Source organism: Pseudomonas benzopyrenica, from assembly GCF_036884265.1.
In the GTDB taxonomy this organism is placed as follows: Bacteria; Pseudomonadota; Gammaproteobacteria; order Pseudomonadales; family Pseudomonadaceae; genus Chryseomonas; species Chryseomonas benzopyrenica.
Map to the genome: position 1 here is coordinate 520,001 of NZ_CP145723.1, position 56,732 is coordinate 576,732.

Genomic DNA, 56,732 nt, shown 5'->3' on the forward strand with positions numbered 1-56,732 from the left:
TGAGTCTTTGACTTCTCCCTACCGTCAGGTAATGAGAAGGATGCAAATGCTGACTTCTGGTCTTTGATCAGAACTGTTCTTTAAAAAATTGGGAAAGTGATAGAAGTAGACTGCATTAACTGTTTTCACTGGCAGTTAGTGTCGTCAAGGTAAAATCTTGCGAACTCAAGCGCAAGTTTTCGGCGAAATGTCGTCTTCACTCATTTAACGCCCTGCAGATCGGTAGCGTCCTTGTGACGCCGGCGAGATTGCTTGGGGTTATATGGTCAAGTGAAGAAGCGCATACGGTGGATGCCTTGGCAGTCAGAGGCGATGAAAGACGTGATAGCCTGCGATAAGCTTCGGTGAGGTGGCAAATGACCTGTGACCCGGAGATCTCTGAATGGGGGAACCCACCTAGCATAAGCTAGGTATCTTAACCTGAATCCATAGGGTTAAGAGGCGAACCAGGGGAACTGAAACATCTAAGTACCCTGAGGAAAAGAAATCAACCGAGATTCCCTTAGTAGTGGCGAGCGAACGGGGACCAGCCCTTAAGTTGATTTGAGAGTAGCGGAACGCTCTGGAAAGTGCGGCCATAGTGGGTGATAGCCCTGTACGCGAAACGCTCTTATCAATGAAATCGAGTAGGACGGGGCACGAGAAACCCTGTCTGAATATGGGGGGACCATCCTCCAAGGCTAAATACTCCTGACTGACCGATAGTGAACCAGTACCGTGAGGGAAAGGCGAAAAGAACCCCGGAGAGGGGAGTGAAATAGAACCTGAAACCGTATGCGTACAAGCAGTGGGAGCCTACTTTGTTAGGTGACTGCGTACCTTTTGTATAATGGGTCAGCGACTTATTTTCAGTGGCGAGCTTAACCGAATAGGGGAGGCGTAGCGAAAGCGAGTCTTAATAGGGCGTTTAGTCGCTGGGAATAGACCCGAAACCGGGCGATCTATCCATGAGCAGGTTGAAGGTTAGGTAACACTGACTGGAGGACCGAACCCACTTCCGTTGAAAAGGCAGGGGATGACTTGTGGATCGGAGTGAAAGGCTAATCAAGCTCGGAGATAGCTGGTTCTCCTCGAAAGCTATTTAGGTAGCGCCTCATGTATCACTCTGGGGGGTAGAGCACTGTTTCGGCTAGGGGGTCATCCCGACTTACCAAACCGATGCAAACTCCGAATACCCAGAAGTGCCGAGCATGGGAGACACACGGCGGGTGCTAACGTCCGTCGTGAAAAGGGAAACAACCCAGACCGTCAGCTAAGGTCCCAAAGTCCTGGTTAAGTGGTAAACGATGTGGGAAGGCTTAGACAGCTAGGAGGTTGGCTTAGAAGCAGCCACCCTTTAAAGAAAGCGTAATAGCTCACTAGTCGAGTCGGCCTGCGCGGAAGATGTAACGGGGCTCAAACCAGGCACCGAAGCTACGGGTATCACCTTTGGTGATGCGGTAGAGGAGCGTTCTGTAAGCCTGTGAAGGTGAGTTGAGAAGCTTGCTGGAGGTATCAGAAGTGCGAATGCTGACATGAGTAACGACAATGCGAGTGAAAAACTCGCACGCCGAAAGACCAAGGGTTCCTGCGCAACGTTAATCGACGCAGGGTGAGTCGGTCCCTAAGGCGAGGCTGAAAGGCGTAGTCGATGGGAAACGGGTTAATATTCCCGTACTTCTAGTTACTGCGATGGGGGGACGGAGAAGGCTAGGCCAGCTTGGCGTTGGTTGTCCAAGTTTAAGGTGGTAGGCTGACTGTTTAGGTAAATCCGGACAGTTAAGGCCGAGAGCTGATGACGATCCTTCTTTTAGAAGGAGAAGTGGTTGATGCCATGCTTCCAGGAAAAGCCTCTAAGCTTCAGGTAACTAGGAACCGTACCCCAAACCGACACAGGTGGTCGGGTAGAGAATACCAAGGCGCTTGAGAGAACTCGGGTGAAGGAACTAGGCAAAATGGCACCGTAACTTCGGGAGAAGGTGCGCCGGTGAGGGTGAAGGGTTTACCCCGTAAGCTCATGCCGGTCGAAGATACCAGGCCGCTGCGACTGTTTATTAAAAACACAGCACTCTGCAAACACGAAAGTGGACGTATAGGGTGTGACGCCTGCCCGGTGCCGGAAGGTTAATTGATGGGGTTAGCGCAAGCGAAGCTCTTGATCGAAGCCCCGGTAAACGGCGGCCGTAACTATAACGGTCCTAAGGTAGCGAAATTCCTTGTCGGGTAAGTTCCGACCTGCACGAATGGCGTAACGATGGCGGCGCTGTCTCCACCCGAGACTCAGTGAAATTGAAATCGCTGTGAAGATGCAGTGTATCCGCGGCTAGACGGAAAGACCCCGTGAACCTTTACTGTAGCTTTGCACTGGACTTTGAGCTTGCTTGTGTAGGATAGGTGGGAGGCTTTGAAGCGTGGACGCCAGTCTGCGTGGAGCCATCCTTGAAATACCACCCTGGCAACCTTGAGGTTCTAACTCTGGTCCGTCATCCGGATCGAGGACAGTGTATGGTGGGCAGTTTGACTGGGGCGGTCTCCTCCTAAAGAGTAACGGAGGAGTACGAAGGTGCGCTCAGACCGGTCGGAAATCGGTCGTAGAGTATAAAGGCAAAAGCGCGCTTGACTGCGAGACAGACACGTCGAGCAGGTACGAAAGTAGGTCTTAGTGATCCGGTGGTTCTGTATGGAAGGGCCATCGCTCAACGGATAAAAGGTACTCCGGGGATAACAGGCTGATACCGCCCAAGAGTTCATATCGACGGCGGTGTTTGGCACCTCGATGTCGGCTCATCACATCCTGGGGCTGAAGCCGGTCCCAAGGGTATGGCTGTTCGCCATTTAAAGTGGTACGCGAGCTGGGTTTAGAACGTCGTGAGACAGTTCGGTCCCTATCTGCCGTGGACGTTTGAGATTTGAGAGGGGCTGCTCCTAGTACGAGAGGACCGGAGTGGACGAACCTCTGGTGTTCCGGTTGTCACGCCAGTGGCATTGCCGGGTAGCTATGTTCGGAAGAGATAACCGCTGAAAGCATCTAAGCGGGAAACTTGCCTCAAGATGAGATCTCACTGGAGCCTTGAGCTTCCTGAAGGGCCGTCGAAGACTACGACGTTGATAGGTCGGGTGTGTAAGCGCTGTGAGGCGTTGAGCTAACCGATACTAATTGCCCGTGAGGCTTGACCATATAACACCCAAACAATCTGACCGCGGTCAGAGCGTGAGGAAGACGACGCCGAAAACGGGCGCGTGGGTTCGCAAGACCCAAGACGAGTTGTCTACTTCGATCACCGACCCAATTGGGCCAGCCAGGTAAGCTCCAACGCCTGGCCAGCCAACCGAATTGCTTGACGAACATAGAGCATTGGAACCACCTGATCCCTTCCCGAACTCAGAAGTGAAACGATGCATCGCCGATGGTAGTGTGGGGTTTCCCCATGTGAGAGTAGGTCATCGTCAAGCGCCTAACACCCAGCACCCCCGCTCAGATCACTCTGACGGGGGTGTTGTCTTTGCGGCGGGAAAAGTTTGGCCGGACGCCAAGGCGTTTGGGCGGATGGGGAGTAGCGCAGGCCGGTAGCCTAGGTGCTTGCGGTTGCCCTCACCCTAGCCCTCTCCCGGGGGGGAGAGGGGACCAGGAGCGGTGCGGCTGGGAGCTTGAGGGCTAAACGATAGACAAGGTGTGCTTGGGGCCTGCAAGAGCAAGAGCGCAGACAGCCCGGCTGCGCCGGGCTGTCGTGTTTGAAGCGCGGCAAGGGCCCGGCGTAGGTTGGCGCTGAGCGCAGCGAAGCCCAACGATCAGGTCTGCTGCAGGGATCAAGCGAGCGGCGGCGGAGTGTTGACGGGGCGAGGTTGGCTTCCGAATGTTGGGCTTCGCTGTGCTCAGCCCAACCTACGACAGCGTTACGAGAGCAACAAAAAGCCCGGCATGTGCCGGGCTTTTTGCGTTCTGGAAGGGCTCAAGCGGGGTCGGGCAGGGCCAAGTCGCGTTTGGCGATGTACTTCCAATCGGCCTCATCTATGTAGATGCCACCCGGACCGCTGCCACCTTCGAGGTCGATGGCGACCTGAGCGCTGACCTGGGGTTTGACGCTGGCCAGGATGGGCACGAAGCCCAACTGTTGGCTGGTCTCGATCAGGGCCTGCTGGTTGCGTTCGTCGATGTCGGCGGCTTCGTCCAGGTAGTAGGGCAGACGGATCTTGGCGGCCTGCTCCCGGTCCATCAGGTGCAGCAACAGGTACATGTTGGTGAGCGCCTTGATGGTCATGGTGGTGCCATTGGACGCGGCGCCGTCGATGTCGGTGTGCAGGATTGGCTGACCACCCTGCTTGGTGATCTCGAAGGCCAGTTCGAAGAGGTCCTTGAGGCCGAGCTGGTTGCCATTGGCAGCTACCAGGCGGGCCAGGTATTCCTTGGCGTCCTCGTTCTTCTGGTCCTGGCTGCTGTCCTGGGTGAGATCGAACACCGACAGGGTCTCGCCTTCCTCGTACTGACCCGCACTGTGGATGATCTGATCGATGTGCTTGAGCGCTTCCTTATTGGGCGCCAGGACGATGCGGAAGCTCTCCAGGTTGGAGACCTGCTTGCGGTTGATCTCGCGGTTGAACAGCTGCAGCTGGTGTTCGAGGTTGTCGTAGTCGCTGCGGATGTTTCTCAGGGTGCGGGCGATATCGGTGACGGCGGCGCGGCGGGCCTTGGCCAGGGTCAGGGCTTCGTCCTGACGATGGGCATAGGCATTGACCAGCAGCTGCAGGCGACGCTCGGGGTCTTCCTCGTTATCGAACTTGGCGACACCCTTGAGGCGGACCTGGGCATAGAGCGCCTCGATCTGGGTGTCGGCGCGCTGCAGGGCCTGCCAGGTGTCCTGGTAGTCGTTGAGCAGCGGCAGCAGGTTCTCTAGGGAATCGTCCACCGCTTCCATGAAGGGCGTGCCCTGGGGCAGGTCGGTGGGCAGCAGCTGGCGGCGGCGCAGGGCCTCGGCCAGGGTGCGGTCCTTGGCTTCCAGGTCGGCCAGCTGGCGGCCGATCAGCTGCAGCTTGGCAGAGAGTTGCTGGACGCGTTCGGTGAAGGCGTCACCAGCGCGCCTCAGTTCGTCCTGGGCGGCTTCCAGCTGGGCCAACTGTTCGAGTTTTTCGTTTTCTTCGGCGCCGAGGGTCTGGCAGCGGCGGAAATCTTCCAGGGCCTTCTGGGCATCCAGGACCTGCTGGTAGAGGGCTTCGGCCTGCGCCTTGCTGGCCTGGCGGTCAAAGCTGACGCCCTGCTGGGCCTTGAGTTGCTTGAGTTCGCGCTCTAGGCGATCTTTCTGGTCGCGCAAGGCGGCACGGTCGGCCAGGGCCTGCAGGGTGGGCGGCTCGATCCCCGAAAGGTCGAGGGACAGGCCCGGCAGTTCGAGGTGATCGCCCTGAAAACGTGCCAGGATGCCTTCGAAGGTCTTTACCCAACTGCCGTCTTCGGCCAATTCGACGCCCTTGGCGCCCAGCGGCAGACTGAACAGCTGACCGTTGAACAGTCGCATCAGGCGGTCGACGTCGGCCTGGCTGAATTCCTCACGCAACCGGGCGTAGCTGTTGTTGTCGGCGTGATCCAGTTGCTGGCGAATACCCTTGAGGCGCTGTTCCAGTTCGCGGACGCGCTGGTCGAGGTCTTCGCTACTGAACTGACGCGCCTGGGAAAGGGCGCCGGCCAGCTCGTCATGGGCGTCCTTGGCCGCCAGCAGCTGAGCTTCCAGAGGCGCGGTGGAGTCCACCAGGGCGAAGCGGTGCTTGAGCTGGGCCAGGTCGGCGAGCCAGCGCTGCAGGCTGCTGATCTCGCGCTCGCGGCGCATCAGCTCACTGGTGCCGTCGCGCTGGCTCTGCTGCAGGCCGTCTTGTTCCTGGCGGTAGTGCTCGGTCTGGGCCAGCAGCTCGTCGCGACGGTCGATCGCGTAGTGCTGCCAGGTGCCGAGCAGACTGTCGAGCAGGGGCGAAAGGCGATGCAGCTTGCCTCTCAGGTGATCGCGCTGTTCGACGCCCTTGGCCAGGGCTTCCACCAGGGGGCCGGCGGCCACCAGGGACTGATAGTCCTGCTCCATGCGGCGCACGTCGCGGAAGGCTTCCTCGCAGGCGGCGATGTAGTCGACGCTGCCGGATCTCAGGCTGTGCTCGAAGGCGTCGAGAAACAGCTGCTTGAGCTTGGCGGCGGTAATCTCGCGCATGTGCAGCAGATTGATGAACAGGGCGCGGAAGGTCTTGAGACTCTGTTCGCTGGTGGATCGGAGCGGAATCAGGGTCAGGTCCAGCGGAATGCTGGTATGGCCGCCGACCAGCAGGCGGCGCAACTCCTCGGGTTTGACCTCGTAGGCCTTGAGGCCGGCACGCTCCAGGCTGGCGAAGAGCTCGCGCTGGCGCAGGCAGGCACCGTCACGTTGATAGTGGGCCAGGTCCAGCTCGCCGGCATAGGCGAAGAACTGGTGGCCGAAGCCTCCCCCCGGACCGCGACCGGCCACGCCGATGACGTGGGGGCCATGGGCCAGGCGCAATTCGATGAGGATGTAGCTGGTGTCGGTGGCGAAGTAGAACTTGCGCGACTGCTCGTTGCTGTACTTGCCGAAGCTCATGTCGGAGAGCCGCGCCAGGATGGGAAATTGCAGGGCGTTGATCGAGGCGCTCTTGCCCAGGTTGTTGGCGCCATAGACCGACAGCGGCTGTTCCAGCGGGAAGAGGCCGAGGCTGTAGCCGGCGGTGTTGAGCAGGGCGAAGCGGCTGATGCCGTAGCGGATCATAGGTCGAACTCCCGTTCTGCGGCGATGGCGCGGGCCAGGGCGGCCTCTTCGTCATCCTCGTCGGCGCTCTCCTCGGTGCTGTCCTCGTCGCCCGCAAGGGTCGGAGCCGGCAGCGGCAGGTCGCTGGCATGCAGGCCGGCAGCCAGGTCGCGGTCCTGCTGTACGGTCAGGCAGACGTCGAGGAAGCGGTGCATGGGCGGCAGGAAGCGGTAGGTGCCGTTGCTGTCCAGGGCGAAGCCGAGCTGGGTCAGGCGGCGCAGGATCTTTTCCTCCAGTTCTTCCTGGGTGGTCACCTCGGCCTGCAGGAAGAGGTCACGGTACTTGTCCAGCAGCGCCGGCAACTCGTGCCGACCCAGGGTGCCGCCGTCGAGCACGGCCAGGGGGTCGCGGCCCTGGTCGGCCAGGTGCTCGACCAGGATGAAGGTGAACAGTGCCAGGCGCTGGGCGGTCTTGTTGACCTGGGCACCCATCTGCTCGGGGACGAAGTAGTAGAAGCCGCGTGGATCGCAGACCAGTTCGAAGCCGAGGGCGCGGAACAGGGCGCGGTACTGGTCCTGTTGCTGGCTGAGCTGGGCGTAGCTTTCGGGCTCGCTGCGGGACAGGTGATAGCCCTTGAACAACTCGCGGAAGATGGGGGCGAGCTGGGTCATTTCGTTGAGATCAAGTTGCATGGGCATCGCTCGCGAGAGATCGGGCGGTCAGGGCGTAGGAGCACAGGCTGACGCGGTGTTCGAGGGTGTCGTAGTGGCGACGATCCAGCCGCTGGCGCTGGAAGCGCGTATCCCGAGACAGGCGCGAGAACCAGTAGAGCAGCTCGTCGGTGTCGCCGGCTGGCTCCTGCTCCAGCAGCCAGGCCATGAGGTCGGGCAGCGGCAGGGCGTCCTCGCAGAGATCGAGCATCTCGCGGGCGGTACGGGGCGCCGCCGGGCGCTCGGTATCGCGCTGGCGGGTGGACTGGCTGGGGAAGCGTGCCGGCTTGGGTTCGAAGCGGGCCAGGGCGTAGACATAGCTTTCCACCTGGGCGGTGGTGCCGAGGAAGACGCTCTGCGGCCGGCTGAACAGCGGCAAGGCGGCCTGGGGCACGGCGTCGAGACCCTTGCGGCGAATGGTGGCCAGGGCCAGGGCGGCGCCGCGGGTCACGGCGTTGTGCCGGCGTGCTTCTTCGCGCAACGGCAAGAGCAGTTCGCGCGCACGTCTCAGGGCCAGTTGGGCGGCATTGTGCATTTCCAGGATACGGGCCTGGGTGCGCAGCAGCAGGTCGTCGTCGACCAGGTGGCCAAGGCGCTGCTGTTCGCCCAGCAGGTGCAGGAGGACCTGCTCGACGCGATGCACCCCACGCTCGAAGGCGCCATCGGCGGCCACCAGCTGGATCATCGGCTCGACATATTCGTCCCAGGTGGCCAACACCTCGGCATAGCGTTGGCGCAGGGGAATCTGGCGGTCGCTGGTCTTGGCCCGTTCGGCGACGCCTTCCAGGGCATGGCCGTCGTTGGCGAGCTTCTTGAGGACATCGCGCACGCGCATGTCCAGCAGGCGCAGCTGGCGAACGAGATCGGGGCCGTCGCGGTTGTCGAAGGCTTCGCGGATGTGGCCGGCGAGGCGTTCCAGGTGGCGCAGGTAGGCCTCGATTTCCAGGCACAGGCCCAAGCGGTGTTCGCGCCTGAGGTAGCCGAGGAAGTCGTGGATCTGGCCATTGAGTTCGAAGCGGTTGGGGCTCTTGGCCACCGGCACCAGGATGTCGAGGCGGATCCAGGTGTCCAGCAGGGCCGTCAGGTCGGCCGGCGTGCGTTCGGGCAACTGCTCGGCGAGGCGGGCGCGCAGTTCGGCCAGGCCCAGGGTACCGCTGTCGAAGTGGGTGCACAGCGGGTCGATGAGGTGCCAGTGTTCGGCAAGGGTACGCAGGACGCGTTTGGGGTCGATCATGGCGGGGACCGCACCAGACAAAAGCGCCATTGTACTCCAGACGCCAGAGCCTTCGATGTGACCGCGGTGGGACCGATGGGCAGGGCGGCCTTTCGATCCGCGGCGATCCGGGCGACAATGCCGCCCCGCATAATCCCGCCGCGTGTCCGAAGGATCCGCCCATGTCCGACCCCGCCCCTTCCACCAGCCCCTCGCTTGCCGCCGAGGCACGTCGTCGTGCCTATCTGCAGGCGCTGCAGCTGGATGTCTGGGTGCCGCGTACGGTATTGCCCTTCGCGGCGCCTTCGCGGCCGGAGGCCCTGTGGGTCGAGGAACCGGAGGAGGCGCCTGTCGCCGCCCGGGTGGTACGCCCGGAGCCGGTAGCCAAGGCTGCGCCAGCCGCTGCAGTAGTCGAGGCACCGACTGCGAATCGTCCGCGCATCGAGATCCCGCGACCCAGCGCAGTAAAGCCGGCTGCGGCCACGGTGGTCGAGGCGGAGCCGGAGCGCGCGCCGTCACCGTCGCGCGAGCCGGCGCCGCGCTTCGCCTTGCAGCTGTTGCAGGCCGGGCGTTGCCTGTTGCTGCTGGAATTGCCCACTGGCGATACTCTGGGTTCGCGCGATCCTGCCTATCTGTTGCTGCGGGATCTGCTGCGCGCTGCTGGCCTGCCGGATACGCCACGGATCGTCAGCGAAGAACCCATTCGCTGGCCGCTGCTCAACAGCGGTCAACTCGACCAGGGGCCGGCCGCGGCCTGCGAATTCGTGCAGAGCTTCGTCTCGGGGCACCAGGAGCGCCTGGGCGAGGGCCTGGGGCTCTGGCTGATCGGCGGCGCGGCGCGGCGCTGCGGTGGCGTCGAGGATGCGCAGCTCACCGGTGTGGAACAGGACACCGCCCTGGGACCGGCCTGGCTGGTGCCAGGGCTGGATATCTTGATGGAAGAGCCGACTGCCAAGGCCAGGCTCTGGCAAGCCATGCGCCTGCAGCGGCGCCGCTGGATGGAACAGCAATGAACGATGCGGTGAGCTTTCGGCGGATGACCGAAGCCGATCTGAACACGGTATTGAAGATCGAATATCAGGCCTTCAGCCACCCCTGGACCCGCGGCATCTTCCTGGATGCGCTCAAGTCCTACGACTGCTGGGTGATGACGGCCGGCGAGCAGCAGGTGGGGCATGGAGTGATCAACGTCATTCTCGACGAAGCTCATCTGCTCAATATCACCATCAAGCCGGAAAGCCAGGGGCGCGGTCTCGGTCTGCGCCTGCTGGAGCATCTGCTGCAGGAAGCGCGCAAGGCCAAGGCCAACGAGTGCTTTCTGGAGGTGCGCGCCAGCAATCAGTCGGCCTACCGGCTGTACGAACGCTATGGCTTCAACGAGATCGGCCGCCGGCGGGACTATTATCCCGCGGTCGGCGGCCGGGAAGATGCGCTGGTGATGGCCTGTACGCTGCTCGACTAGGCCGTCAGCGGTTTTTAGTGATCGGCGCGTTTTTCGTCCAGATCCAGGCTGGTGTCACCGGCAAGGTCTTCGTCGTTGGCGTCCAGATCGGCGTAGCGGGCGTCCCGTTGGGTTTCGGCTTCGTTGGGCTCGTCGGCCTCGCCGTCCCACGCCTGGCCGTCCAGGGGATGGCTGCGACCCAATTCGGCTTCGTCCTGGCCCGAGCCGCCGCCGATATCCGTGTCTTCGACCACGCTCAGCTCCTTGTCATTGGGCCAGGCATCGCCGTAGTCGGTCGGCGAACGGGCGCCGGTCTCGTCCAGCAGGGTTTCCGGACTGGCGTCGTCCATGGTCGGTTGATGATCCAGGGTTTCGCCACCGGTCATGCCGGCCTGGCGCACGCGCTCCTCGGGGAATTGGCCTGCATAGTCGCGCTCGTCCATTTCGTCGCCGATGCGACCACCGCGCTCGTCCTTGCGGTCGCTGAAGTCGAGTTCGCGCATGTCGCCCATGCGGTCCTGGATGTCATCGATCTCTTCGGGGGTCTTGGTGATGTCGGGCTTGTTCATGGTGGTCTCCAAAGGCAGGGCTGCTAGAGCATCTCCCTGAATCCGACTACGCGTCGGCAAGGGGAATTCCTCGGCGCCGCCGGAAGGTGTGAACGAACCATACGGTGACCCGGCAGTCGTACCTTCCATGATCGACCTCGACAGCCTCACCTCATCGGGCCAACCGCTGGCCTTCTTCTTCGATCTGGATGGCACCCTGGCAGAATTGCAGCCACGTCCGGAACAGGTTTTCATTCCCGCCGAAACCCTCGCTGCCCTCGAACAGCTGGCGCGCCACCATGGCGTCGCCGTGGTTTCCGGGCGGCCGCTAGCCGAGATTGATGGCTTCACGGCGCCGCTGCGGCTGGCCGCGGCTGGGGTGCATGGCGCCGAATGGCGCGATCCCCAAGGCAAGACCCATCGGGTGACCCTGGACGCTGAGATGCTGGCGCAAGTCGGTGCCCGTCTAGAAGCGGCCCTGGCCGAACATCCGGACCTGCTGCTCGAACGCAAGAGCGTGGCCTTCGCCCTGCACTATCGCCAGGCGCCGGACAAGGAAGCCCTGGTACGCGAACTGGCCGAAGGCATCGCGGCCGACCATCCCGAATTCAAGTTGCAGCCGGGCAAGTGCGTCTTCGAACTTAAGCCCGCTGCGGCGAGCAAGGGCGAAGCCATCGCTCGTTTTCTCGAACTGGAACCCTTTGCCGGCTGCCTGCCGGTGTTTCTCGGTGATGATCGCACCGATGAAGAGGGGTTCGCCGTCGTCAATGCGCGAGGCGGTCTGACCGTCAAGGTAGGGGAGGGGGAGACGGTCGCCAAGACCCGCCTGCCTTCGGTCCAAGCGGTAGCCCTCTGGCTGCAACAGCTGAGCCGCGACCTCGCGCCACATTATAAGCAAGGAGATTAGGATGAGCCGTTTAGTGGTGGTATCGAATCGGGTCGCCCCGATCGAAGAAGGCAAGGCGACCGCGGGTGGTCTGGCGGTGGGCGTGCTGGACGCCCTGCGCAAGTCGGGTGGCATCTGGTTCGGCTGGAACGGCGAGACGGTCAAGGAAAACGGGCCGGCCAAGACCCAGACCAAGGACAATATCGACTACGTAACCTTCGGCCTGACCAAGCGTGACTACGACCACTATTACCGCGGCTTTTCCAACGCCACTCTCTGGCCGATCTTCCATTACCGGATCGATCTGGCGCGCTACAACCGCGAAGAGTACGACGGCTATCGACGCGTCAACATGGCCATGGCCGAGCGCCTCAAGCCCCTGCTCAAGACCGATGACATCATCTGGGTGCACGATTACCACCTGATTCCCTTCGCCGAAGCCTGCCGCATGCTGGGCATTCGCAACCGTATCGGGTTCTTCCTGCACATTCCTTTCCCGGCGCCGGAAATCCTCACCGCGATTCCGCCGCACAACGAATTGCTCAAGACCCTGTGCTTCTATGACCTGATCGGCTTCCAGACCGATACCGACCAGCTGGCCTTCCAGGACTACATCACCCGCGAAGTACGCGGCGTGCTGGAAAAGGATGGCAGTCTGACCGCCTACGGTCACAACTTCCGGGTTGGCGTCTATCCCATCGGCGTGATGCCGGACGTCATCCAGAAGCAGGCCGAGTCCTATCGCACGCGGCGCCAGTTCATCTCGCGCAGTATCGAAGGCGTGCCCTACAAGACCATCGTCAGCGTCGACCGGCTCGACTACTCCAAAGGTCTGGTGGAGCGCTTCCAGGCGTTCGAGAAGCTGCTGGAGCATTTCCCCGAGCATCATCGGGCGGTGCAGTTCGTGCAGATCGCGCCCTCGTCGCGGGCGGACGTGGTCTCCTACCAGAACATCCGCCGCCAGCTGGAGAGCCATGCCGGCCATATCAACGGCCACTTCTCCGAGCTGGACTGGACACCGATCCGCTACCTGAACAAGAGCTATGACCGGCGCACGGTGATGGGGTTGTTCCGCTCTTCCGACGTGGGTCTGGTGACCCCGCTGCGAGATGGCATGAACCTGGTGGCCAAGGAGTACGTGGCGGCCCAGGATCCGGAGAATCCCGGCGTGCTGGTGCTGTCGCGCTTCGCTGGTGCGGCGCGCGAACTCAATTCGGCGTTGATCGTGAATCCCTATGACCATGTCGGCATGGCCGAGGCGCTGGACCGGGCGCTGCGCATGCCGCTGGAAGAGCGTAAGTCGCGCTACGAAGACATGATGCGGGTGATTCGCAAGGCGGATCTGGCCTCTTGGCGCGACAACTTCCTGCGCGACCTCCGCGCCTTCAGCTCCAAGGCGCTGGTGCAGTCCATCGAGACTAAGGACGCAGCTGGCGAAGAGGTCGACAGCAAGCAGAAGGTCGCCCTGTAAGCTTTTCGCGGTGCGATTGAGCCCGGCTTAGGCCGGGCTTTTTCATGGGGCGGGAAAGGCTTTCTTACGCTGCGGCTGGGGAGCGACCGGGCGGTCGGGCCCTCACCCTAGCCCTCTCCCAAAGGGAGAGGGGACGAAGAGCGGGGCCCTCACTCGGAGGGAGACGGGACCCAGAGCGGTGCGGGCTGTAGCCGTGATCTCCAGGAAAGGAAAAATCCGGGCAATAAAAAAGGGCCAGCTTACGCTGACCCTTGGAAATAGGTGGTGGCTACGCAGGGACTTGAACCCCGGACCCCAGCATTATGAATGCTATGCTCTAACCAGCTGAGCTACGTAGCCATCCGAGGCGCGCATTATTGGCAAGGCGCCGGTGGCTGTCAAGCCTTCTGCTCAAGAAATTTCTGTTTGTCGATCAAGCGTTTGCGCGGCGCTGTCTCAGCGTAGCCAATGCTTGTCTACGTACTTTTGAATCTCCTGACGCATGAAACGCCCCGACTCATCGGCGCGTTCTTCCCAGCCGAACACACAGGACGTGACGATGCCGTCGAAGCCCACCTTGGCCAGCGAGGAAAAGAACAGGTCCCAGTCGATCTCGCCCTGGTACATGTTCATATGCTGATGCACGCTTACCTGGGCACCTGGCGGATTGACGATATAGCGCAGGCCTGAGGAAGCCTTGTGGTTCCAGGTATCGGCAATGTGCACGTGGCCGATCAGCGAGCCGGCATCCGCGATCATCTGGGCCATGTCGTCGCCGAAGTAGAAGGTGTGGGGCGCGCAATAAAGAAATTTGACGTTGGCGGACCCGATGCTTTTGAGCATGTCGATGGCCGGATGCAATGTCTCGCACCAGTCTTCCGGATGCGGCTCCATGTTCAGGGTGATGCCTTCGCGCTCGAAGATCGGGACCAGCTCTTCCATCGAGCGCCACCAGGCCGCTTCGCTGGACTCATGACTATGGCTGCCGCCACAGCAACTGATCTTGTGACCGCGCTCGGGCGAGGGACCACGACCGAATTCGGAATTCATGGTGTCGCAGCCTAGCTCCACCGCTACCTGGATGGCTTCCTTCCAGTAATTGACTGCGGCCTGGCGTTCGTCCTCGTGGGGACTGGCCCAGCGGTACATGGGCAGTAGCGAGGCGACCTGCAGACCATGGTCCTTGAGCGCTTTTTTGAGTTCGGCGATGCGCTCCGAATGTGCTCGCGGACGCTTCCACCAGGGTAGGAAGTCTTCCCTCGGCGAGAGCTCCAGATATTCGAAGCCGGACTCCGCTACCCGCCGACAGGTCTCCGCGAGGCTCAGGTTGCGATACATGTAGGGATCAATGGCGATCTTCATGGCATGACTCCTGGATACGATGATCTTGAAGGTGAATGGCGAGCAGTGGCATCAGCCCAGCTTGCGGAAGTAGCGTTCGAGGGATTCCAACGAGTGGCCGCGGGTCTCTGGCAGGTAGCGGAACACGAAGGTCAAGGCCACCAGTCCTAGCGCGAAGAACAGGAAGAAGGTGGTGGAGATGCTGAACCAGGCCACCAGTTGCAGGAAGAAGAAACCCACCAGGAAGTTGACCAGCCACAGTACGAAGCCGGACATGCCCAAGGCGAAGCCGCGGATGCGCATGGGGAAGATCTCCGCCAGCATCAGCCAGGTCACTGGCGAGATGGCGCCTTGCTGGAAAGCCAGAAAAGCCACGGTCAGGGAGAGAATGGCGAAGCCGCGGGTAAGGCCCGGCTCGAGGATCAGGGACAGCACCCCGATCAGCAGCAGCGAGGAGGTGGTACCGAGCAGACCGATCAGCAGCATGGGGCGGCGGTTGACCCGGCCCAACAACCAGATGCCGACGAAGGTGGCCACCACCGAGATGGCGCCATTGGCGACGTTGGCGATCAGAGCGCCCTTCGTTGCGAACCCGGAATCGGTGAGGATCTGGGTGCCGTAGTACATGATGGAGTTGACCCCGGTGATCTGCTGGGTAACGGCGATGCCCAGGCCGATGAGAAAGACGCGGCGGATCCAGGGGGTCTTGAGGTCGGCCCAGCCACCTTCACCCTGGCGGGCGTCGTCTTCGGCCTGCTGGCGAACTTCACGAGCTTCAGCTTGAGCGTGGTGCTCCTCGCGAATCTGGCGCAGGGTGCGCAACATCTCGCCGAAGCGTCCCTTGGAGGCCAGCCAGCGTGGGCTCTCCGGCACGCTGAGCATGCCGATCCACAACACGATGGCGGGAAGGGTGGCGATCACCAGCATCCAGCGCCAGGTGTGGTCGCCGTCGTAGAAATTGGCGATCAGGGCGTTGTTGGTGAAGGCCAGCAACTGACCGGTGACGATCATCAGCTCCTGACGGGTAACCAGCTGCCCGCGTAAATGCTTGGGAGCCATCTCGGCCAGGTAGACCGGCACGGTGACCGAGGCGCCGCCTACGGCAAGACCAAGCACGAAGCGGGCGAGCACCATCGTGGCGGTATTGGGCGCGAAGGTGCAGCCCAGGGTGCCCAGCATGAAGATGAACGAGAGCAGCAGAATGATGCGCCGGCGGCCATGGGCGTCGGAAAAACGTCCGCTGACGATCGAGCCCAGGGCTGCGCCGAATACCAGTGAGGAGACCACTAGGCTTTCGGTGAGCGGGGTCAGGTGCAGGTCGTTCTTGATGAAGGGCAGGGCGCCGTTGATGACGCCGGTATCGTAGCCGAACAGCAGGCCGCCAAAGGTGGCGATGGTGGTGATGACCTGGAGTTTGCGACTACTGGGGGTGGCACCGGCGGGCGATGCGGTGCCGGCCAGAGCGATCTTGCTGGTTTCCATGGAAAGAGCCTCGACGAGTCGTGAAAAGAGGGGGACTAGGCGAGAGCTGAGGGCGGCCGACCGAGCGGAAGGGCTTGGACTGACAGCGTGCAGTGAGGGGGCATGGGCATGAGGACTCCTTGTTGTTCTTGTCGACCGAGGCGCGGGAGTGATCGGCCATCGAAAGGCTTGGCCTCATCCTAGGCACAGGTCTTCGCTCATGCAATTAAAATATCGTTTATATCCTTTTAGAAAATATTTTCTAAAAAATGGACGAGGCTTCTTCGAGAGCGGAAGGTCTGCTCTGGCCCGCCCTTATCAAGCTAGTCGTCTTCTTCCTGAGTCAGCTGAATCTCATCCATCTTCAATTCCAGGCGATAGCCAAGGGCCAGGAACAGCGCCTGACAAAGGCACAGGGTGGCACTCAACGATCGGAAGGCGAAGGCGCTGCCTTCATTGACCAGTAGCAGCGCGCTGGCGCGCTTGGCCAGGGGCGAGAGGTTGCTGTCGGTGATGATCAGCGTCTTGGCCTTGTGGTGCTGGGCAATGCGCACGCATTGCTGACTTTCCTTGCCATAGGGGCTGAAGCTGATGGCGATCAGCAGGTCGCCCTGGGCGATGCTGCGCATCTGCTCGCGATAGCCGCCGCCCAGCCCGGTGATGAGGTGGATGCGCTTGTTGGTGTGCTGCAGGTTGTAGACCAGGTAATCGGCTACGGCGAAGGAGCGACGCACCCCCACCACATAGATGTTCTCGGCGTTCACCAGCAGGTCGACGGCCTTGGCGAAGGCGGCGTCGTCCAGTTCTTCGGCCAGTCGATCCAGGCCTGAGCGGGTGGCGTTGATGCACTCGCGAGCCAGATCGCCGCTGCTGGCCCGCTGGCTCTTGTTGGCGATCATGTTGCGGATGCGCTGCTGGTAGTTCTGCACCGGCGTGGTCTTGTGGGTGTAGGCCTCGCGAAACAGTGCCTGCATTTCGCTGAAGCCCTTGAAACCGAAGCGCTGGGAGAAGCGCACGATGGCTGAAGGATGGACTTCGCACTGGCTGGCAATGTCGCTGATGCGATCGACCATGACCCTGTCGCTCTGCTGGCTGACATAGGCCGCAACGCGCTTGAGCTGGCGTGGCAGGGCGTCGTAATCGCGGGTGATACAGGCCAGCAGTTGCTCGACATTGCCAGGCGGATCGGCCAGCGGAGCGCTGCTGGTAACGTCGTCGGCCAGGGAATCAGAGGGCATGGGCAATCTCACGGTGGGATTCTTATGTCGGCAACTTAACCCATTCGGCGGGTGGCGTCGAAGTCGGGTACCGGTCCAGGCGTCTTCCGGATATGGAAATTAAATTCCATAAATAATCATGTGGAATTTTTGTTGATTTGTTGGTGGCGGCGTTCTAGCCTGAGCTCACTTCAAAACGTATTCGGCCCTCGGGTACGAACGGTCGGCCGATAACAATAAGCAGGAGCCACCAATGGGTGACAATTTCTTCGCCAGTGGACGCCAGTTCGACGTGATCTGCCTCGGGCGGCTGGGCGTCGACCTCTATGCGCAGCAGATCGGCGCGCCACTGGAAGACGTCAGCAGCTTCGCCAAGTACCTGGGCGGGTCCTCCGCCAACATCGCCTTCGGCACTGCGCGCCTGGGGTTGAAGTCGGCGATGCTGACCCGGGTCGGCGATGACCATATGGGCCGTTTCCTGACCCAGACCCTGGCGCGCGAAGGCTGCGACACTCGCGGCGTTCGGGTGGATCGCGAGCGCCTCACCGCCATGGTGCTGCTGGGCATCAAGGACCGCGAGACCTTTCCTCTGGTGTTCTATCGCGAGAATTGCGCCGATATGGCGCTGGGCGTGGACGACATCGACGAGGCCTTCATCGCCAGCAGCAAGGCGCTGTTGATCACCGGTACCCACTTCTCCACCGAGGGCGTGTTCCAGGCCAGCAGCCGGGCCCTGGACTATGCCGAGCGCAATGGCGTGAAGCGGGTGCTGGACATCGATTACCGCCCGGTGCTCTGGGGCCTTACCGGCAAGGCCGATGGCGAGACCCGTTTCATCGCCAGCGCCGAAGTCAGCGCCCATGTGCAGCGCATCCTGCCGCGCTTCGACCTGGTGGTGGGCACCGAGGAGGAATTCCAGATCGCCGGGGGCAGCGAAGACCTGCTCACCGCCCTGCGCCGGGTGCGCGAGGTGACCGCGGCGACCCTGGTGGTCAAGCTCGGCGCCCAGGGCTGCACGGTGCTCCACGGCGCCATTCCGGCGCGTATCGAGGACGGCGAGATCCATCGCGGCATCCGCGTCGAGGTGCTCAATGTGTTGGGCGCGGGCGATGCCTTCATGTCCGGCTTCCTGCGCGGCTGGCTGACCGGTGGCGACGATGCCGAATGCTGCCGGCTGGCCAATGCCTGCGGCGGGCTGGTGGTGTCGCGCCACGGCTGCGCCCCGGCCATGCCGACCCTGGCCGAACTGGATTATCTCCACCACAGCCCGGTGCCCATCACCCGGCCTGATCTCGATCCCGTCCTTAATCGTCTGCATCGGGTCACCACAACTCGTCGGCAGTGGCAGCCGCTGTTCATCTTCGCCTTCGATCACCGCTACCAGCTGGTGGAAAGCGCTCAGCAGGTGGGCGCCGATCCGGCGCGCATTCCCCAACTCAAGCAGTTGTTCGTCCAGGCCATCGCCGAGGTTGAGCAGGCGCTGGCGTGCCAGGGCGTGGCGGCGGATGTCGGGCTGCTGGCCGACGAGCGCTTCGGTCAGGATGCGCTGAATGCCGCCACCGGCCGTGGCTGGTGGGTGGCCCGGCCGGTGGAATTACAGAATTCGCGGCCGCTGGCCTTCGAGCATGGCCGCTCGGTGGGCAGCACCCTGCTGAGCTGGCCGGACGAGCAGATCATCAAGTGCCTGGTGCAATTCCACCCCGATGACGAGCCGCTGCTGCGGCTGGAGCAGGAGGCCCAGCTCAGGGGGCTGTACCAGGCGGCCCAGGCCAGCGGTCACGAACTCCTGCTGGAGGTCATCCCGCCGAAGAACCATGCGTCCACCCGGCCCGACGTGCTCTACCGCGCCATCAAGCGGCTGTACAACCTGGGAATCTACCCCGACTGGTGGAAGATCGAGGCCCAGCCGGCCGGTGTCTGGCAGCAACTCGACGCCCTGATCGCCGAACGCGATCCCCATTGCCAAGGCGTAGTGCTGCTGGGCCTCAATGCCCCGGCCGAGGAACTGGCCGAAGGCTTTCGTCAGGCCAGTGCCAGTACCCGCTGCCGCGGCTTTGCCGTGGGCCGGACCATCTTCGGCCAACCGAGTCGGGCTTGGCTCGCCGGTGAGATCGACGATGCCGGGCTGATCGCCCAGGTGCGCGCCACCTTCGAATTCCTGATCCAGGCCTGGCGCGCCGCTCGCGCCTGATCGCTATCCAAGAGTAGGGCTGACATGACTGCACAACAACAACTCAAGATCGGCATCAACCCCATCTCCTGGGCCAACGACGACCTGCCGGCCCTGGGCGGTGACACCCCGCTGGAGACCATCCTGCGCGAGGGCAAGGAAATTGGCTTCCAGGGCTTCGAGCTGGGCGGCAAGTTTCCCAGCGAGCCCAAGGCCCTGGGCGAGGTGCTGGGTCAGCACGGATTGGAGCTGGTGTCCGGCTGGTATTCCAGCGGCCTGGCGCACCGTGATGTCGAGGCCGAGATCGAGGCGATCCGGCCACACTGCCGGCTGCTGGCCGAGAACGGCGCCAGGGTGCTGGTCTATGGCGAGGTGGCCGGGTCGATTCAGAGTCAGCGGGTGCCGCTGATTGAACGGCCGCGCTTCCACAACGACGCCGCCTGGCAGGCCTATGCCGAGAAGCTCGATCGGCTGGCCGCCTTCACCCTGAGCCAGGGCGTGCGCCTGGCCTATCACCACCACATGGGCGCCTACGTGGAATCGCCCGAGGACATCGCCCGGTTGCTGGCACTGACCTCCCCGGACGTCGGCCTGCTGTTCGATGCCGGTCACTGCTACATGGGCGGTGGCGATCCCTTGAGCGTGCTGCAGCAACACATCGACCGGGTCTGTCACGTGCACTTCAAGGACGTGCGCAAGGACGTGGTACAGCTGGCGCGCAACAACCAGTGGAGCTTTCCGGACTGCATCCTCAACGGCACCTTCACCGTGCCGGGGGATGGCGACATCGACTTCTCGGCGCTGCTCAAGGTGTTGGTGGCCGCCGGCTATTCAGGCTGGCTGGTGGTGGAAGCCGAGCAGGACCCGGCCGTGGCGCCGGCCTACGAATACGCCAAGAAAGGCTACGACCATCTGCGCCAACTGGTGGCGCAGGCCACTGCCTGAGGAGACCCGCGATGAATCTGCTCGTCAAAGCCGACCGGAGCGCCCGCGACATCGTCAATGTCCCGGACGGTGCTCTGGACTACGTCGGCTTCGCCGCCCACCGCCTGCAACCGGGGGAATCCCTGCCGGTGGTGGCGGGTGACCTGGAAGTCTGCATCGTGCTGCTCAGCGGCGGCGCCAGTATCGAAGGCGGGCATCCGCAACTGGGCGACTTCGCCTGGCGCGGACTGGCCGGTCGCCAGAGCGTCTTCGAGGACGTCTCGCCCTATGCCGCCTACCTGCCGCCCGGCAGCGAGGCGCGGGTGACCGCCGACAGCGCCGCTGAAGTGGCCGTCTGCACCTCGCCCGGCAATCCGGTGGTAGCAGACCGGCTGCCACCGCGGCTGATCGAGCCGGCGAGCATGCAGAGATCCACCCGTGGCAAGGGCGCCAATACCCGTTATGTCTGCGACATCCTGCCGGATACGGCGGCGGCCCATTCGCTGCTGGTGGTGGAGGTGCGCACTCCATCCGGGCATTCCTCCAGCTATCCGCCCCATCGCCATGACCGCGACAACCTGCCTTCGGAAAGTCTGCTGGAGGAGTCCTACTACCACCGTATCGATCCGGGGCAGGGGTTCATCTTCCAGCGCGTCTACACCGACGAGCGCGACCTGGATCAGGCCATGGCGGTGGAAGACCACGACGTGGTGCTGGTACCGCGCGGCTATCACCCGGTCAGCGTGCCCTATGGCTATGAGTCCTATTACCTCAACGTGATGGCCGGCCCCAAGCGCGTTTGGAAATTCCACAACGATCCGCAGCACGAGTGGCTGCTGGAGCGGTAAGTCCCCCTTCATCAGCCGCACGGCGGCTCAGACACAAGGATGCAGCACATGAGCGAAACCCCCGTCATCGGGCATTACATCAACGGCGAGATCGTGGCCCAGGCCGAGCGTTTCAGCGACGTCTTCAATCCGGCCGAAGGCGTGGTTCAGGCACGCGTCGCCCAGGCCACGGCGCAGACCGTGGAGCAGGCCGTCGCGGCGGCCAAGGCGGCCTTTCCTGCCTGGTCCGAGCAATCAGCCTTGCGCCGTTCGCGCATCCTGTTCCGCTTCAAGGAGCTGCTCGACCAGCACCACGAGGAACTGGCGGCGCTGATCACCCGCGAGCACGGCAAGGTGCTGTCCGACGCCATGGGCGAGGTGACCCGCGGCATCGAGGTGGTGGAATTTGCCTGCGGCGCGCCGCACCTGGCCAAGACCAGCTACAGCGACAACATCGGTGGCGGCATCGACAACTGGAACCTGCGCCAGCCGCTGGGTGTGTGCGCCGGCATCACCCCCTTCAACTTCCCGGTGATGGTACCGCTGTGGATGATTCCCATGGCGCTGGCCACCGGCAATACCTTCATCCTCAAGCCCTCCGAGCGCGATCCGTCCGCCAGCCTGCTGCTGGCCGAGCTGCTCAAGCAGGCCGGCCTACCCGATGGCGTGTTCAATGTGGTCCAGGGTGACAAGGTGGCGGTCGACGCCCTCCTGCAGCACCCGGACGTGGAGGCCATTTCCTTTGTCGGTTCCACACCTATCGCCGAATACATCCACCAGGAAGGCACCCGCCGCGGCAAGCGCGTCCAGGCCCTGGGCGGTGCCAAGAACCACATGATCGTGATGCCCGACGCCGACCTGGACCAGGCCGCCGACGCCCTGATCGGCGCCGGTTTCGGCTCGGCCGGCGAGCGCTGCATGGCCATCTCCATTGCCGTGGCGGTGGGTGAGGTGGGCGATGCCCTGCTCGAGAAACTCTTGCCGCGCATCGATGCCCTGCGGGTGCGCAACGGCGTGGAAGCCGATGCCGACATGGGGCCGCTGGTAACTGGGCAGCACAAGGCCAAGGTGGAGGGCTATATCACGAAAGGTGTGGAGGAGGGTGCCAAGCTGCTGGTCGATGGCCGCAACTTCAAGGTGCCCGGCGCCGAAAACGGCTTCTTCGTTGGCGCCACCCTGTTCGATGGCGTGACTCCGGAAATGACCATTTACAAGGAAGAGATCTTTGGTCCGGTACTGGGCATCGTGCGGGTACCGGATTTCGCTAGCGCGGTGGCCCTGATCAACGCCCACGAATTCGGCAACGGCGTCTCCTGCTTCACCCGCGACGGCGGCATCGCCCGCGCCTTCGCCCGCACCATCAAGGTGGGCATGGTCGGCATCAACGTACCCATCCCGGTGCCCATGGCCTGGCATTCCTTCGGTGGCTGGAAGAGATCGCTGTTCGGCGATCACCACGCCTATGGCGAGGAAGGCCTGCGCTTCTACACCCGCTACAAGAGCGTGATGCAGCGCTGGCCCGACAGCATCGCCAAGGGCGCCGAATTCAGCATGCCCACCGCCAAGTGACCCCAACCTCAACGCCCCTGGAGTACAAGAACAAATGAGTCAGCCGCTGCGTTTTGCCTTCAATCGAATCGTTGCCCCCTCTCTGGACCTTTCGGCGTTCATTCGCTTGACCAAGGCCATGGGCAGTGACGCCATTGAAATCCGTAACGATCTCAATGATGTGGAAATAGATGATGGCACTCCACCAGAGCGGGTTCGTGACCTTTGCCAAGCCGAGGGTATTCGCCTGCTGTCCATCAACGCCCTCTATCCCTTCGACGTCTGGAACGACGAACGCCGCGCCCAGACGCTGAAACTGGCTGCCTATGCCAAGGCCTGTGGCGCCGAGGGGCTGGTGATGTGCCCGCTCAATGACCGTACCGACAGCCGCGACGCCGCTCAGCGTGCCCGTGACCTGCGCACGGCCCTGAGCGAGTTGGCCCCCATTCTGCGCGACCACGGCATCCTCGGCTTCGTCGAACCGTTGGGTTTCGAAGAGTGCTCGTTGCGCCTCAAGCGGCAGGCGGTGGAGGCCATCAAGGCGGTTGGCGGACTGGACGTGTTCCGTCTGGTGCACGACACCTTCCACCATCATCTGGCGGGCGAGACCGAGTTCTTCGCCGAGCTGACTGGCCTGGTGCACATCTCCGGCGTTGAAGATGCGGACCTGCCTCTTAATCAGATTCGCGATGCGCACCGGGTACTGGTAGGTGAGGCGGATATTCTCGGCAACGCAGAGCAGATCAAGCACCTCCTCGACGACGGTTACCGCGGCTATCTCTCGTTCGAGCCCTTCGCTGCCAGCGTCCATGCACTCGCTGATCCGCAATCAGCCCTAGCGCAGAGCGTAGCCCTGTTGGAAAAACAGGTGGCTGGCGAAGCTGTCGCTGGGTGACGCGCCTCCCGGGTGGATAACTCCCGGGAGTCTCTAGATCGAAGAGGTGAATCCATGAGCACCCAACGTTTGACCATGGCCCAGGCCCTGGTGAAGTTCCTCGATAACCAGTACCTCAGCGTTGACGGCGTGGAAACCAAGTTCGTCGCCGGCGTCTTCACCATCTTCGGTCACGGCAACGTACTGGGCCTGGGCCAGGCGCTGGAGCAGGATGCCGGTGACCTGGTGGTGCACCAGGGGCGCAACGAGCAGGGCATGGCCCATGCCGCCACCGGTTTCGCCAAGCAGAAGCTGCGTCGGCAGATCTATGCCTGCAGCTCCTCGGTGGGTCCGGGCGCGGCCAACATGCTGACCGCCGCGGCCACCGCTACTGCCAACCGAATTCCGCTGCTGCTGTTGCCCGGTGACGTCTATGCCAGTCGCCAGCCCGATCCGGTGCTGCAGCAGATCGAGCAATTCCACGACCTGTCGATCAGCACCAACGATGCCTTCCGCGCGGTGAGCAAGTACTGGGATCGCATCAACCGGCCCGAGCAGCTGATGAGCGCGGCGATCAACGCCATGCGCGTGCTGACCGATCCGGCCGAGACCGGCGCCGTGACCCTGGCGCTGCCCCAGGATGTCCAGGGCGAGGCCTACGACTATCCCGACTACTTCTTCGCCAAGCGGGTGCACCGTCTGGATCGGCGGCCGCCGGTGGCCGCTGCCATCGAGGAGGCGGTGCAGCTGCTCAAGCGCAAGCGCAAGCCGCTGCTGATCTGCGGCGGTGGGGTGAAGTATTCCGGCGCCGCCGAGGCCCTGCAGCGTTTCGCCGAGCGCTTCGAGATGCCCTTCGCCGAGACCCAGGCCGGCAAGAGCGCCATCGTCTCCAGCCACGAACTCAATGTCGGCGGCATCGGCGAGACCGGCTGCCTGGCCGCCAACCTGCTGGCCAAGGACGCGGATCTGATCATCGGCGTGGGTACGCGCTACACCGATTTCACCACCTCCTCGAAGTGGCTCTACCAGCATCCCGAGGTGGAGTTCCTCAACCTCAACGTGGCCGCCTTCGATGCTGGCAAGCTCGACGGCCTGGCCGTGGTGGCCGATGCCCGCGAAGCCCTCAGCGCCCTGACCGAGGCCCTGGACGCTGTCGGTTATCGCGCCGACTGGGGGGCTCAAGTGGGCGAGGCCCGTGAGCAATACCGGCAGGAAATCGATCGGGTCTACGCCGCACGCTACGACGCGCCCGACTTCGTACCGGAGATCGACGACGACTTGCCGCGAGCGGTGCTGGAGGATTTCGTCCAGCTGACAGGTTCTTCGCTCACCCAGAGTCAGGTGCTCGGCCGTCTCAACGAACGGCTGGACGACGACGCCGTCATCGTCGCCGCCGCCGGTAGCCTGCCCGGTGACCTGCAGCGCGCCTGGCACAGCAAGGGGGTCAATACCTATCACCTGGAATACGGCTACTCCTGCATGGGCTACGAGATCAACGCCGCCCTGGGCGTGAAGCTGGCTGAACCCGAGCGTGAGGTCTACGCCCTGGTCGGTGACGGCTCCTACCAGATGCTGCACTCGGAACTGGCCACCTCCATCCAGGAGCGCCGCAAGATCAATGTGGTGCTGCTCGACAACATGACCTTCGGCTGCATCAACAACCTGCAGATGGAACACGGCATGGGCAGCTTCGGCACCGAGTTCCGCTTCCGCAATCCGGAGACCGGCAAGCTCGACGGTGACTTCGTGCCGGTGGACTTCGCCATGAGCGCCGCCGCCTACGGCTGCAAGACCTATCGCGTGAAGACGCTGGAAGAGCTCGATGCCGCCCTGGCCGATGCCCGCCAGCAACAGGTCTCTACCCTGATCGACATCAAGGTGCTGCCCAAGACCATGATCCACAAGTACCTGTCCTGGTGGCGCGTCGGCGGCGCCGAGGTTTCCACCAGCGAGAAGATCGCTGCCGTCTCGCAGATGCTCAAGGAGAAGACCGCCCAGGCTCGCCAGTACTGATCGCTTTCGTCCCCGGCTTTCTCACGTAACAACAATTTCAATCGGAGAACAGAAGTCATGACCTTGAACATCGGTGTTATCGGTACGGGCGCCATCGGCCGCGAACACATCCGTCGTCTCAGCCACAAGCTGCTGGGCAGCCGTGTGGTGGCGGTAACCGACATCAACCTCGAACAGGCCGCCCGGGTTGTCCAGGAGGAAGGCATTACCGCCGAGGTCTATCCGGATGGCCACGCCCTGGTCGGCGCGGCGGACGTCCAGGCGGTAGTGGTCACCTCCTGGGGCCCGACCCATGAAGAGTACGTGCTGGCCGCCATCGCCGCCGGCAAGCCGGTGTTCTGCGAAAAGCCATTGGCGGTGACCGCGGAAGGTTGCAAGCGCATCGTCGAAGCCGAGCAGGCCCATGGCAAGCGTCTGGTCCAGGTGGGCTTCATGCGTCCCTACGACGCCGGTTATCGCCAGCTCAAGGCGGTGATCGATGGCCAGCGGATCGGCGAGCCGTTGATGATCCATGCCGCACACCGCAATCCCAGCGTGGGCGAAGGCTATACCACCGACATGGCCATCACCGATACCCTGATCCACGAGATCAATGTGCTGGCCTGGCTGCTGGACGATCAGTATGTGTCGGCCCAGGTGGTCTTCCCACGCAAGACCTCACAGGCTCTGGCGCACCTCAAGGATCCCCAGGTGGTCCTGCTGGAGACGGCCAAGGGGGTACGTATCGACGTCGAGATCTTCGTCAATTGCCAGTACGGTTACGACATCCAGTGCGAGGTGGTTGGCGAGCATGGCATTGCTCGACTGCCGGAGCCCTCCTCGGTGCAGCTGCGCAGCGACGCCAAGCTGTCCAACGAGATTCTGGTGGACTGGAAGCAGCGCTTCCTGCTGGCCTATGACGTGGAGCTGCAGGCCTTCATCGACGATCTCAAGGCCGGCCAACTGACCGGGCCGTCCTCCTGGGACGGCTACATCGCTGCGGTGACCGGCGATGCCTGCGTCAATGCCCAGCGCAGTGGCACCATCGTGCCCATCACCCTGCCGACTCGGCCAGCCTTCTACGGCTGAGTCCCGACCCCCGCTGGCGCGCTGCCTGCGGGGGTTTTTCTTTGCTGCACGAGGAGAATCGAACCATGCGTATCGGATTGGTCGGCTATGGCCTGGGTGGCCGTTTCTTTCATGCCCCCCTGATCGCCAGTACCGCAGGCGCGCGGCTGGTCGGCGTCGTCACCCGTTCCCCGCAGCGGCGTGCCGAGGTGGCTCAGGATCATCCCGGGGTGGCCTGCCACGATGACCTGGCCAGCCTGGTCGCCGCCGGGATAGATGCCCTGGTGATCTCAGCGCCGGTCGCCGAGCGCAAGGCCCTGGTTCTGGAGGCGATCCAGCACGGCATTCCCGTGGTAAGCGACAAGCCGTTCGCGCTCAATTTTCAGGATGCCCAGGACATGGTGCAGGCGGCCGAGCGTGCCGGCGTAGCTCTGACCGTCTACCAGAATCGTCGTTGGGACTCGGATGTGCTCACCGTCGCTAAATTGCTACGCGAAGGTACTCTGGGCCCGGTGCGGATCTTCGAGTCGCGCATCCAGGTGGATGAGCCGCACAAGGCCGGCGCCACCAGCGGTGGTGGGCTGCTGCGCGATCTTGGCAGTCATCTGGTGGACCAGGCGCTGACGCTGTTCGGGCCGGTCACTCAGGTGTATGCCGAGGTACTTTTCCATCAGGGTGATCCCGAGCGGGACGATGAATTCTTCATCTCCCTGCAGCACCAGGGCGGCGTGATCTCGCATCTTTCCGGCAGTTGTCTGCAGGGTTGCCCCTGGCGTCTACGGGTAGTGGGCGAGGAGGGCGTCTACACGGTGGAGGGGCTGGATGGACAGACTCAGGCGCTGTTGCAGGGCCTTTCGCCGCGTAGCGAGAAAGGCAACTGGGGGGCTGAAGAGCATCAGCGCTGGGGTTGGCTCAGTCGGGGCGAAGAGCGTGAACGGATACCCAGCGAACGCGGTCGCTGGGACCTTTTCTATGCCAGGTGGCTGGCGACGCTGACCCAAGGCAGTGCCCCGCCGGTCTCCACCCGCGAGGCGCTGGCCTGTCAGGCCGTGCTGGATGCCGCGCGCCAGAGCGCCCTGGATGGGCAGGCAGTGAAGGTAGCGTCCGTCCCTTCGCTGCCTGACGCTCAGGCATTCGAGCAGGCGTCGTGAAGCTAGAAACAAGACCTGGATAGTTGTCTCGCGTAGATTTTGAATTCTATTTTTATCTTGTTATGGAATTAACTTTCCAATAAAGTCAGATGCAGTTGCTGTAACGAGTCACCAGGGTACTGCGCACGTCAGGTGCGTCCCGACAACAATAATGACAGGTGCCGCGACATGAACTCCTCCGCACACTCCACCCATCTTCCGCTCTTCGCCGTTCACCGCCTGCGCATTCGGCGGGATTCACGGCTGCTCGCCTTGCTGGGTCGGCTGTTCTGCCACGAGCGCCAGGGCGTGGTGCTTTGCGCCTCGCCTGGAGCAGCCGTGCTCTTCCGCTCGAGCTGACCTGGGCGGCCTGCGGCCGCCTCCCAATGCCTTATCTCGATAGCCGCGCGCCTGGCTACAGGCGCGTGGGCATCCGATCGCCAGCAAAAAGCCTTACCACCGCAATAAAACAATAACGACTGGAGCTATCTCGATGCGCATGAAAATCCGTTTTGCCACCCTGGCGCTTTCCCTGCTCGTAGCCAGCACGTCCGCCTTGGCCGATCTCAAGGTCGGCGTGAGCATGTCGCAATTCGACGACAATTGGCTGACCTACTTGCGTGAGTCCATGGCCAAGAAAGCCAAGAGCGAGCACGTCCAATTACAGTTCGAGGACGCCCGCGCCGATGTCGTCAAGCAGTTGAACCAGGTGCAGAGCTTCATCAGCCAGAAGGTGGACGCCATCATCGTCAATCCGGTCGACACCGCTGCTACTCGCAACATCACCGAGGCCGCGGTCAAGGCGGGCATCCCGCTGGTCTACGTCAACCGTCGACCGGATGAACTCAAGCTGCCTGAAGGTGTGGTCACCGTAGCCTCCAACGATCTGGAGGCCGGCACCCTGCAGATGCAGTACCTGGCGGAGAAAATGGGCGGCAAGGGCAGTGTCGTCATCATGCTGGGGGATCTGGCCAACAACTCCACGCACAACCGCACCAAGGGCGTGAAAGAGGTCCTGGCCAAGTATCCGGACATCAAGGTGGTGGAAGAGCAGTCCGCGGTCTACCTGCGCGACAAGGCCATGGACCTCATGAGCAACTGGCTGCTGGGCGGCAAGGAATTCAATGCCGTGGCCGCCAACAACGACGAGATGGCGATCGGCGCGGCCATGGCCTTGCAGCAGGCCGGCAAGGCCAAGGGCTCGGTACTCATCGGCGGCGTCGACGGTACCCCGGATGGCCTCTCGGCGATCAAGCGTGGCCTGCTCGCGGTCTCGGTGTTCCAGGATGCCAAGGGCCAGGCCAATGGCGCGGTCGAGGCAGCGATCAAGCTGGCGAAAAAGGAGAAGGTCGAGCAGAACGTCTGGGTGCCTTACCAGCTGATCACCCCTGAGAACGTCGACAGTTTTCAGCAACGTCTGAAGGACTGATAGTCCGCCTCGCTCCAGTCGCTCCAAACCCTTACGCCTTAGCCACCGCCGCGAGCACGAGTCCTGGACCCGTGCTCCGCGAGCGGCTGGGCGGCGTTTGGCTTCCGGGCCGGCAATGGCTCGCTCAAGACAGGCGCCCTGCAGTGCGCCGGTACGTTTCGCCTCATAAATAAAAAATAGAGAGAGCATGATGAACAGAGCTATCACCAGGGTCATGTTGACGGGCTTGTTGGGTGGCACCCTGCCGCTGGCGCACGGCCTGGATTTTTCCGGCTACCTGAGGGGCGGTCTGGGGACGTCCACGGGGTCGCAGTCCCAGCAGTGTTTTCAACTGCCAGGAGCGTCTTCCAAGTTTCGTCTGGGCAACGAATGCGAGCAGTTGGCCGAACTCGCCTTGTCCCACGATCTGCTCAGGCTCGACGACGGCTCGCGCCTCGGGCTCTACGGCATGGTCCAGCTATATAACGCCTATGACCATACGCCGCGCTTCGACGGCGACTTCGGCAGGACCCGTCTGGTCCAGGGCTATGCCTACTGGAACGGCGTACAGGCCCTCAACGGCGGCGCGGTCTGGGCGGGGCGCCGTTACTACAAGCGCAACTCCATCGATATCTCCGACTTCTTCTACTGGAATCAGAGTGCTACCGGTGGCGGCCTGGAAGACATCCCCATTGGGGATCTTAAATACAGCCTGGCCTTCTCCCGCAAGGACAACTTCGACCAGACACGTTACATCAGCCGCTACGATTTCAACGTGGCCGGTTTCCAGACCAACCCCAACGGCCTGCTGGAACTGGGCGCCAGCTACATCGACAAGCCATCGAACATGCAGGACGCGCACAGTGGCTGGTCGGTGACGGCCCAGCACAAGCAGCAGAACTTCCTGAATTGGGGTGGGGTGAATACGCTGGCCCTGCAATACGGCGAGGGGCCCGGGGTAGCGCTGGGTTCCACCGGTGACATCGGTACCCGACGTGACTCAGCCAGCTATCGCCTGGTGGAGTTCTTCGACTGGCAGATCGGTCCGCGCTGGGGTGGTCAGTTGCAATTCGTCTACCAGACCGACAAGCGCGATACGGGTGACCAGCACTGGTTGTCCACCGGCGGCCGGACCGTCTATGGCTTCGCCGAGCAGTGGAAGCTGGCGACCGAGCTTGGCTACGACCAGGTCCAGGCACCCGGTGGTACCCGCAAGCTGACCAAGCTGACCCTCGCGCCGACCTGGTCGCCGCGCGGGTTGACCTTCAAGAACGCCCATCCCGAGGTTCGCTTCTACGTGACCTATGCCAAGTGGAATCGCGCAGCCCAGGACGCGGCCAACCTGCTGGCGGCGGGATCGGCGCTTTCCGATACCGGCAGCTTCGGTTCCTCGCTGGATGGCGCCAATCTCGGCGTACAACTCGAGCATTCCTGGTAGACCAGGGTACGACCGGTCGATGCCAGCTATTAAAATTCCAAACTCTATTGATATGGAATTTTTTTTCTAATAAATTGCGAGTCATTGACCGCCAAGGCGGGCACGGGTCGCCGTGTACCGCCGCTCCAACAATAAGTAGGTGATGTCGATGTTTCAGAGCCCCGCTGCCCGTCCGTCCATTTTCCGTCGTCTGCTACTCGCCCTGGTCCTGGCCTCGCTGCCAGGTCTATCCCTGGCGGAGCTGCGCATCGGCGTTACCGTCGGCAATCTCGACAATTACATCGCCTACCTGGTCCGCGCCATGCAGGACCGTGCCAAACAGGTAGAGGGCGGCGCCACCCTGCAGGTGGAAGACTCCGCCAGTGATGTGGTCCGTCAACTTGGCCATGTCGAGAACTTCATCGCCCAGAAGGTCGATGTGCTCATCGTCAATCCAGCCGATACCGCGGCTACTCGCAAGATCACCCAGCGTGCCACTGCCGCCGGCATCCCTTTGGTCTACCTCAACAGCCGCCCGGAAGTGGAGAGCTTCCCGGCCGGGGTGGTGTTCGTGGGCACCGACGAGCGGGCCATCGGCCAGCTGCAGATGGAGTATCTGGCCAAGCAGATGGGCGGCAAGGGCCACCTCGCCATCCTTCTCGGCCGCCTGGCCCATGACGACACCCGCAAGCGTACGGCCGGCGTCAAGGACGTACTGGCCAAGTACCCGGATATCAAGGTGGTGGAGGAGCAGTCCGGCGACTGGCAGCGCGAGAAGGGGCTGGACCTGATGAACAACTGGCTGCTGGGCGGACGCGAGATCGACGCCGTGGCGGCCAACAACGACGAGATGGGCATTGGCGCGGCCATGGCCCTGCAGCGCGCCGGTCGCCGGGACATTCCCGTGGGCGGTATCGACGGCACTCCCGATGGCCTCGCCGCCATCGCGCGCAAGCAGCTGGCCGTGACGGTGCTGCGTGATCCGGTGGCCATGGGCAACGGCGCCGTGGACGCTGCCGTCAAGCTGGCCCAGCACCAGGCGCTGCAGGGTGATCTCTGGATCCCGGTGCATCTCGTCACCCCGGACAACTATCAGCAGTTCCAGCGTCAATGACCTAAACCGCCGGCCGGCTCAGCACGGCCGGCGAGGAGATCGTGATCATGCTCAGTCCTGCCACCCCTGCGGCTGTAATTCCGCTATCGGCCACGGCCGCGCCCAGCGAATACCTGCTGGAAATCGTCGATGTCACCAAGGAGTTTCCCGGCGTCAAGGCGCTGTCCCACGTGCAGTTGCGGGTGCGTCCCGGCACCGTGCTGGCGCTGATGGGCGAGAACGGCGCGGGCAAGTCGACGCTGATGAAGATCATCGCCGGCATCTACCAGCCCGATGCCGGCGAAGTGCGGTTGCGCGGAGTGCCGGTGCGCTTCGAGACACCGCTGCAGGCGCTGCAGTCGGGGATCGCCATGATCCACCAGGAACTCAACCTGATGCCCTTCATGACCGTTGCCGAGAACATCTGGCTGGGTCGCGAACCACTCAATGCCCTGCACCTGGTGGACCACGGCAAGATGCGTCACCAGACCCAGGCATTGCTGGACCGGCTGCGCATCGCCCTGGATCCGGAGGACAGCGTGGGCAGCCTGTCCATCGCCGGACGGCAGATGGTGGAGATCGCCAAGGCGGTGTCCTACGACAGCGATGTGCTGATCATGGACGAACCCACCTCGGCCATCACCGAGACCGAAGTGGCGCACCTGTTTTCCATCATCGCCGACCTCAAGGCCCAGGGTAAGGGCATCGTCTACATCACCCACAAGATGGACGAGGTGTTCCAGATCGCCGACGAGGTCGCGGTGTTCCGCGATGGCCAATACATCGGCCTGCATCGCGCCGACAGCATGAACGGCGACGGCCTGATCGCCATGATGGTGGGGCGCGAACTGACCCAGCTGTTCCCGGAGCGCACCGCGCCGCGCGCCGAGGTGCTGCTGTCGGTGCGCGACCTGGCGCTGGATGGGGTGTTCTCCGGCGTCTCCTTCGACTTGCGCGCCGGCGAGGTGCTGGGCATCGCCGGGCTGATGGGCTCGGGGCGCACCAACGTCGCCGAGACGCTGTTCGGCGTGACCCCGGCCACCGCTGGCGAGATCCGCATCGACGGCCAGTCGGTGCGTATGAACGATCCCTGTCTCGCCATCCAGAAAGGGCTGGCGCTGCTCACCGAAGACCGTAAGGACACCGGCATCTTTCCCTGCCTGTCGGTGGGGGAAAACATGGAGGTGGCGGTGCTGAAGGGTTTCGCCAGCGGCGGCTTCGTGCAGCAGCAGCGCCTCGACCAGCTCTGTGAGGAGATGCGCCAGCAGCTGCGGGTGAAGACGCCCTCGCTGGACCAGTGCATCGCCAATCTCTCCGGCGGCAACCAGCAGAAGGCGCTGATCGCCCGCTGGCTGATGACCCGCCCGCGCATCCTCATCCTCGACGAGCCCACCCGCGGCATCGACGTCGGCGCCAAGGCCGAGATCTACCGGCTGATCGCCAAGCTGGCCGCCGAAGGCCTGGCGGTGATCATGATTTCTTCCGAACTGCCCGAGGTCCTGGGCATGAGCGATCGGGTGATGGTGATGCACGAAGGCACCGTCACCGGCTTTCTCGATCGCGGCGAAGCCACCCAGGAGCGGGTCATGCACCTGGCCTCGGGTAATCCCGTACTGCACTAGCGCGCGTCATGCGCGGCGGGTGCCTACCCGCCGCCTCCGGCCTACAACGAGGTAGAACAAGATGAGTGCCCTCCTGGACAAGAAAACCGCCGAGCTACCCACCGCGCGCCCGCGGCGCCGCATCCCCACCGAGCTGGGCATCCTGCTGGTGCTGCTGGGCATCGGCCTGGCCTTCGAGGCCTTCGGCTGGGTCCTGCGCGACCAGAGCTTTCTGCTGAACTCCCAGCGCCTGGTGCTGATGATCCTGCAGGTCTCGATCATCGGCCTGCTGGCCATCGCCGTGACCCAGGTGATCATCACCACCGGCATCGACCTCTCCTCCGGCTCGGTGCTGGCGCTGTCGGCCATGGTGGCGGCAAGTCTGGCCCAGACCTCGGACTTCGGTCGCGCGGTGTTTCCCTCGCTGACCGACCTGCCGGTCTGGGTGCCGGTCATGGCCGGCCTCGGGGTCGGGCTGCTGGCCGGCGCCATCAACGGTAGCATCATCGCCGTCACCGGCATCCCGCCCTTCATCGCCACCCTCGGCATGATGGTCTCGGCCCGCGGCCTGGCGCGCTACTACACCGAAGGCCAGCCGATCAGCATGCTGTCCGACAACTACACCGCCATCGGCGCCGGAGCTATGCCGGTGATCATCTTCCTGGTGGTGGCGGTGATCTTCCACATCGCCCTGCGCTACACCAAGTACGGCAAGTACACCTATGCCATCGGCGGCAACATGCAGGCCGCGCGCATCTCCGGCATCAACGTCAAGAAGCACCTGATCATCGTCTACAGCATCGCCGGCCTGCTGGCGGGTCTGGCCGGGGTCGTGGCCTCGGCCCGCGCCGCCACCGGCCAGGCGGGCATGGGTATGTCCTACGAACTGGACGCCATCGCCGCGGCGGTGATCGGCGGCACCAGCCTGGCGGGCGGGGTAGGGCGCATCACCGGCACCGTGATCGGCGCCCTGATCCTCGGCACCATGGCCAGCGGCTTCACCTTTCTCGGGGTGGACGCCTACGTCCAGGACATCATCAAGGGGCTGATCATCGTGGTCGCCGTGGTCATCGACCAGTACCGCAACAAGCGCAAGGCCAAGCGCTAGGGCTGGCGCCTTCCCCTCTCCCTGGGAGAGGGCCGGAGGTGAGGGTCGAGCCAGCACCCGATTGCTCTTCCCCCTCTCCCCCTGGGAGAGGGCCGGGGTGAGGGGCGCCCCCACCCCTAAGCCATCCCTTTTACCCGGTCGGCTACTGGCTTGGCCGGCCGGGTCTTTCTACACCCCTCACGGAGAACGACATGCGCGACATCGGCATCGGTCTGATCGGCACCGGCTTCATGGGGCATGCCCACGCCCAGGCCTTCCATCACGCGGCCAGCAGCTTCGCGCTCCCGGTCCGCCCGCGGCTGGTGGCCCTGGCCGATGCCGATCCGGAGCGCGCCGCTCGCTGCGCCGACGCCTGGGGCTTCACCCGCAGTTGCGACTGGGAGCGCCTGATCGCCGATCCCCAGGTCGAGCTGGTGGCCATCACCACCCCCAATCTGTTGCACGCACCCATGGCCCTGGCCGCCCTGGCGGCCGGCAAGGCGGTCTACTGCGAAAAGCCCCTGGCGGTGAGCCTGGAGGAGGCGACGCGGATGCGCAACGCCGCGCGCCAGGCCGGGGTGGTCAATCGGGTCGGCTACAACTACCTGCAGAATCCGATGCTCAAGCAGGCGCGCGAGCTGATCGACAGCGGCGAACTGGGCGAGATCGTCAGCTTCAACGGCGAATTCAGCGAAGACTTCATGGGCGATCCCCAGGGGCCCTTCACCTGGCGCTGCGAGACCCGTCAGGCCGGCGGCGCCCTGGCCGATCTGGGCAGCCATATCCTGTCACTGGCGCGCTTCCTGCTCGGCCCGGTGGCGGCGCTCTGCGCCGATCTGCACACCGCCCATGGCCAGCGGCCCCATCAGGGTGGCCCCCGGGCGGTGGAGATCGACGACCAGGCCCATCTGCTGCTGCGTTTCGCCAATGGCGCCCGCGGCACCCTGACCACTAGTTGGCTCAAGCACGGGCGCAAGAATCGCCTGGCCTTCGAGGTCTGCGGCACTCGCGGCACCCTCAGCTTCGACCAGGAGCGCCTCAACGAACTGCGCCTCTACCAGGTCGGAGACCGTCCGGGCCTGGCCGGTTTCCGTACCCTGCTGGCCGGTCCGAACCTGCCGGACTACGCCGCCTTCTGCCCGGCGCCTGGCCACCAGCTCGGCTACAACGAGCTCAAGACCCTGGAGGTCCGCTCGCTGCTGGAGGCCCTGGGCGGCAACCCCGGGCATACCGGCGTCGACTTCCAGGAGGCCTGGGAAGTGGAGCGCCTGGCCCAGGCCGCGCGGCAATCGGCCCAGGAGGAGCGCTGGGTCAGACTCTAGTCTGGGGTAGGATGCTGGGATCATCCCGCGCGAGGATTATCCCTTTTCCATGACCACACTCTCCGGCGACGGCCTCACCCCGGTCCGCCGCATGAAACTCATCGCCCTGCTGCTGCTGTTCCTGGCGGCGGGGCTCTACTGCCTGGCCACCGCCCTGGAGGCCCGCCATCCGGCCTGGGGCTATGCCGCCGCCTTCGCCGAGGCGGCCATGGTCGGCGCCATCGCCGACTGGTTCGCGGTGACCGCGCTGTTCCGCCATCCCCTGGGGCTACCCATCCCCCATACCGCCATCATCCCGCGCAACAAGGCCGGGGTCGGGCGCAAGCTGTCGGACTTCATCTGCCTGCACTTCCTCGCCACGCCCCAGGTGCTGGCCAAGCTGGAAGAACTGGACGCGGCCGGACGCCTGGCCGGCTGGTTGCGCCAGCCGGACAACGCCGCCGCGGTGGCCAGCCAGGCCACTGGTGTCGCCCGCTACTCCCTGGAAGCCCTACGCGAGGTGCGGGTGCAGGCCTTCATCCGCCGGGTGGCGGTGGAGCGGCTGCAACGCCTGGACGTGGCGGCGCTGTCCGGCGAACTGCTCGACATGCTGACCGCCGACGGCCGCCACCAGGCGGTGCTCGACGAGGTGCTGCAGGAGATCGATCGCCTGCTGCAGGACGAAGACACCCAGGCGCTGATCGCCCGCACCATCGGCGGCGAATTGCGCACCCTCAAGTACCTGGGGCTGGACGAGCGAGTCGGGCGCTGGTCGGCGATCAAGGTGGTGCAGGCGGTGTCGCGGCTGATCGGCGAGATCAGTCATGACCGCGAGCACGAATTGCGCAGGCAGTTCGATGGCTATCTGGTCGGCTTCATCGAGCGCCTCAAGGAGGACCCGGCCTTTCGCCTGCGCGGCGAGCAGCTGCGCGACCGGCTGCTGGAACACCCGGCGCTGGCGGGTTATCTGCAGGAGTTGTGGGACGAGCTGGTGAACTGGCTGCAAGCGGATCTCGCCGCGCCGGATTCGCGCATCCGCCGCCGCCTGGGCCGGCTGCTGGCCGAGCTGGGCGAGACCCTGAGTCGCGACGAAGCCATGCGGCGCTGGATCAACGAGCAGCTGATGACGGTGGCACCGCCCTTCATCGACCGCAACCGCCAGCGCATCGGCGACTACATCGCCGCCCGCGTGGCGGCCTGGGACACCGGCGAGCTGGTCCAGCAGCTGGAGCAGAGCGTCGGCAAGGACCTGCAATTCATCCGCATCAACGGCACCCTGGTGGGCGGCCTGGTGGGACTGGTGCTGCATGCTCTAACGGTTTGGCTGGGGCCGGGGTAGGGGCTCGATCGCGGCCATGGGCCGCTCCTACACTAAACCCGAGCCTGTAGGAGCGGCCCATGGCCGCGATAAACCAAACCCAATCGACCGCATCGGCGGACCGCCATGGCCGCGATAGCCCTGAGCACCCATTAGCTAAGCCTGCTGCCATACCACCCCCTCTCCCTGGGAGAGGACCGGGGGGAGGGCAAACCCGGACGCCAAAACCCCAAGCCCCTTCCACCCATCACCCCACCCGCACCCAAGCGGCGCCGCGCGGACTAATCCCTATAGTCCCTGTCCCGAGCGTCCCATGTATCGAATCGGCTTTGCCTGCATGTACCGTCATCCCGAGCGCAGTCTGTCGCTCAAGGCACTGGAGCAGGTCGAGCGGGCCTTCAACACCCGTACCACCACCCTGCGCTGGCTGGGCAGCGTCGAGCGCGCGGCCGCCGAAGCCAAGTTGCTGGACGTGGTCACTCACAACCTGGATACCCAACTGAGATTCGTCGAGCACGTCGCCGACCTGCCGGACAATCTGCGCATGCTGCGCCTGAGCAGCGATCTGCTGCCCTTCTACAGCCACGCCGAATTCGCCTACTTCTATCGTTCCCAAGAGTTGCAGGCGCTGCTGGCCGATCGCTTCGGTCGGCTGGGCGAGCTGGCCCGCCGCCGCGATGTGCGGCTGTCGCTGCATCCCGGGCAATTCTGCGTGTTGGGCTCGGATCGCCCCGAGGTGGTGGAGAACAGCCTGAAGGAATTCGAGTACCACGCCGACATGATCCGCCTGATGGGCTACGGCCAGAAATTCCAGGACTTCAAGTGCAATGTGCACATCGCCGGCCGCCTGGGCGTGCCCGGCATTCGCGCGATCTGGCCGCGACTCTCCACCGAGGCGCGCAACTGCATCACCTTCGAGAACGATGAAAAGACCTACGGCGTCGACGACTGCCTGCAGCTGGCCGATCTTGCTCCGGTGGTACTGGACATCCACCACTGCTGGATCCACGAAGAGGCCTACATCGACCCCTGGGAGCCACGGGTGGCGAGGATCATCGACAGCTGGCGCGGCGTGCGACCGGCCATGCACTACTCCCAGCCGCCGGAAGCTCTGATGGAAATGGGCGTGTCGCCCAGCGAGCGGATCGATATCACGTTCCTGCTGCAGCAGATCAGCAAGCGGGTGCTCTATGCCCACAGCGACATGATGTGGAACGACTGGTGCAACCGCTACGCCTGCCAGTTCCTCGACCGCTTCGACATCATGTTCGAAGCCAAGCACAAGAACGTCACGGTGCGGGATTTCTACGACCGCTACCTGGGCGGCGACGGCAGTCTGCCGCCGGCGGATCACGGCATTCTTTCGTAGGTTGGGCTGAGACGGCTCCATCGTCGAAGCCCAACGGGGGTGCTCGACCTTGGCACTGCTGGGCTTCGCTGCGCTCAACCCAACCTACTGTCTCGTCACGTAGGTTGGGTTGGGACGGCTCTATCGTCGAAGGCCAACGGGGGTGTTCGACCTTGGCACTGTTGGGCTTCGCTGCGCTCAACCCAACCTACGAAAACGGCTCTCACTGCAACATGCCGCAACGAGCCTGGCGGGCGACAGGCTGGAAGACCCGCTTAACTCAAGGGTCATCCTTTCGAAACGATCGTCGCGAGGCCCGCCATGCCGACCCGTCGCCATTTCCTGCAGACCACCACCGCCCTGGCCGCCGCCGTGACCGCCGCACCCTGGCTATGGCAGAGCGTCCAGGCCGCCGAGCCGCTGCTGACCCGCAAGATCCCCCGCAGTGGCGAGGCCCTGCCCGTCATCGGTCTCGGTACCTCGGGCAATCTCGATGTCGACTTGAACGACGCCGCCCTGGCGCCGCTGCAGGAGGTGCTCAAGGCGCTGCTCGACGGCGGTGGCAGCCTCATCGACACCGCGCCCAGCTATGGCAACTCCGAACGGGTGGCCGGCGAGCTGGTGAAGCGGGCCCAGGCCCGGGAGCGGGTCTTTCTCGCCACCAAGGTATCGGCTACCGGCCGCGAGCGCGGCGCAGCGCAACTGGCCGCCAGCTTCCAGGCCCTGCAGATCGAACGCCTGGACCTGGTCCAGGTGCACAACCTGCAGGACACCGCCAACCAGCTGGCCCTGCTGCGCGAACAGCAGCAGGCCGGCAGGGTGCGCTATGTCGGCGTCACCCACTATCGAGAAGCGGCGCTGGACGATCTGCTGGCCACGCTGCAACAGGAAAAGGTCGACTTCGTGCAGTTCAACTATTCGGTGGGGGAGCGCGAGGCTGAAAAGCGCCTGCTGCCCTATTGCCGCGACCAGGGCATCGCCGTGCTGATCAATCGGCCCTTCCAACGCGGCAATCTGCTCTCCGGCACCCGCGGTAAACCCTTGCCGCCGCTGGCTACCGAACTGGGCGCGACCAGTTGGGCGCAGCTGCTGCTCAAGTTCATCCTCGCCGACCCGGCGGTGACCGCGGTGATTCCCGCCACCAGCAATCCGCGCTACATGGTCGACAATCTCCAGGCCGGTCGCGGTCGTCTGCCGGATGCGCGCCAGCGTGAGGCCATCGCCGGGCTGTTCGCCTAGATGAAGGACTGGCTCGGTCGCGTCCTCGACGCCCGCGCCGGTGAGTCGCCCGCGGCCCTGGCCGGCTTCGCGCTGTTTCTCTGCCTGTTCGCCGGCTACTTCATGCTGCGGCCGATCCGCGAGGCCATGGGCATCGCCGGTGGCGTGGAGAATCTGCAGTGGCTGTTCACCGCCACCTTCCTGGTGATGCTGCTCGCCGTGCCACTGTTCGCCTGGCTCAATTCGCGGGTGGCGCGGATTCGCTTCGTCGACTGGGTCTACGGCTTCTTCGCCCTCAACCTGCTGGCTTTCGCCGCCTGCTTCGCCAGCTTAGGTGATAGCGTCTGGCTGGCGCGTACCTTCTATGTCTGGATCTCGGTCTACAACCTCTTCGTGGTCTCGGTGGCCTGGAGTCTGATGGCCGATGTCTTCAACGGCGCTCAGGCGCGGCGGCTGTTCGCCTTCATCGCCGCTGGGGCCAGTGTGGGTGGGCTGCTCGGCCCGGTATTGGCCGCCGTCCTGGCCCCGCTGATCGGCGAGGCGGGCCTGGCGCTGCTGGCCGCGGCGTTGCTGCTCTTGGCGCTGACGCTCAAGGCCTATCTGATGGGCTGGCGCGAGACCCGAGGCGCCGGACGCCCGGGGGCGCCACCGACCGAAAGCCCGCGGCGCCCGGTGGCCGGCAATCCCTTCAGCGGCCTGACCCGGGTGCTTGCGTCACCCTATCTGCTGGCGGTGAGCGCCTTCGTCATCCTGCTGGCCACGGTCAGCACCTTTCTCTACTTCGAGCAGGCACGGCTGGTGGCCGAGCTGTTTCCCGATCGCGCCCGCCAGGTGCAGGTGTTCGGCCTGCTGGATTTTGTGGTCCAGGCCGGCGCCCTGGTCAGCCAGGTGCTGATCACCGGTCGCCTGGCCCAGCGGCTCGGGGTACGGGTGCTGTTGGCCGGGGTGCCGCTGCTGATGTGTATCGGCTTCCTCGGGCTGGCGCTGCTGCCTACCTTCGCCATGCTGGCCGGGCTGATGATCGTCAGGCGGATCGGTGAATACGCCTTCATCCGCCCGGGGCGCGAGATGCTCTTCGCGCCGCTGGACGCCGAGACCCAGTACAAGGCCAAGAACTTCATCGATACCGTGGTCTATCGCGCCGGTGACGCCGCCAGTGGCTGGGCCAAGAGTCTGCTGGAACTGCTCGGCCACGGCGCCTGGCTGCCGGCCCTGGTGGGTGCCGGTTGCGCGGCGCTCTGGGCCTGCCTGGGTTTCTATCTGGGCCGCCGCGCAGATCAGGCCGCCCAGGTGAACGAAGCGGAGCGGCGCTGAATGCCGGCTGAATCGTTGTAGCCGGAAACAACCCGGGGCTCCGAGGGGCGACCGACGGGGTGCTAAGGTAGGCCCTTCTCCTTGCCTCTGGGCCCTCCATGTTCCGCTCCCGCGCCATGATGTATCTGGTTCTCTTCGCCCTGCATCTGTTCATCGGCCTCAGCGTCATCGGCGATCTCGGGCTGTCGCCCGCTGCGCAGCTGCCGTTCTGGATCTTGCTGCTGCTGTCCTTCGTCCTGGTGCCCCTGGGGTTTCGCTCGCGGGACATGAATTCGCGCTTGCTGGCCTGGGCGGCGCTGATCGCCATGGGCGTGTTTTCCAGCCTGGCGGTGTTCAGCTTGCTGCGCGGTGTGATGGTGGCTTTTGCCAGCCTGATCGGCCAGCCGCTGGATGCCGCCTGGCGCGCCGGCAGCGCCTGGGTCGTGCTGGGCCTCGTGCTGCTGGTGGCGCTGCGTAGCGTCTACAACGCCCGGCGTACCGCCAAGGTCAAGGAGGTAGAGCTGACCCTGCCGGCACTGCCCGCCGGCCTGGAGGGGCTGCGTATCGTCCAGCTCAGCGACCTGCACATCGGCCCGACCATCAAGGCCGGCTACCTGCAGCGCATCGTCGATCGGGTCAACGGCCTGGATGCCGACCTGGTGGCCATCACCGGCGATCTGGTGGACGGCAGCGTGGCCGAGTTGTGTCAGGAATTCCTGCCGCTGCAGCAGCTCAAGGCGCGCCTGGGCACCTACGCCATCACCGGCAACCACGAATACTATTCCGGTGCCGAGGCCTGGGTGCGCGCCTGGCGCGAGCAGGGCCTGACCGTGCTGATCGACGAGCACCGCGTGCTGCAGCACCAAGGCACGCCCTTCGTGTTGGCCGGCATTACCGACTACTCGGCGCCGCTTTATGTGCCCAGCCACCGCAGCGACGCAGCGGCCGCCTTCGCCGGTGCCCCGGAAGGGCTGTTCCGTCTCCTGCTGGCCCACCAGCCGCGCTCGGCGCCCAAGGCCGAGGCGGCCGGCGCCGACCTGCAGCTCTCCGGCCACACCCACGGCGGCCAGTTCTGGCCTTGGATGCACTTCGTGCGCCTGCAGCAACCCTGGGTGGCCGGCATCCATCGCCTGGGTCGGCTGACCGTCTACATCAGCCGCGGCACCGGCTACTGGGGCCCGCCACTGAGATTCGGCGCGCCGAGCGAGATCACCCTGATCAGGTTGCGGCGGGGTTAGCGGTAGACCAGGCCATTCAGCGCCCGCCTTGGCAAGAACCTCAGGTTAGACGCCTTACTGCCGCCCGAGGTGCCTGGCGGTTCTCCGAAGGGCGAGGGATGGCTGTTTGCCACTGCTTGCCCCTTGGAGTCGAATCCTTATCCTGACTCCATATTCACCCGGACGCCCCAGCGTCCAAGGACAATCTGCAACACGGATAAGGATGTATCGCCATGACGAGGACAGTGGCTTTCTTGCTGGTCCCCGAGGTGCTGATGCTGGATTTCGCCGGGCCGGTGGAGGTGTTTTCCATCGCCAATCGCTATCTGCCCACGGCCGACCACTATCGCATCGTGACCATCGCCGCGGGGCGGCGGCGGACCCTGCGTTGTTCCAATGGCATGACGATACGCACGGAGCTCACCACCCAACAGCCGCCGGGGAGCTATGACCTGCTGCTGGTGCCCGGTGGGCCGGGGGCCTACCTGGAGCCCCATCCGGACGTCGCGGCCTGGCTGCGGCAGGTGCCCGCGCAGTGCACCCGCTACGGAGCGGTCTGCACCGGCACCTTCCTGCTCGGCAGCGCCGGTCTGCTCGATGGCCGACGGGTCACCACCCACTGGAATTATCGCGAGCGCCTGGCGCGACGCTTTCCCCGCGCCCAGGTGACCGCCGATGACATCTACCTGAGCGATGGCCCGCTGCTGAGCTCGGCTGGGGTCACTGCCGGCATCGACCTGGCGCTGGCCCTGGTAGCCGAGGATCACGGCAAGCTCATCGCCCGGGAGGTGGCCAAGGTGCTGGTAGTGGTGACCCAGCGGCAGGGCAAGCAGGCGCAGTTCAGCCCGCTGCTCGACGAGCCGGAAGCCACCACCGCCATCAACCGGGTGCAGCACCATGTGCTGGCCAATATCGACCAGGCCTATTCGATCAGCCGGCTCGCCGAGCTGGCGACCATGGGTACCCGCAACTTCGCCCGGGTGTTCAAGCGCGACACCGGCATGACGCCCCTGGAGTTCGTGCTCAGGGCGCGCATCGATCATGCACGCGAATTGCTGGAGACCAGTGAGCTGCCGCTGAAGACGGTGGCCTTTCGCAGCGGCTTCGCCAGCGACCGCTGCATGCGCGCCGCCTTCCAGAGCCATCTGGGGCTGACTCCGGCGCAATACCGTTACCAATTCAGCTGAAATCGGCCTCTGATGGCGGTATCACGCCCATCGATGGCAGCTTCTGGCCGTATATCGTCATACGGCTTGCCTGGGTAGCAGCCAGAATGGTCGTACCTATCGGCAAGGAGAGGCGCACACCGTCGAGGGACTGCGGAGCCTGGTGCCCGCAGAACCCGAGGCAAGGTGGCGCGACACGGTCATGCAAGAGCTCAAGTCCCTGGAAGACGCCAGTGCCTTCCGCTTCTGCGGCCTGGTCCTGGATGCACGTCGGCGCCTGCTGCTGGATGGCGAGCGTGTGCTGCCCCTCGGCGGACGGGCCCTGGACATCCTGTGGGTGCTGCTGCAACACCCCGGCGAACTGGTCGGCAAGCAGACCCTGATGGCCCGGGTCTGGCCTGGCGCGGTCGTCGAGGACATCAATCTGCGGGTGCACATCTCGGCCCTGCGCCGGGTACTGCGCCCCTACAGCGGTCGGGATCCCATCCTCAGCGCCCGGCATCGCGGCTATGGCTTCGCCCTGGCGGTGGAACGCCTGAGCGAGGAAGACCTCGCGCCGCTGGCCGAGACGCCACTGCCCCTGACGCCCCTGGAGGGGCGCGAGACCAGTCTGGTCGAACTACGCCGCTTGCTCGCGCAACGCCGTCTGGTGTCGGTGGTGGGTACCGGCGGTGTCGGCAAGTCGCTGCTGGTCCAGCATCTGCTGCCTGCGCTGGCGGAAGACGTTGCCGACGGGATACAGAGTCTCGATCTCGCGGCACTGGGCCACATGATGGCGCTGGTGGATCGGCTCGCCAGTGACCTGGGACTCGCCAGTGGCAGTGGTTTGCCGGCGCTGCAGGAAGCCTTGGCCACACGGCGCCTGCTGCTGGTGCTGGACAATGCCGAGCGGCTGATCGAACCCGCGGCCTGGCTGGTGGAAAACCTGCTGCAAGGCTGTCCGCAGCTCAGGGTGCTGGTCACCAGTCGCGAGGCCCTGCGGGTGGAAGGGGAGGCCGTGTTGCGCCTGGCGCCGCTGCCGGTCGTGAATCCACCCACACGGCGGCTGCGCGAGGCCATGCGCCAGCCGGCCTTTCGGCTGTTCGTCCGGCGTGCCCGGGCGCGCCTGCCGGGGCTGCAGTTGCGGCCAGCCGACGTGCAGCTGGTGGGCGAGATCTGCCGCCGCAGCGAAGGCGTGCCCCTGGCGCTGGAGATCCTGGCCGAGCAGGTGGCGGCACTGGGGCTGGCGGGGGTCTTGGCGCAACTCGATGGCGGCTATTACCTGAGCGTGGCCGGGCGGCGCACGGCGGCGCAACGCCAGCGCAGCCTCCGCGCCATGCTCGACTGGAGTCTGCACAGCCTGAGCGAGTCGGAATTCGCCGTGCTGGCGACCCTGGCCGAGGCCGGGGAGCATTTCAGTCGGCAGGAGGCCCTGCGACTGGCGGCGCAGCGCGGGCTGGAGGAGGCGCTGTTCATCCCCCTCCTGGGACAATTGGTGGACAAGTCGCTGATCCTGGTGGAAGGCAGCGGGGCGACCCTAGGCTACCGCCTGCTGGCCATGTTGCGCCTGCACCTGCGCCAGTTCCGCCAGCAACCGCCGCTCCAGGGCCTGCTGCTGCCAGGCCAGCGGTGGGATCCCCACGGCGCGGGTGAATACCCGGCTCAGATGCGCCTGGTCGAAGAAGCCGCATTCCAGGGCGATCGCCGCCAGGGGTAGCCGGCGCTCGGCGAGCAATTGCCGGGCACGGTCGATGCGCTGCTGGCGCAGCCATTCCAGTGGGGCGAGTCCGGCGCTGAGCTTGAACTGGCGGGTGAAGTGACTGCGCGACAGGCCGCAGACGGAGGCGACCTGGCTGACGCTGATGCCGCGCTCCAGATGCTGCAGCAGGACTTCCTTGGCCAGCCGTTCCTGCCAGGCGGCCAAGCCGACCAGTCGGGTATTGGATAGAGCCAGGGTGCTATCGACGGTCATGGACATGGCGCTCTCCCTGTCAAACCAGCCGTGTGGCGCGCTGGCCTGGCTGAAAATGATTCCCTGCAGTTGTCTGACGTGCGAGTTGTCTATCGTTAATTAGCGTTAAGCCGGCAACGGCCTAGGCGCAATACTGTCGCGCCGGGCTTGGCCGACCGTGGCGGCGAGCCAGCAGGTGCCAGCCCAGCAGGGCGAGGCCGAGCAGTCCGGCGAGCAGCAGGGGCGCCGGGCCATAGGCCTGGAGTGCGTCGAGCAGGGCCAGGATGTGCGCCTCGAACAACCGCCCCAGGGCTAGGCCGGAGCCGATCCACAGGGTGGCGCCGCCCAGGTCATAGGCCAGGAAGCGCCGCAGGGGCATGGCGCTGGCGCCCGCGCTCAGGGTGGCGAGGGCCGCGGCGCCGGGGATGAACTTGGCCACCAGCAGCAGGCTGGGCAGGCGGGTGGCGGCCGGGACATGCTGGCCAGGCAGATGGCGCAGCAGCCAGGCGCCATGGCGCCGACCGGCCCAGTACCAGAGCAGATCGGCCACGCCGGTGACCGCCACGCTGGCCAGCAGCGCCAGGAGCAACTCGGCTTCATCGGCCGCGGCGCCCATCACCAGCAAAGACGGATAGGCCGGTACCGGCAGGCCCAGCTGTTCGCCAAAGATGTTCAGCGTCAGCCAGAGGGTGGCGTTACCGGCCACCAGGGAAGTCAGGGCTTGGGTGCTCATGGCGCGTTCTCGGCAAGGGGAGGCCGTGGGAGCGGCCTCCTAGCGCAAACGGGGCCTACGATTTCGCGAGCTAGAGCCAAACAAGGCGAAAAGACCTGAGGAAGCGGAGTTTACGAGTGGTAAATGAGCATTCCGAAGGTCTTTTCAACGCAGTTTGGCCGACGCGCAGCAAATCGTAGTCAGGGCATTTGCGGCAGTTCGTTGGGCCGCAGATCGAATACCAGCACCTCGGCATCGGTCCCGTGGGCCAGCTGCAGCTCGCGCTCGCCGCGCAGCCTTGCGCCGTCACCAGCCTGCAGCAGGACGCCGTTCAGCTCCAGGCTGCCGCGGGCGACGTGCACATAGGCATGGCGCTCGGGGGCCAGTTGCAGCTCGGCGCTTTCGCTGCCGTCGAACAGACCGGCGTAGACCCGGGCGTCCTGGCGTACTTCCAGCGAGCCCTCGGCGCCGTCCGGCGAGATGATCAGGGCCAGACGACCACGCTTGGCCTCGGCGCTGAAGTGCTGCTGCTGGTAGCGCGGTTCGGCGCGGCGCACGTTGGGCACGATCCAGATCTGCAGGAAGTGCACACTCTCGCGCTCGGAGTGGTTGAACTCGCTGTGGCTGACGCCACTGCCGGCGCTCATCAGCTGGACGTCGCCCGGGCGGATCACCGAACCGGTGCCCAGGCTGTCCTGGTGCTCCAGTGCGCCTTCGAGCACATAGGAGAAGATCTCCATGTCGCGGTGCGGGTGCTCGCCGAAGCCCTGGCCCCCGGCCACGGTGTCGTCGTTGATCACCAGCAGGTCGGAGAAGCCCTGTTCCGCCGGATTGCGGTAGCTGGCGAAGGAGAAGGTGTGGAAGGACTTGAGCCAGCCGTGGTTGGCGGCGCCGCGATCGGAAGCTTTACGAATGGCCAGCATGATGAGGCTCCTTGTCTGAGTGGGGCGCGGTCTGTTCCGACGCCATGGAAGTCATCCTACTGTGGCGCCCCGGTTTGATTAACGAGCTGGAAGGAGAATGGTCGTCCTGTTCTGGTTGACGATGCCTTCAGCCAAAGGGCGCCGTGCTGTTTACCGTGATCGTTACTCCAGGTGCGGACGGGCAGGCCAGAGCCGTACCGCCAGAGCCAGCAGGGCGGTCGCCAGCGCCAGGCCGGCAACGCCATTCCAGCCCAGGTGGGCCAGCAGCAGACTGCCTAGCGCCGCGCCGCTGGCCATGCCGATGAACATGCCAGTGAAGAGCACCGCGTTGAGCCGGCTGCGCGCCTCGGGTTCCAGGCCGTAGACCTGGGCCTGGTGGGCGATCAGAGTGGCCTGGACGCCGAGATCGAAGACCACCGTCGCCAGCGCCAGCAGCACCAGACCAGCCACGCCCGGCAGCCAAGGCAGCAGGAGCAGGCTGGCAAAGGCCGTGGCCGCCAGGCCGATGCCCAGGCGCGTCACCCATTCCGAGCCATGGCGATCCGCCAGGCGCCCGGCCCAGGGCGCGGCCAGGGCACCGGCGGCACCGGCCAGGCCGAAGGCGCCGGCGGCGGCGCTGCCCAACTGGAAGGGCCCGGCATGCAGATAGAGGGCGAGGGTCGACCAGAAGGCGCTGAAGCCCACGGACAGCAGCCCTTGCGCCAGGGTCGCCCGGCGCAGGGCGGCATGCTGGCGCCAGAGGGCACCCAGGGAGCCGAGCAGGGCCGGATAGCTGAGCCGGGTGGTGGCGGCGAAGGCCGGCAGACCACGCCAGACCGCCACGGCGATGGCGGCGATGCTGAGGGCGGCGAACAGATAGACCGCGCGCCAGCCCAGCCACTCGCCCACCAGGCCGCTCACCACCCGCGACAGCAGGATGCCCAGCAGCAGCCCCGTCATCACCGTGCCGACGATGCGCCCGCGCTCGGCCGGCGGCGCCAGGGTCGCGGCGGCGGGCACCAGGTCCTGGGCCACGGTGGCGGCCAGGCCGGTGACCAGACTGGCCACCAGCAGCCCGTGCAGACCCGGCGCCAGGCTGGCGCCGAGCAGCGCCAGCAGCAGCACGGCCAGCTTGGCCAGGATGATGCGGCGGCGATCGAAGCGATCACCCAGGGGCGCGAGCAGCAGCAGCCCCAGGGCATAGCCGAGTTGGGTGAGGGTGGGGATCAGCCCCACGTCGGCAGCGGGCGCGGGCAGGGCACTGGCCAGGGTGCCCAGCAGGGGCTGGCTGTAATAGAGGTTGGCTACGCTGAGGCCGGCGCCGGTGGCCAGCAGGCCAAGCAGGGCAGGGGATAGACTGCCGCTATGAGGCGAGGTCTGGCTATGCGAGAGTGGAATGTCGGTCATGGCGATTCTCCGGGTGGGAAGACGATGAGCGCATTCTTCGCCAGAGTGGTCGCTGCCTGTAGCCGAACGCGGGGTACAGGGGGTATACGTAAGCCGTATGAACACCACCTTTACCCATGACCGTCTCGACCTGCTGGAAACCTTCGTGCGTATCGTCGAGGCCGGCAGCCTGTCGGCGGCCGCGCGCCAGCTTGGCACCACCCAGCCCACCGTCAGCCGACGTCTGCAAGCGTTGGAGGGGGCGCTGCAGGTGCGCCTGGTACAGCGCTCGACCCACGCCCTGCGCCTGACCGAGGACGGCCAGCGCTGCTATCGCCAGGCCCAGCAACTGCTCGGCGACTGGCAGGCCTTCGCCGCCGCCTTGCACGGTGCCCATGCCGAGCCCGAGGGACGGCTGCGGGTGGTGATGCCCCATGCCTTCGGCCAGGAGCAACTGCTCGATCCGCTGGAGACCTATCTGTGGCGCTATCCCGGCATGCAGGTGGATTGGGTGCTCAGCGACCGGGCGCCCAATTTCGTCGCCGATGGCGTCGACTGCGCCATCCGGGTGGGGGTGGTGGAGGATCCGGATACCGTGGCGGTGCGCCTGGGTGATGTGCAGCGCATCCTGGTGGCGGCGCCGGAGCTGGCGAGCACGCTGCAAGCACCCGAGGAGCTGGCGGCACTGCCCTGGATCGCCATGACGCAGTTCTACCAGACCGAACTGCGCCTGCAGCTGGGTGCCACTGGCGAAAGCCGGCTGATCCCCTTGCGCCCGCGGCTGGCCACCGAGAGTCTCTTCGTCGCCCGTCATGCCGCGGTGCGTGGTCTGGGCTGCGCGGCGCTGTCGCATTGGATGGTGCGCGAGGACGTCGCCGCGGGACGCCTGGTGCACCTGCTGCCGGAATGGCAGGCCGCGCCCCTGCCAATCTATCTCATCTATCCCTACGCCCGGGTCTACCCGGCGCGGCTGCGCCTGTTTCTCGAACTGGTGCGCGAGGCCTGCGCCAGGATGCTGGATGTGACGGCGCCCGCCTGACCTCAAGGATCAGGCGGGCACCACGAGCGAGGGCGATCAGGCGAGTCGGGCCGCCCGCACCGGCCGCCAACCATCCAGGCTCAGGGCGCCGGCGCCGAAGGCCGCCACCTGCAGCAGGCCACCGGCGATGGCGATGTTCTTGAGGAAGTGGATCAGTTGGTTCTGATCGGCGAACTGGCTGTGGAACACCAGGGCGGTGACCAGGGTGAAGGCGGCCATGGCCAGGGCCACCGGGCGGGTGCGGTAGCCGATCAGCAGGAGGCTGGCGAGTCCCAGCTCCACCACCAGGGCGCCCAGGTAGGCGAGGTCCGGGAAGGGCAGGCCCATGGCGGCGATGTAGCCCTTGGTGGCGGCGGGGGCGAGCAGTTTGCCCACGCCGCTGAACAGGAAGAGGCTGGCGAGCAGCAGGCGGCCGGTGGTGGCGGTGAGGGCTTGGGTGTTCATCGTTGACTGTCCTTTTCCAGGTCTGGCATCCGGCTTGGATGCGATGGGGCAAGCTTACTGTCCACTCGATTTCCGAATAAGTAGTAGTGGGGTGTTAAACAGTCACCCTCAGGTTGACTATCTTCCCGTTGCTGCAACCTGAATCCTTTCAGCTACACGCCACAGCACAGGCGTACAAAAACCAGCACAGACGTCCAAGGCCGTCCGCCGTCGTCCGGGCGAAAGTTCGCTCCATCGACGGCGCGAGGTCTCTCTCGCAGCCGACTCTTTCACCAGGGGGATGGGTCATGGGAAGCGTGAGGCTGGATCTGGGACTCCTGTTCCTGCGCCTGGGCGGCGCCGGGCTGCTCCTGGCGGTGCATGGTCTGCCCAAGGCGCTGCACTTTCGCCAGCAGCTTGGCCTGATCGAAGACCCGCTGCACCTGGGCGCCTGGCCGACGCTGGGCTTCGCCGTCTTCGCCGAGGTGCTCTGTCCGTTGCTGATCGCCCTGGGCTGGGCGACGCGCCTGGCCTGCCTGCCGATCCTCGGGTTGCTGCTGATCGCCCTGCTGGTGGTGCACCCCGAGTGGTCTCTGGAGCAGGGGCAGTTCGGCTGGCTGCTGCTGGTGCTGTTCGGCACCCTGGCGCTCACCGGGCCCGGTCGTTATTCACTGGAAGCCCGGCTGGTCAGGCGTCACGCCGCTCAGGGTGGTTTCGCGAGGGCCCTGTCATGAGCGCCACACGCGGGCAGGACCTGCATCAGGCGCACAGTCGCATCGTCACCCTGGTGATCCGCCACCAGCCCCTGGCCGGCCAGCAGGACGCCTATCAGCGCTGGCTGCAGCGCGCGGTCACCGCTGCCCGTGAAGCCTGTGGCCATCTCGGTGTGGATGTCATCCCGCCGGCCGAGGCAGGCACCGCCTTCACCACCCTGGTGCGTTTCGCCGACGTCGAGCGGCTGCAGGCCTGGCTGGCTTCGCCGGAACGCCAGGCGCTGATCGCCGAGGTGGCACCGCTGCTGCGCGAGGCCGATGCGCCCGAGGTGCATGCCGACGCCGAATTCTGGTTCAACCCGCCGCGCCCCGGCGTGCGCCAGCCACCGGCCTGGAAGCAGGCGGTGCTGACCTACCTGGTCATCGCGCCCCTGACGATGCTGATCCCGCCACTGTGGCAGCCGCTGTTCACGCGCTATCCGCTGCTGGCCGGGCCGGTGCCGAGCAACCTGCTGATCACCCTGTGCATCGTGCCGCTGGTGGTGTTCCTGATCATGCCGAGGGTGAGCCGCCTGTGCGCGCCCTGGCTCAACGCCCGCTCGGGCGCCTTTTCCACTCCTTCCACCCTTAGAGGCGAACAACCATGAGCACCTTCACCACCCGCGATGGCGTCGAGATTTATTTCAAGGACTGGGGCAGCGGCAAGCCCGTGCTGTTCAGTCACGGCTGGCCGTTGGACGCCGACATGTGGGATTACCAGATGCATCATCTGGCCAGCCACGGCTATCGCGCCATCGCCTTCGACCGCCGCGGCTTCGGGCGCTCCGGCCAGCCGTGGAATGGCTATGACTACGACACCTTCGCCGACGACATCAAGGAACTGATCGAGCACCTGGATCTGCGCGACGTCACCCTGGTGGGCTTCTCCATGGGCGGTGGCGACGTCAGCCGCTACCTGGTGCGCCACGGCTCGGCGCGGGTCGCCAAGCTGGCGCTGCTCGGCGCCGTCACCCCGCTGTTCGGGCAGAAGCCGGACTTCCCCCAGGGCGTCGACCAGGGCGTCTTCGACGGTATCCGCGGCGGTCTGCTGAAGGACCGCGCCCAGTTCCTCGCCGACTTCGCGCCAGTGTTCTATGGCACCAACCAGGGCCAGCAGGTCTCCGAAGGCGTCTTCACCCAGACCCTCAACATCGCCCTGCTGGCTTCGCTCAAGGGCACGGTCGACTGCGTCACCGCCTTCTCGGAAACCGACTTCCGTCCGGACATGGCCAAGATCGACGTGCCGACCCTGGTGATCCACGGCGACGCCGACCAGGTGGTGCCCTTCGCGACCACCGGCAAGCTGGCGGCCGAGCTGATCCGTGGCGCCGAGCTCAAGGTGTACGCCGGCGCCCCCCACGGCTTCGCGGTGACCCACGCCGCGCAGTTGAACCAGGACCTGCTGGCCTTCGTCGCCCGCTGACCACCCGCCCGGTCAGCAGCAGACGCTGCCCGGGTCGCGAGTACGGTTATGAGCCAAGAACCCCTGGACCCTCAACGCCGCCGCGCCCTCCTGTTGGGCGCCGCCGGCGCGCTCTGGTCCGTCCTGCCCCTGGCCGGACGCGCCGACACTGCCTCTGGAGGCACCATGCAACACGCCGATCTGATCCTGCACAACGGCAAGCTCCACACCGTCGATCCCGAGCGCCCCGCGGCGACCGCGGTCGCCATCAAGGACGGCGTCTTTCTTGCCGTGGGTAGCGATAGCGACGTCATGGCCCATCGCGGCCCGGGCACCCAGGTGGTCGACCTGCGCGGTCGCCGCGCCATCCCGGGCCTCAACGACTCCCACCTGCACCTGATCCGCGGTGGCCTGAACTACAACCTGGAACTGCGCTGGGAGGGCGTGCCCTCGCTGGCCGATGCCCTGCGCATGCTCAAGGACCAGGCCGAGCGTACCCCGGCGCCCCAGTGGGTGCGGGTAGTGGGCGGCTGGAACGAATTCCAGTTCGCCGAGCGCCGGCTGCCGACCCTGGAGGAGCTCAACCAGGCCGCGCCGGACACCCCGGTGTTCATCCTCCACCTTTATGACCGAGCCCTGCTCAACCGCGCCGCCCTGCGTGTCGTGGGTTACACCAAGGACACGCCCAATCCGCCAGGCGGCGAGATCCAGCGCGACGCCCGGGGCGAGCCCACCGGCATGCTCATCGCCCGGCCCAACGCCATGATCCTCTACGCCACCCTGGCCAAGGGGCCCAAGCTGCCGCTGGAATACCAGGTCAACTCCACGCGCCAGTTCATGCGTGAACTCAATCGCCTGGGCCTGACCAGCGCCATCGACGCCGGCGGCGGTTTCCAGAACTACCCGGACGACTACCAGGTCATCCAGGAGCTGGCCGATGCCGACCAGCTCACCGTACGCATCGCCTACAACCTCTTCACCCAGCGGCCCAAGGAAGAGCTGGCCGACTTCAAGAACTGGACCAGCAGCGTCACCCTGCACCAGGGCACCGACTTCCTCCGCCACAACGGCGCCGGCGAGATGCTGGCCTTCTCGGCGGCCGACTTCGAGGACTTCCTCGAACCGCGCCCGGACCTGCCGTCCAGCATGGAGGCCGATCTGGAGCCGGTGGTGCGCCACCTGGTGGAGCAGCGCTGGCCGTTCCGCCTGCACGCCACCTACGATGAATCCATCTCACGCATGCTCGACGTCTTCGAGCGGGTCAATCGCGACGTGCCCTTCAACGGGCTGCCCTGGTTCTTCGACCACGCCGAGACCATCAGTCCGCGCAACATCGAGCGGGTCAAGGCCCTCGGCGGCGGCATCGCCATCCAGGACCGCATGGCCTTCCAGGGCGAATACTTCGTCGACCGCTATGGTGCCAAGGCCGCCGAGCAGACCCCGCCGATCCAGCGGATGCTCGCCGAAGGCGTACCGGTAGGGGCGGGGACCGATGCCACCCGCGTCTCCAGCTACAACCCCTGGACCTCACTGTACTGGATGGTCAGCGGCCGTACCGTCGGCGGCCTGGCGCTCTATCAGGAGGGCCTGCCGCGGGCCACCGCCCTGCAGCTGTTCACCCAGGGCAGTGCCTGGTTCTCCTCGGAACAGGGCAAGAAGGGCCAGTTGCGGGTGGGCCAGCTGGCCGACGTGGCAGTGCTCTCGGCGGACTTCTTCACCGTCGATGAAGAGGCCATCAAGCACCTGGAGTCGGTGCTGACCGTGGTCGGCGGCCGCATCGTCTATGGCGCCGAGGAATTCGATCGCCTCGGCCCGGCGCCCTTGCCGGTCACGCCGGACTGGTCGCCGGTGGTCAAGGTACCCGGCCACTGGAAGCCCGGTGCGCCCCTGCAGGCCGCCGTGCACCAGTGCGCCGGCGCCTGTTCCGTGCATGGCCACGGCCATGAGCGGGCGCGCCAGAGCCAGGTGCCGGTCAGCGACTTTAGTGGCTTCTGGGGCGCCTTCGGCTGCTCCTGCTTCAGCTTCTGAGGACCGCCACCATGACCGCCGCCGCCTTGAACCCCAACGCCGCCTCGCCCTGGCAGCCCCTGCGTCAGCGCACCTTCCGCTGGCTGTGGCTGGCCAGCATCGCGTCCAACATCGGTACCTGGATGCACGAGGTGGGCGCCGGCTGGCTGATGACCTCGCTGTCGGCCAGTCCCCTGGCGGTGGCCCTGGTCCAGGTGGCGGGGGCGTTGCCGATGTTCCTGCTGGCGCTGCCAGCCGGCGCCCTGGCCGACATCGTCGACCGCCGCCGCTACCTGCTCGGCGTACAGCTATGGATGGCCACGGTGGCCCTGGCTCTGGCCGGGCTGACCCTGGCCGGCTGGATGACCGTACCGCTGCTCCTGGGGCTGACCCTGGCCATGGGCGTGGGCACGGCGCTGATGCTGCCGGCCTGGTCGGCGCTGACGCCCGAACTGGTGGACAAGAGCGAGCTGCCGGCGGCCATCGCCCTGTCCAGCCTGGGCATGAACGTGGCCCGTGCCCTGGGGCCGGCCCTGGCCGGGGTGCTGGTCAGCCTGGCCGGTCCCTGGCTGACCTTCGCCCTTAACGCCGTTTCCTTCCTTGCCGTCATCGTCGCGCTCCTGACCTGGCGGCGCCAACCTGCAGCCGCCGTGCTGCCCGCGGAGCGCCTCTTGGGCGCCGTCCGGGTCGGTTTCCGCTATGCCCGCAGCTCGCTCCAGCTGCAGGTGGTGCTGGCCCGGACCGCCGCGTTTTTCCTCGGCGCCAGCGCCGGTATGGCCCTGCTGCCGCTACTGGTACGCCAAACCCTGCAGGGCACCGCCCTGGATTTCGGCATCCTGCTCGGGTGCGTCGGCCTGGGTGCCATCGCCGGCGCCATGCTCCTGCCGCGGCTGCGCGAGCGGCTGTCCAGCGACCTGCTGGTGGCGGGTGCCAGTGCGCTCTATGCCGGGGTCCTGCTCGGCCTGGCCTGGATTCGTGACTTCGCCTGGCTGCTGCCGGTGATGCTGGCCAGCGGCCTGGCCTGGATCGCCGTGCTCTCCAGTCTGCAGGTGGCGGCCCAGACTGCCGTGCCCGGCTGGGTGCGCGCCCGTGCCCTGGCCGTCTACATCCTGGTGTTCTTTGGCACCAGCGCCCTGGGCGGCTTCCTCTGGGGCGCCCTGGCCAGCCACTTCTCCCTGAGCGTGGCCCTGAGCGCGTCGGCCGGGGTGCTGCTGGCCGGCATCGGGCTGACCTGGCGCCTGCGCCTGCCGGTCACCCCGGCGGCCGATATCGCCCCCGCACTGCACTGGCCGACACCGATCCTCGACGACTCCCTGGATCGCGAGCGCGGCCCGGTGATGGTCACCCTGGAATACGACATCGCTCCCGAACACGGTCCGGCCTTTCGCCAGGCCATGCAGGCGGTTGGTGCCATGCGCCGACGCAACGGCGCCTTCTCCTGGGCCCTGCTGCAGGACAGCGCCGAGCCGCGCCGCTGGCAGGAATTCTTCTGCGACGAATCCTGGCTGGAACACCTGCGCCACCACCACCGCGTCACCCAGGGCGAACAGCGCCTGGAAGCGGCGGCGCGCCAGTACCAGACCCCCGGCGTACCCATCGCCATTCGCCATCTCCTGGGCGGCGCCTGATGCCGCCCTTCACCCGCAACCCCCAAACCACTCCCTGAGGACTCCACCATGAGCAAGCCCTACAACCGTCTCGACAAGAACGATGCCGTCGTCCTGCTGATCGACCACCAGGCCGGTCTGATCTCGCTGGTCCAGGATTTCACCCCCAGCGACTTCAAGAACAACGTCCTGGCCCTGGCCAACAGCGCCAAGTTCTTCGGCCTGCCCACCATCCTCACCACCAGCTTCGAGCAGGGCCCCAACGGCCCGCTGGTGCCCGAGCTGGTCGAGCTGTTCCCCGAGGCGCCGTACATCGCCCGGCCCGGCCAGATCAACGCCTGGGACAACGAAGACTTCGTCGCCGCCATCAAGGCCACCGGCCGCAAGCAGCTGATCATCGCCGGCGTGGTGACCGATGTCTGCGTGACCTTCCCGGCCCTGGCGGCCATCGCCGAAGGCTTCGACGTCTTCGTGGTGACCGATGCCTCCGGCACCTTCGACAAGACCGTGCAACAGGCCGCCTGGGCGCGCATGAGCGCCGCTGGCGTGCAGCTGATGAACTGGTTCAGCGTCGCCTGCGAACTGCACCGCGACTGGCGCAACGACATCGAGGGCCTGGGTGCCCTGCTGTCCAACCACATCCCCAACTACCGCAACCTGATGACCAGCTACGCCAAGCTGTCCGCCAAGTAAGGGGAACGATGGTCCGGCGCCTCCCTCGGCGCCGGACCATCCCTGCCAGACCTTCGCGGAGGGACGCCGTGAACCGCAACGACCTGCGCCGCATCGACCTGCACCTCTTGGTGGTGTTCGAAAGCCTGATGCACGAGCGCAATCTCACCCGCACCGCGGAAAAACTCTTTCTCGGCCAGCCGGCCATCAGCGCCGCCCTGGTGCGCCTGCGGCAATTCTTCGACGATCCGCTGCTGGTGCGCAGTGGCCGCACCATGGAACCCACGCCGCGCGCCCTGGCCATCCTCGCACGCCTGCAACCGGCCCTGGACGGTCTGTCCAATGCCCTCAGCGAGGTCGACGACTTCGATCCCGGCGCCAGCCGTGCGGTCTTTCGCCTGGGCATGTCCGACGATGTCGAATGCGGTCTGCTGCCGCCGCTGCTGGCCCATCTGCGCGAGGTGGCGCCGCACTGCGTGCTGGTGGTGCGCAACGCCAACTTCCTGCTCCTGCCCGGCCTGCTGGCCAGTGGCGAGGTCTCCCTGGGTATCAGCTACACCACCCAGCTGCCGGCCAACGCCAAGTGCCGCACCCTGAGGCACATCCGCGCCCTGGTGGTGCGCGCCGACCGCGACCCCGCGCCCCTGAGCCTGGACGACTATTGCGCGCGGCCCCATGTGCTGGTGTCCATGTCCGGCGATCTCTGCGGCAACATCGACGACGACCTGGCGCGCCTTGGACGCAGTCGCAAGGTGGCCCTGGGCGTGCCCCACTTCAACGGTCTCGGCGCCCTGCTGGCGGGCAGCGACCTGCTCGCCACGGTGCCCGACTACGCCGCCCAAGCCCTGGCCGCCAGTGGCAGTCTGCGCATCGAGGAGCCGCCGTTTCCCATCGTCCCGGCCAAGCTGTCGCTGGTCTGGCGC

Annotated in this window: 45 protein-coding genes, 1 tRNA gene, 2 rRNA genes and 1 pseudogene (1 of these 49 cut by a window edge); 36 read left to right on the forward strand and 13 right to left on the reverse strand. The window is 65.1% G+C overall.

Annotated features, from left to right (window positions below):
- Positions 1-264: 264 nt before the first annotated feature.
- Positions 265-3,157: ribosomal RNA gene (locus V6W80_RS02475) — 23S ribosomal RNA — on the forward strand.
- Positions 3,158-3,316: 159 nt separating this feature from the next.
- A 5S ribosomal RNA gene (gene rrf / locus V6W80_RS02480) occupies positions 3,317-3,432 on the forward strand.
- A gap of 497 nt (positions 3,433-3,929) precedes the next feature.
- On the opposite strand, the gene mksF is transcribed toward rrf, so the two are convergent.
- From mksF to mksB, 3 genes are read right to left on the reverse strand one after another with little or no spacing between them, the layout of a single operon-like run.
- Positions 3,930-6,731 carry an Mks condensin complex protein MksF gene (gene mksF, locus V6W80_RS02485; protein WP_338545766.1) on the reverse strand — a complete coding sequence of 934 codons (2,802 nt, stop codon included), beginning with the start codon at positions 6,729-6,731 and terminating at the stop codon, positions 3,930-3,932.
- Positions 6,728-7,402 (reverse strand): Mks condensin complex protein MksE, encoded by a 675-nt coding sequence (gene mksE, locus V6W80_RS02490; RefSeq protein WP_160924161.1) that lies wholly within the window; start codon positions 7,400-7,402, stop codon positions 6,728-6,730. The genes mksF and mksE overlap by 4 nt, the downstream gene beginning before the upstream one ends.
- Positions 7,392-8,654, reverse strand: a complete 1,263-nt coding sequence (mksB, locus tag V6W80_RS02495; RefSeq protein WP_338545767.1) for an Mks condensin complex protein MksB — start codon at positions 8,652-8,654, stop codon at positions 7,392-7,394. Before mksB ends, mksE begins: the two co-directional genes overlap by 11 nt.
- A 161-nt stretch (positions 8,655-8,815) precedes the next feature.
- Between mksB and V6W80_RS02500 the strand changes: the two genes are divergently transcribed.
- Positions 8,816-9,646, forward strand: coding sequence for an energy transducer TonB (locus V6W80_RS02500; protein WP_338545768.1), 831 nt, complete (start codon positions 8,816-8,818; stop codon positions 9,644-9,646).
- Positions 9,643-10,095 carry a ribosomal protein S18-alanine N-acetyltransferase gene (rimI, locus tag V6W80_RS02505; protein ID WP_017641143.1) on the forward strand — a complete coding sequence of 151 codons (453 nt, stop codon included), beginning with the start codon at positions 9,643-9,645 and terminating at the stop codon, positions 10,093-10,095. Before V6W80_RS02500 ends, rimI begins: the two co-directional genes overlap by 4 nt.
- A gap of 14 nt (positions 10,096-10,109) precedes the next feature.
- Here rimI and V6W80_RS02510 read toward each other — a convergent pair whose 3' ends face one another.
- Positions 10,110-10,643 carry a hypothetical protein gene (locus tag V6W80_RS02510; RefSeq protein ID WP_338545769.1) on the reverse strand — a complete coding sequence of 178 codons (534 nt, stop codon included), beginning with the start codon at positions 10,641-10,643 and terminating at the stop codon, positions 10,110-10,112.
- A gap of 127 nt (positions 10,644-10,770) precedes the next feature.
- Between V6W80_RS02510 and otsB the strand changes: the two genes are divergently transcribed.
- The gene (gene otsB / locus V6W80_RS02515; protein ID WP_017641141.1) at positions 10,771-11,529 is read left to right on the forward strand and encodes a trehalose-phosphatase; all 759 of its coding nucleotides are present in this window, start codon (positions 10,771-10,773) and stop codon (positions 11,527-11,529) included.
- A gap of 1 nt (position 11,530) precedes the next feature.
- Positions 11,531-12,979 carry an alpha,alpha-trehalose-phosphate synthase (UDP-forming) gene (otsA, locus tag V6W80_RS02520; RefSeq protein ID WP_338545770.1) on the forward strand — a complete coding sequence of 483 codons (1,449 nt, stop codon included), beginning with the start codon at positions 11,531-11,533 and terminating at the stop codon, positions 12,977-12,979.
- A gap of 262 nt (positions 12,980-13,241) precedes the next feature.
- Here otsA and V6W80_RS02525 read toward each other — a convergent pair.
- The 4 genes from V6W80_RS02525 to V6W80_RS02540 form a co-directional block, all read right to left on the reverse strand.
- Positions 13,242-13,318, reverse strand: a tRNA-Met gene (locus V6W80_RS02525).
- A 96-nt stretch (positions 13,319-13,414) separates the two neighbouring features.
- Positions 13,415-14,320, reverse strand: coding sequence for a sugar phosphate isomerase/epimerase family protein (locus V6W80_RS02530; RefSeq protein WP_064309345.1), 906 nt, complete (start codon positions 14,318-14,320; stop codon positions 13,415-13,417).
- 51 nt (positions 14,321-14,371) lie between these two features.
- Positions 14,372-15,781: a sugar porter family MFS transporter gene (locus tag V6W80_RS02535; RefSeq protein WP_338545771.1), complete on the reverse strand. Its 1,410-nt coding sequence runs from the start codon at positions 15,779-15,781 to the stop codon at positions 14,372-14,374.
- Positions 15,782-16,083: 302 nt separating this feature from the next.
- Entirely contained in the window at positions 16,084-16,998 is a 915-nt protein-coding gene (locus tag V6W80_RS02540; protein ID WP_007161507.1) for a MurR/RpiR family transcriptional regulator, read from the reverse strand.
- Positions 16,999-17,230: 232 nt separating this feature from the next.
- On the opposite strand from V6W80_RS02540, the gene V6W80_RS02545 reads away from it, so the two are divergent.
- The 22 genes and pseudogenes from V6W80_RS02545 to V6W80_RS02650 form a co-directional block, all read left to right on the forward strand.
- Complete coding sequence (locus tag V6W80_RS02545; protein WP_338545772.1) at positions 17,231-19,168, forward strand: bifunctional 5-dehydro-2-deoxygluconokinase/5-dehydro-2-deoxyphosphogluconate aldolase; 1,938 nt, start codon at positions 17,231-17,233, stop codon at positions 19,166-19,168.
- A 24-nt stretch (positions 19,169-19,192) separates the two neighbouring features.
- Positions 19,193-20,092: a myo-inosose-2 dehydratase gene (gene iolE / locus V6W80_RS02550; RefSeq protein WP_338545773.1), complete on the forward strand. Its 900-nt coding sequence runs from the start codon at positions 19,193-19,195 to the stop codon at positions 20,090-20,092.
- A gap of 11 nt (positions 20,093-20,103) precedes the next feature.
- A complete protein-coding gene (iolB, locus tag V6W80_RS02555) occupies positions 20,104-20,919 on the forward strand; it encodes a 5-deoxy-glucuronate isomerase (protein WP_093254363.1) in 816 nt (271 codons plus the stop codon).
- Positions 20,920-20,967: 48 nt separating this feature from the next.
- Positions 20,968-22,467, forward strand: coding sequence for a CoA-acylating methylmalonate-semialdehyde dehydrogenase (locus V6W80_RS02560; protein WP_338545774.1), 1,500 nt, complete (start codon positions 20,968-20,970; stop codon positions 22,465-22,467).
- Between the two features lie 34 nt (positions 22,468-22,501).
- The gene (locus V6W80_RS02565; protein WP_064309339.1) at positions 22,502-23,341 is read left to right on the forward strand and encodes a TIM barrel protein; all 840 of its coding nucleotides are present in this window, start codon (positions 22,502-22,504) and stop codon (positions 23,339-23,341) included.
- A gap of 54 nt (positions 23,342-23,395) precedes the next feature.
- Positions 23,396-25,333: a 3D-(3,5/4)-trihydroxycyclohexane-1,2-dione acylhydrolase (decyclizing) gene (gene iolD, locus V6W80_RS02570; protein ID WP_338545775.1), complete on the forward strand. Its 1,938-nt coding sequence runs from the start codon at positions 23,396-23,398 to the stop codon at positions 25,331-25,333.
- 57 nt (positions 25,334-25,390) lie between these two features.
- Positions 25,391-26,401: a Gfo/Idh/MocA family protein gene (locus V6W80_RS02575; protein WP_064309337.1), complete on the forward strand. Its 1,011-nt coding sequence runs from the start codon at positions 25,391-25,393 to the stop codon at positions 26,399-26,401.
- A gap of 65 nt (positions 26,402-26,466) precedes the next feature.
- Entirely contained in the window at positions 26,467-27,531 is a 1,065-nt protein-coding gene (locus V6W80_RS02580; protein WP_184291908.1) for a Gfo/Idh/MocA family oxidoreductase, read from the forward strand.
- Between the two features lie 168 nt (positions 27,532-27,699).
- Complete coding sequence (locus V6W80_RS02585) at positions 27,700-27,870, forward strand: hypothetical protein (RefSeq protein ID WP_156522377.1); 171 nt, start codon at positions 27,700-27,702, stop codon at positions 27,868-27,870.
- Between the two features lie 133 nt (positions 27,871-28,003).
- Positions 28,004-28,939: a sugar ABC transporter substrate-binding protein gene (locus V6W80_RS02590; RefSeq protein WP_017641129.1), complete on the forward strand. Its 936-nt coding sequence runs from the start codon at positions 28,004-28,006 to the stop codon at positions 28,937-28,939.
- A 190-nt stretch (positions 28,940-29,129) separates the two neighbouring features.
- Positions 29,130-30,356: a maltoporin gene (locus V6W80_RS02595; protein ID WP_082731542.1), complete on the forward strand. Its 1,227-nt coding sequence runs from the start codon at positions 29,130-29,132 to the stop codon at positions 30,354-30,356.
- Positions 30,357-30,504: 148 nt separating this feature from the next.
- Positions 30,505-31,449: a sugar ABC transporter substrate-binding protein gene (locus V6W80_RS02600; RefSeq protein ID WP_068385082.1), complete on the forward strand. Its 945-nt coding sequence runs from the start codon at positions 30,505-30,507 to the stop codon at positions 31,447-31,449.
- 47 nt (positions 31,450-31,496) lie between these two features.
- The gene (locus V6W80_RS02605; RefSeq protein WP_338545777.1) at positions 31,497-33,050 is read left to right on the forward strand and encodes a sugar ABC transporter ATP-binding protein; all 1,554 of its coding nucleotides are present in this window, start codon (positions 31,497-31,499) and stop codon (positions 33,048-33,050) included.
- A gap of 61 nt (positions 33,051-33,111) precedes the next feature.
- Entirely contained in the window at positions 33,112-34,137 is a 1,026-nt protein-coding gene (locus V6W80_RS02610) for an ABC transporter permease (protein WP_278443697.1), read from the forward strand.
- A gap of 191 nt (positions 34,138-34,328) precedes the next feature.
- Complete coding sequence (locus V6W80_RS02615; RefSeq protein ID WP_338545778.1) at positions 34,329-35,438, forward strand: Gfo/Idh/MocA family protein; 1,110 nt, start codon at positions 34,329-34,331, stop codon at positions 35,436-35,438.
- A 49-nt stretch (positions 35,439-35,487) separates the two neighbouring features.
- Positions 35,488-36,756: a DUF445 domain-containing protein gene (locus V6W80_RS02620; RefSeq protein ID WP_338545779.1), complete on the forward strand. Its 1,269-nt coding sequence runs from the start codon at positions 35,488-35,490 to the stop codon at positions 36,754-36,756.
- Positions 36,757-37,048: 292 nt separating this feature from the next.
- Positions 37,049-38,104 carry a UV DNA damage repair endonuclease UvsE gene (gene uvsE, locus V6W80_RS02625; RefSeq protein WP_338545780.1) on the forward strand — a complete coding sequence of 352 codons (1,056 nt, stop codon included), beginning with the start codon at positions 37,049-37,051 and terminating at the stop codon, positions 38,102-38,104.
- A 300-nt stretch (positions 38,105-38,404) separates the two neighbouring features.
- On the forward strand, positions 38,405-39,322 hold the full coding sequence (locus tag V6W80_RS02630; RefSeq protein WP_338545781.1) for an aldo/keto reductase: 918 nt from the start codon (positions 38,405-38,407) through the stop codon (positions 39,320-39,322).
- A complete protein-coding gene (locus tag V6W80_RS02635; RefSeq protein WP_338545782.1) occupies positions 39,323-40,615 on the forward strand; it encodes an NTP/NDP exchange transporter in 1,293 nt (430 codons plus the stop codon).
- A gap of 98 nt (positions 40,616-40,713) precedes the next feature.
- On the forward strand, positions 40,714-41,832 hold the full coding sequence (locus V6W80_RS02640) for a metallophosphoesterase (RefSeq protein WP_338545783.1): 1,119 nt from the start codon (positions 40,714-40,716) through the stop codon (positions 41,830-41,832).
- A gap of 212 nt (positions 41,833-42,044) precedes the next feature.
- Positions 42,045-42,998: a GlxA family transcriptional regulator gene (locus tag V6W80_RS02645; RefSeq protein WP_173150332.1), complete on the forward strand. Its 954-nt coding sequence runs from the start codon at positions 42,045-42,047 to the stop codon at positions 42,996-42,998.
- A 181-nt stretch (positions 42,999-43,179) separates the two neighbouring features.
- A pseudogene (locus V6W80_RS02650) lies at positions 43,180-43,824 on the forward strand (winged helix-turn-helix domain-containing protein); the annotation flags it as partial.
- 669 nt (positions 43,825-44,493) lie between these two features.
- Here V6W80_RS02650 and V6W80_RS02655 read toward each other — a convergent pair.
- From V6W80_RS02655 to V6W80_RS02670, 4 genes are all read right to left on the reverse strand, one after another.
- The gene (locus tag V6W80_RS02655) at positions 44,494-44,934 is read right to left on the reverse strand and encodes a helix-turn-helix domain-containing protein (RefSeq protein ID WP_026083850.1); all 441 of its coding nucleotides are present in this window, start codon (positions 44,932-44,934) and stop codon (positions 44,494-44,496) included.
- A gap of 115 nt (positions 44,935-45,049) precedes the next feature.
- Complete coding sequence (locus V6W80_RS02660) at positions 45,050-45,640, reverse strand: DedA family protein (protein ID WP_338545784.1); 591 nt, start codon at positions 45,638-45,640, stop codon at positions 45,050-45,052.
- A gap of 179 nt (positions 45,641-45,819) precedes the next feature.
- Entirely contained in the window at positions 45,820-46,542 is a 723-nt protein-coding gene (locus V6W80_RS02665; RefSeq protein WP_338545785.1) for a pirin family protein, read from the reverse strand.
- A 162-nt stretch (positions 46,543-46,704) separates the two neighbouring features.
- Positions 46,705-47,928, reverse strand: a complete 1,224-nt coding sequence (locus tag V6W80_RS02670) for an MFS transporter (protein WP_184291928.1) — start codon at positions 47,926-47,928, stop codon at positions 46,705-46,707.
- 97 nt (positions 47,929-48,025) lie between these two features.
- On the opposite strand from V6W80_RS02670, the gene V6W80_RS02675 reads away from it, so the two are divergent.
- Positions 48,026-48,946: a LysR family transcriptional regulator gene (locus tag V6W80_RS02675; protein WP_338545786.1), complete on the forward strand. Its 921-nt coding sequence runs from the start codon at positions 48,026-48,028 to the stop codon at positions 48,944-48,946.
- A 36-nt stretch (positions 48,947-48,982) separates the two neighbouring features.
- Here the strand turns inward: V6W80_RS02675 and V6W80_RS02680 are convergent, their stop codons facing one another.
- Positions 48,983-49,390: a DoxX family protein gene (locus V6W80_RS02680; protein ID WP_064309324.1), complete on the reverse strand. Its 408-nt coding sequence runs from the start codon at positions 49,388-49,390 to the stop codon at positions 48,983-48,985.
- A 287-nt stretch (positions 49,391-49,677) separates the two neighbouring features.
- On the opposite strand from V6W80_RS02680, the gene V6W80_RS02685 reads away from it, so the two are divergent.
- The 7 genes from V6W80_RS02685 to V6W80_RS02715 all read left to right on the forward strand — a co-directional run.
- A complete protein-coding gene (locus V6W80_RS02685; protein ID WP_017641110.1) occupies positions 49,678-50,103 on the forward strand; it encodes a DoxX family protein in 426 nt (141 codons plus the stop codon).
- Positions 50,100-50,729, forward strand: a complete 630-nt coding sequence (locus V6W80_RS02690; protein ID WP_068385048.1) for an antibiotic biosynthesis monooxygenase — start codon at positions 50,100-50,102, stop codon at positions 50,727-50,729. The genes V6W80_RS02685 and V6W80_RS02690 overlap by 4 nt, the downstream gene beginning before the upstream one ends.
- Positions 50,726-51,544 (forward strand): alpha/beta fold hydrolase, encoded by an 819-nt coding sequence (locus tag V6W80_RS02695; RefSeq protein ID WP_338545787.1) that lies wholly within the window; start codon positions 50,726-50,728, stop codon positions 51,542-51,544. Before V6W80_RS02690 ends, V6W80_RS02695 begins: the two co-directional genes overlap by 4 nt.
- 165 nt (positions 51,545-51,709) lie before the next feature.
- Positions 51,710-53,551, forward strand: a complete 1,842-nt coding sequence (locus V6W80_RS02700) for an amidohydrolase (RefSeq protein WP_338547333.1) — start codon at positions 51,710-51,712, stop codon at positions 53,549-53,551.
- A gap of 11 nt (positions 53,552-53,562) precedes the next feature.
- Entirely contained in the window at positions 53,563-55,158 is a 1,596-nt protein-coding gene (locus V6W80_RS02705) for an MFS transporter (RefSeq protein WP_338545788.1), read from the forward strand.
- Between the two features lie 48 nt (positions 55,159-55,206).
- A complete protein-coding gene (ycaC, locus tag V6W80_RS02710; RefSeq protein WP_017641105.1) occupies positions 55,207-55,830 on the forward strand; it encodes an isochorismate family cysteine hydrolase YcaC in 624 nt (207 codons plus the stop codon).
- 68 nt (positions 55,831-55,898) lie between these two features.
- Positions 55,899-56,732: the 5' portion of a LysR family transcriptional regulator gene (locus tag V6W80_RS02715; RefSeq protein ID WP_338545790.1), read on the forward strand. The gene runs 75 nt beyond the window's last position; only the first 834 of its 909 coding nucleotides appear in the window; it begins with the start codon at positions 55,899-55,901; the stop codon falls past the right edge of the window.

What these genes read in the sequence shown, in the direction of transcription:
- iolE (WP_338545773.1), top strand. Translation starts at nt 19,193, where the DNA reads ATGACTGCACAACAACAACTCAAGATCGGCATCAACCCCATCTCCTGG.
- V6W80_RS02610 (WP_278443697.1), top strand. Translation starts at nt 33,112, where the DNA reads ATGAGTGCCCTCCTGGACAAGAAAACCGCCGAGCTACCCACCGCGCGC.
- uvsE (WP_338545780.1), top strand. Translation starts at nt 37,049, where the DNA reads ATGTATCGAATCGGCTTTGCCTGCATGTACCGTCATCCCGAGCGCAGT.
- otsB (WP_017641141.1), top strand. Translation starts at nt 10,771, where the DNA reads ATGATCGACCTCGACAGCCTCACCTCATCGGGCCAACCGCTGGCCTTC.
- mksB (WP_338545767.1), bottom strand. Translation starts at nt 8,654, where the DNA reads ATGATCGACCCCAAACGCGTCCTGCGTACCCTTGCCGAACACTGGCAC.
- V6W80_RS02580 (WP_184291908.1), top strand. Translation starts at nt 26,467, where the DNA reads ATGCGTATCGGATTGGTCGGCTATGGCCTGGGTGGCCGTTTCTTTCAT.
- V6W80_RS02590 (WP_017641129.1), top strand. Translation starts at nt 28,004, where the DNA reads ATGCGCATGAAAATCCGTTTTGCCACCCTGGCGCTTTCCCTGCTCGTA.
- V6W80_RS02700 (WP_338547333.1), top strand. Translation starts at nt 51,710, where the DNA reads ATGCAACACGCCGATCTGATCCTGCACAACGGCAAGCTCCACACCGTC.
- V6W80_RS02605 (WP_338545777.1), top strand. Translation starts at nt 31,497, where the DNA reads ATGCTCAGTCCTGCCACCCCTGCGGCTGTAATTCCGCTATCGGCCACG.
- V6W80_RS02530 (WP_064309345.1), bottom strand. Translation starts at nt 14,320, where the DNA reads ATGAAGATCGCCATTGATCCCTACATGTATCGCAACCTGAGCCTCGCG.
- V6W80_RS02675 (WP_338545786.1), top strand. Translation starts at nt 48,026, where the DNA reads ATGAACACCACCTTTACCCATGACCGTCTCGACCTGCTGGAAACCTTC.
- iolB (WP_093254363.1), top strand. Translation starts at nt 20,104, where the DNA reads ATGAATCTGCTCGTCAAAGCCGACCGGAGCGCCCGCGACATCGTCAAT.
- V6W80_RS02600 (WP_068385082.1), top strand. Translation starts at nt 30,505, where the DNA reads ATGTTTCAGAGCCCCGCTGCCCGTCCGTCCATTTTCCGTCGTCTGCTA.
- V6W80_RS02595 (WP_082731542.1), top strand. Translation starts at nt 29,130, where the DNA reads ATGAACAGAGCTATCACCAGGGTCATGTTGACGGGCTTGTTGGGTGGC.
- V6W80_RS02640 (WP_338545783.1), top strand. Translation starts at nt 40,714, where the DNA reads ATGTTCCGCTCCCGCGCCATGATGTATCTGGTTCTCTTCGCCCTGCAT.
- V6W80_RS02615 (WP_338545778.1), top strand. Translation starts at nt 34,329, where the DNA reads ATGCGCGACATCGGCATCGGTCTGATCGGCACCGGCTTCATGGGGCAT.
- V6W80_RS02660 (WP_338545784.1), bottom strand. Translation starts at nt 45,640, where the DNA reads ATGAGCACCCAAGCCCTGACTTCCCTGGTGGCCGGTAACGCCACCCTC.
- V6W80_RS02670 (WP_184291928.1), bottom strand. Translation starts at nt 47,928, where the DNA reads ATGACCGACATTCCACTCTCGCATAGCCAGACCTCGCCTCATAGCGGC.
- V6W80_RS02565 (WP_064309339.1), top strand. Translation starts at nt 22,502, where the DNA reads ATGAGTCAGCCGCTGCGTTTTGCCTTCAATCGAATCGTTGCCCCCTCT.
- V6W80_RS02665 (WP_338545785.1), bottom strand. Translation starts at nt 46,542, where the DNA reads ATGCTGGCCATTCGTAAAGCTTCCGATCGCGGCGCCGCCAACCACGGC.
- V6W80_RS02510 (WP_338545769.1), bottom strand. Translation starts at nt 10,643, where the DNA reads ATGAACAAGCCCGACATCACCAAGACCCCCGAAGAGATCGATGACATC.
- V6W80_RS02695 (WP_338545787.1), top strand. Translation starts at nt 50,726, where the DNA reads ATGAGCACCTTCACCACCCGCGATGGCGTCGAGATTTATTTCAAGGAC.
- V6W80_RS02560 (WP_338545774.1), top strand. Translation starts at nt 20,968, where the DNA reads ATGAGCGAAACCCCCGTCATCGGGCATTACATCAACGGCGAGATCGTG.
- V6W80_RS02620 (WP_338545779.1), top strand. Translation starts at nt 35,488, where the DNA reads ATGACCACACTCTCCGGCGACGGCCTCACCCCGGTCCGCCGCATGAAA.
- V6W80_RS02540 (WP_007161507.1), bottom strand. Translation starts at nt 16,998, where the DNA reads ATGCCCTCTGATTCCCTGGCCGACGACGTTACCAGCAGCGCTCCGCTG.
- mksE (WP_160924161.1), bottom strand. Translation starts at nt 7,402, where the DNA reads ATGCAACTTGATCTCAACGAAATGACCCAGCTCGCCCCCATCTTCCGC.
- V6W80_RS02685 (WP_017641110.1), top strand. Translation starts at nt 49,678, where the DNA reads ATGGGAAGCGTGAGGCTGGATCTGGGACTCCTGTTCCTGCGCCTGGGC.
- V6W80_RS02630 (WP_338545781.1), top strand. Translation starts at nt 38,405, where the DNA reads ATGCCGACCCGTCGCCATTTCCTGCAGACCACCACCGCCCTGGCCGCC.
- rimI (WP_017641143.1), top strand. Translation starts at nt 9,643, where the DNA reads ATGAACGATGCGGTGAGCTTTCGGCGGATGACCGAAGCCGATCTGAAC.
- V6W80_RS02645 (WP_173150332.1), top strand. Translation starts at nt 42,045, where the DNA reads ATGACGAGGACAGTGGCTTTCTTGCTGGTCCCCGAGGTGCTGATGCTG.
- V6W80_RS02655 (WP_026083850.1), bottom strand. Translation starts at nt 44,934, where the DNA reads ATGTCCATGACCGTCGATAGCACCCTGGCTCTATCCAATACCCGACTG.
- V6W80_RS02690 (WP_068385048.1), top strand. Translation starts at nt 50,100, where the DNA reads ATGAGCGCCACACGCGGGCAGGACCTGCATCAGGCGCACAGTCGCATC.
- iolD (WP_338545775.1), top strand. Translation starts at nt 23,396, where the DNA reads ATGAGCACCCAACGTTTGACCATGGCCCAGGCCCTGGTGAAGTTCCTC.
- mksF (WP_338545766.1), bottom strand. Translation starts at nt 6,731, where the DNA reads ATGATCCGCTACGGCATCAGCCGCTTCGCCCTGCTCAACACCGCCGGC.
- V6W80_RS02500 (WP_338545768.1), top strand. Translation starts at nt 8,816, where the DNA reads ATGTCCGACCCCGCCCCTTCCACCAGCCCCTCGCTTGCCGCCGAGGCA.
- ycaC (WP_017641105.1), top strand. Translation starts at nt 55,207, where the DNA reads ATGAGCAAGCCCTACAACCGTCTCGACAAGAACGATGCCGTCGTCCTG.
- V6W80_RS02535 (WP_338545771.1), bottom strand. Translation starts at nt 15,781, where the DNA reads ATGGAAACCAGCAAGATCGCTCTGGCCGGCACCGCATCGCCCGCCGGT.
- V6W80_RS02680 (WP_064309324.1), bottom strand. Translation starts at nt 49,390, where the DNA reads ATGAACACCCAAGCCCTCACCGCCACCACCGGCCGCCTGCTGCTCGCC.
- V6W80_RS02635 (WP_338545782.1), top strand. Translation starts at nt 39,323, where the DNA reads ATGAAGGACTGGCTCGGTCGCGTCCTCGACGCCCGCGCCGGTGAGTCG.
- V6W80_RS02545 (WP_338545772.1), top strand. Translation starts at nt 17,231, where the DNA reads ATGGGTGACAATTTCTTCGCCAGTGGACGCCAGTTCGACGTGATCTGC.
- otsA (WP_338545770.1), top strand. Translation starts at nt 11,531, where the DNA reads ATGAGCCGTTTAGTGGTGGTATCGAATCGGGTCGCCCCGATCGAAGAA.
- V6W80_RS02585 (WP_156522377.1), top strand. Translation starts at nt 27,700, where the DNA reads ATGAACTCCTCCGCACACTCCACCCATCTTCCGCTCTTCGCCGTTCAC.
- V6W80_RS02705 (WP_338545788.1), top strand. Translation starts at nt 53,563, where the DNA reads ATGACCGCCGCCGCCTTGAACCCCAACGCCGCCTCGCCCTGGCAGCCC.
- V6W80_RS02575 (WP_064309337.1), top strand. Translation starts at nt 25,391, where the DNA reads ATGACCTTGAACATCGGTGTTATCGGTACGGGCGCCATCGGCCGCGAA.